The sequence below is a fragment of the Gammaproteobacteria bacterium genome, from assembly GCA_029884425.1.
In the GTDB taxonomy this organism is placed as follows: Bacteria; Pseudomonadota; Gammaproteobacteria; order S012-40; family S012-40; genus JAOUHV01.
In genome coordinates this window covers 1-56,905 of sequence record JAOUHV010000014.1, presented here as the reverse complement: position 1 = coordinate 56,905, position 56,905 = coordinate 1, and the positions used below count along the sequence as shown (strand labels likewise).

General features: G+C 51.5%; 53 protein-coding genes and 3 tRNA genes. 22 read left to right on the top strand and 34 right to left on the bottom strand.

The window, feature by feature from the left end; genetic code table 11:
• Positions 1-1,110: 1,110 nt before the first annotated feature.
• The 15 genes from OEW58_05915 to OEW58_05845 form a co-directional block, all read right to left on the bottom strand.
• Positions 1,111-2,868, bottom strand: coding sequence for a complex I subunit 5 family protein (locus OEW58_05915; GenBank protein MDH5300882.1), 1,758 nt, complete (start codon positions 2,866-2,868; stop codon positions 1,111-1,113).
• The gene (locus OEW58_05910) at positions 2,865-4,355 is read right to left on the bottom strand and encodes a proton-conducting transporter membrane subunit (GenBank protein MDH5300881.1); all 1,491 of its coding nucleotides are present in this window, start codon (positions 4,353-4,355) and stop codon (positions 2,865-2,867) included. The genes OEW58_05915 and OEW58_05910 overlap by 4 nt, the downstream gene beginning before the upstream one ends.
• A complete protein-coding gene (locus tag OEW58_05905; GenBank protein MDH5300880.1) occupies positions 4,352-5,806 on the bottom strand; it encodes a proton-conducting transporter membrane subunit in 1,455 nt (484 codons plus the stop codon). Before OEW58_05905 ends, OEW58_05910 begins: the two co-directional genes overlap by 4 nt.
• Positions 5,796-6,107 (bottom strand): NADH-quinone oxidoreductase subunit K, encoded by a 312-nt coding sequence (locus OEW58_05900; GenBank protein MDH5300879.1) that lies wholly within the window; start codon positions 6,105-6,107, stop codon positions 5,796-5,798. The genes OEW58_05905 and OEW58_05900 overlap by 11 nt, the downstream gene beginning before the upstream one ends.
• Positions 6,104-6,772 (bottom strand): sodium:proton antiporter, encoded by a 669-nt coding sequence (locus tag OEW58_05895; GenBank protein MDH5300878.1) that lies wholly within the window; start codon positions 6,770-6,772, stop codon positions 6,104-6,106. Before OEW58_05895 ends, OEW58_05900 begins: the two co-directional genes overlap by 4 nt.
• Positions 6,765-7,037, bottom strand: coding sequence for a DUF4040 domain-containing protein (locus OEW58_05890; protein ID MDH5300877.1), 273 nt, complete (start codon positions 7,035-7,037; stop codon positions 6,765-6,767). Before OEW58_05890 ends, OEW58_05895 begins: the two co-directional genes overlap by 8 nt.
• Complete coding sequence (mnhG, locus tag OEW58_05885; protein MDH5300876.1) at positions 7,034-7,345, bottom strand: monovalent cation/H(+) antiporter subunit G; 312 nt, start codon at positions 7,343-7,345, stop codon at positions 7,034-7,036. Before mnhG ends, OEW58_05890 begins: the two co-directional genes overlap by 4 nt.
• A gap of 4 nt (positions 7,346-7,349) precedes the next feature.
• On the bottom strand, positions 7,350-7,640 hold the full coding sequence (locus tag OEW58_05880) for a monovalent cation/H+ antiporter complex subunit F (GenBank protein MDH5300875.1): 291 nt from the start codon (positions 7,638-7,640) through the stop codon (positions 7,350-7,352).
• 3 nt (positions 7,641-7,643) lie between these two features.
• Positions 7,644-8,618, bottom strand: coding sequence for a universal stress protein (locus OEW58_05875; GenBank protein ID MDH5300874.1), 975 nt, complete (start codon positions 8,616-8,618; stop codon positions 7,644-7,646).
• Positions 8,605-9,186 (bottom strand): Na+/H+ antiporter subunit E, encoded by a 582-nt coding sequence (locus tag OEW58_05870; protein ID MDH5300873.1) that lies wholly within the window; start codon positions 9,184-9,186, stop codon positions 8,605-8,607. The genes OEW58_05875 and OEW58_05870 overlap by 14 nt, the downstream gene beginning before the upstream one ends.
• Before the next feature lie 47 nt (positions 9,187-9,233).
• Positions 9,234-11,900, bottom strand: a complete 2,667-nt coding sequence (locus tag OEW58_05865; protein ID MDH5300872.1) for a cation-transporting P-type ATPase — start codon at positions 11,898-11,900, stop codon at positions 9,234-9,236.
• A gap of 62 nt (positions 11,901-11,962) precedes the next feature.
• Positions 11,963-13,630 carry a cation:proton antiporter gene (locus OEW58_05860; protein MDH5300871.1) on the bottom strand — a complete coding sequence of 556 codons (1,668 nt, stop codon included), beginning with the start codon at positions 13,628-13,630 and terminating at the stop codon, positions 11,963-11,965.
• A gap of 174 nt (positions 13,631-13,804) precedes the next feature.
• Positions 13,805-13,930 carry a hypothetical protein gene (locus OEW58_05855; GenBank protein MDH5300870.1) on the bottom strand — a complete coding sequence of 42 codons (126 nt, stop codon included), beginning with the start codon at positions 13,928-13,930 and terminating at the stop codon, positions 13,805-13,807.
• A 314-nt stretch (positions 13,931-14,244) separates the two neighbouring features.
• Positions 14,245-14,320: transfer RNA gene (locus OEW58_05850), tRNA-Asn, on the bottom strand.
• A 74-nt stretch (positions 14,321-14,394) separates the two neighbouring features.
• The gene (locus OEW58_05845) at positions 14,395-15,582 is read right to left on the bottom strand and encodes a pyridoxal phosphate-dependent aminotransferase (protein MDH5300869.1); all 1,188 of its coding nucleotides are present in this window, start codon (positions 15,580-15,582) and stop codon (positions 14,395-14,397) included.
• Positions 15,583-15,658: 76 nt separating this feature from the next.
• Between OEW58_05845 and uvrB the strand changes: the two genes are divergently transcribed.
• The 12 genes from uvrB to OEW58_05785 all read left to right on the top strand — a co-directional run bounded on the left by uvrB (position 15,659) and on the right by OEW58_05785 (position 27,251).
• Positions 15,659-17,671, top strand: a complete 2,013-nt coding sequence (gene uvrB, locus OEW58_05840) for an excinuclease ABC subunit UvrB (GenBank protein MDH5300868.1) — start codon at positions 15,659-15,661, stop codon at positions 17,669-17,671.
• Between the two features lie 76 nt (positions 17,672-17,747).
• Positions 17,748-17,824 (top strand) — tRNA-Val (locus OEW58_05835).
• 85 nt (positions 17,825-17,909) lie between these two features.
• Positions 17,910-19,835: a threonine--tRNA ligase gene (gene thrS / locus OEW58_05830; protein MDH5300867.1), complete on the top strand. Its 1,926-nt coding sequence runs from the start codon at positions 17,910-17,912 to the stop codon at positions 19,833-19,835.
• Between the two features lie 3 nt (positions 19,836-19,838).
• Positions 19,839-20,369 carry a translation initiation factor IF-3 gene (infC, locus tag OEW58_05825; GenBank protein MDH5300866.1) on the top strand — a complete coding sequence of 177 codons (531 nt, stop codon included), beginning with the start codon at positions 19,839-19,841 and terminating at the stop codon, positions 20,367-20,369.
• Positions 20,370-20,408: 39 nt separating this feature from the next.
• On the top strand, positions 20,409-20,606 hold the full coding sequence (gene rpmI, locus OEW58_05820) for a 50S ribosomal protein L35 (GenBank protein MDH5300865.1): 198 nt from the start codon (positions 20,409-20,411) through the stop codon (positions 20,604-20,606).
• 22 nt (positions 20,607-20,628) lie between these two features.
• Entirely contained in the window at positions 20,629-20,985 is a 357-nt protein-coding gene (gene rplT / locus OEW58_05815; protein MDH5300864.1) for a 50S ribosomal protein L20, read from the top strand.
• Positions 20,986-21,130: 145 nt separating this feature from the next.
• Positions 21,131-22,153 carry a phenylalanine--tRNA ligase subunit alpha gene (gene pheS / locus OEW58_05810; protein ID MDH5300863.1) on the top strand — a complete coding sequence of 341 codons (1,023 nt, stop codon included), beginning with the start codon at positions 21,131-21,133 and terminating at the stop codon, positions 22,151-22,153.
• Positions 22,154-22,171: 18 nt separating this feature from the next.
• Positions 22,172-24,550, top strand: a complete 2,379-nt coding sequence (gene pheT / locus OEW58_05805; GenBank protein MDH5300862.1) for a phenylalanine--tRNA ligase subunit beta — start codon at positions 22,172-22,174, stop codon at positions 24,548-24,550.
• Between the two features lie 3 nt (positions 24,551-24,553).
• Positions 24,554-24,883, top strand: a complete 330-nt coding sequence (gene ihfA, locus OEW58_05800; GenBank protein ID MDH5300861.1) for an integration host factor subunit alpha — start codon at positions 24,554-24,556, stop codon at positions 24,881-24,883.
• Positions 24,837-25,235, top strand: coding sequence for a MerR family transcriptional regulator (locus OEW58_05795; protein ID MDH5300860.1), 399 nt, complete (start codon positions 24,837-24,839; stop codon positions 25,233-25,235). Before ihfA ends, OEW58_05795 begins: the two co-directional genes overlap by 47 nt.
• Before the next feature lie 87 nt (positions 25,236-25,322).
• A tRNA-Pro gene (locus OEW58_05790) sits at positions 25,323-25,399 on the top strand.
• A 262-nt stretch (positions 25,400-25,661) separates the two neighbouring features.
• Positions 25,662-27,251: a methyl-accepting chemotaxis protein gene (locus OEW58_05785; protein MDH5300859.1), complete on the top strand. Its 1,590-nt coding sequence runs from the start codon at positions 25,662-25,664 to the stop codon at positions 27,249-27,251.
• A 148-nt stretch (positions 27,252-27,399) separates the two neighbouring features.
• On the opposite strand, the gene OEW58_05780 is transcribed toward OEW58_05785, so the two are convergent.
• From OEW58_05780 to OEW58_05755, 6 genes are all read right to left on the bottom strand, one after another.
• Positions 27,400-28,281, bottom strand: coding sequence for a DMT family transporter (locus tag OEW58_05780; protein MDH5300858.1), 882 nt, complete (start codon positions 28,279-28,281; stop codon positions 27,400-27,402).
• Between the two features lie 192 nt (positions 28,282-28,473).
• Entirely contained in the window at positions 28,474-28,677 is a 204-nt protein-coding gene (locus OEW58_05775; GenBank protein ID MDH5300857.1) for a cold-shock protein, read from the bottom strand.
• 258 nt (positions 28,678-28,935) lie between these two features.
• A complete protein-coding gene (locus OEW58_05770; GenBank protein ID MDH5300856.1) occupies positions 28,936-30,606 on the bottom strand; it encodes a hypothetical protein in 1,671 nt (556 codons plus the stop codon).
• A 32-nt stretch (positions 30,607-30,638) separates the two neighbouring features.
• On the bottom strand, positions 30,639-32,321 hold the full coding sequence (locus tag OEW58_05765; GenBank protein MDH5300855.1) for a cytochrome C: 1,683 nt from the start codon (positions 32,319-32,321) through the stop codon (positions 30,639-30,641).
• Positions 32,322-32,325: 4 nt separating this feature from the next.
• On the bottom strand, positions 32,326-33,225 hold the full coding sequence (locus tag OEW58_05760; GenBank protein ID MDH5300854.1) for a hypothetical protein: 900 nt from the start codon (positions 33,223-33,225) through the stop codon (positions 32,326-32,328).
• A gap of 14 nt (positions 33,226-33,239) precedes the next feature.
• Positions 33,240-35,636, bottom strand: a complete 2,397-nt coding sequence (locus OEW58_05755) for a CxxxxCH/CxxCH domain-containing protein (protein ID MDH5300853.1) — start codon at positions 35,634-35,636, stop codon at positions 33,240-33,242.
• Positions 35,637-35,870: 234 nt separating this feature from the next.
• Here OEW58_05755 and OEW58_05750 point away from each other — a divergent pair, with 234 nt between their 5' ends.
• Positions 35,871-37,184, top strand: a complete 1,314-nt coding sequence (locus tag OEW58_05750; GenBank protein MDH5300852.1) for an NAD(P)-binding domain-containing protein — start codon at positions 35,871-35,873, stop codon at positions 37,182-37,184.
• A 1-nt stretch (position 37,185) separates the two neighbouring features.
• The gene (locus tag OEW58_05745; GenBank protein MDH5300851.1) at positions 37,186-39,258 is read left to right on the top strand and encodes an ankyrin repeat domain-containing protein; all 2,073 of its coding nucleotides are present in this window, start codon (positions 37,186-37,188) and stop codon (positions 39,256-39,258) included.
• 65 nt (positions 39,259-39,323) lie between these two features.
• On the opposite strand, the gene OEW58_05740 is transcribed toward OEW58_05745, so the two are convergent.
• Positions 39,324-39,455: a hypothetical protein gene (locus OEW58_05740; protein ID MDH5300850.1), complete on the bottom strand. Its 132-nt coding sequence runs from the start codon at positions 39,453-39,455 to the stop codon at positions 39,324-39,326.
• Positions 39,456-39,705: 250 nt separating this feature from the next.
• Here OEW58_05740 and OEW58_05735 point away from each other — a divergent pair, with 250 nt between their 5' ends.
• Both OEW58_05735 and OEW58_05730 read left to right on the top strand, forming a co-directional pair.
• Positions 39,706-41,406: a nitrite/sulfite reductase gene (locus OEW58_05735; protein MDH5300849.1), complete on the top strand. Its 1,701-nt coding sequence runs from the start codon at positions 39,706-39,708 to the stop codon at positions 41,404-41,406.
• Positions 41,403-41,876: a DUF934 domain-containing protein gene (locus tag OEW58_05730; protein MDH5300848.1), complete on the top strand. Its 474-nt coding sequence runs from the start codon at positions 41,403-41,405 to the stop codon at positions 41,874-41,876. The genes OEW58_05735 and OEW58_05730 overlap by 4 nt, the downstream gene beginning before the upstream one ends.
• A gap of 42 nt (positions 41,877-41,918) precedes the next feature.
• On the opposite strand, the gene OEW58_05725 is transcribed toward OEW58_05730, so the two are convergent.
• Complete coding sequence (locus OEW58_05725) at positions 41,919-42,116, bottom strand: hypothetical protein (protein ID MDH5300847.1); 198 nt, start codon at positions 42,114-42,116, stop codon at positions 41,919-41,921.
• A gap of 61 nt (positions 42,117-42,177) precedes the next feature.
• On the opposite strand from OEW58_05725, the gene OEW58_05720 reads away from it, so the two are divergent.
• On the top strand, positions 42,178-43,836 hold the full coding sequence (locus OEW58_05720; GenBank protein ID MDH5300846.1) for an ATP-binding domain-containing protein: 1,659 nt from the start codon (positions 42,178-42,180) through the stop codon (positions 43,834-43,836).
• Positions 43,837-43,929: 93 nt separating this feature from the next.
• On the top strand, positions 43,930-44,199 hold the full coding sequence (locus OEW58_05715) for a hypothetical protein (protein MDH5300845.1): 270 nt from the start codon (positions 43,930-43,932) through the stop codon (positions 44,197-44,199).
• Here OEW58_05715 and OEW58_05710 read toward each other — a convergent pair.
• Positions 44,196-44,579, bottom strand: coding sequence for a hypothetical protein (locus tag OEW58_05710; protein ID MDH5300844.1), 384 nt, complete (start codon positions 44,577-44,579; stop codon positions 44,196-44,198). The two genes, OEW58_05715 and OEW58_05710, sit on opposite strands and share 4 nt — an antisense overlap.
• A 128-nt stretch (positions 44,580-44,707) precedes the next feature.
• Between OEW58_05710 and OEW58_05705 the strand changes: the two genes are divergently transcribed.
• Positions 44,708-45,088 (top strand): hypothetical protein, encoded by a 381-nt coding sequence (locus OEW58_05705; protein ID MDH5300843.1) that lies wholly within the window; start codon positions 44,708-44,710, stop codon positions 45,086-45,088.
• Between the two features lie 25 nt (positions 45,089-45,113).
• On the opposite strand, the gene OEW58_05700 is transcribed toward OEW58_05705, so the two are convergent.
• A complete protein-coding gene (locus OEW58_05700) occupies positions 45,114-45,530 on the bottom strand; it encodes a MarR family transcriptional regulator (GenBank protein MDH5300842.1) in 417 nt (138 codons plus the stop codon).
• A 95-nt stretch (positions 45,531-45,625) separates the two neighbouring features.
• Between OEW58_05700 and OEW58_05695 the strand changes: the two genes are divergently transcribed.
• The gene (locus OEW58_05695) at positions 45,626-46,300 is read left to right on the top strand and encodes a DUF4336 domain-containing protein (protein MDH5300841.1); all 675 of its coding nucleotides are present in this window, start codon (positions 45,626-45,628) and stop codon (positions 46,298-46,300) included.
• An 80-nt stretch (positions 46,301-46,380) separates the two neighbouring features.
• Positions 46,381-46,503: a DUF1330 domain-containing protein gene (locus tag OEW58_05690; protein MDH5300840.1), complete on the top strand. Its 123-nt coding sequence runs from the start codon at positions 46,381-46,383 to the stop codon at positions 46,501-46,503.
• Position 46,504: 1 nt separating this feature from the next.
• Here OEW58_05690 and OEW58_05685 read toward each other — a convergent pair whose 3' ends face one another.
• The 8 genes from OEW58_05685 to OEW58_05650 form a co-directional block, all read right to left on the bottom strand.
• A complete protein-coding gene (locus OEW58_05685; protein MDH5300839.1) occupies positions 46,505-47,725 on the bottom strand; it encodes an HD-GYP domain-containing protein in 1,221 nt (406 codons plus the stop codon).
• Positions 47,726-47,907: 182 nt separating this feature from the next.
• Entirely contained in the window at positions 47,908-49,440 is a 1,533-nt protein-coding gene (locus OEW58_05680) for a SulP family inorganic anion transporter (GenBank protein ID MDH5300838.1), read from the bottom strand.
• A gap of 216 nt (positions 49,441-49,656) precedes the next feature.
• On the bottom strand, positions 49,657-50,307 hold the full coding sequence (locus tag OEW58_05675; protein ID MDH5300837.1) for a DsbA family protein: 651 nt from the start codon (positions 50,305-50,307) through the stop codon (positions 49,657-49,659).
• Positions 50,304-50,732 carry a disulfide bond formation protein B gene (locus OEW58_05670; GenBank protein MDH5300836.1) on the bottom strand — a complete coding sequence of 143 codons (429 nt, stop codon included), beginning with the start codon at positions 50,730-50,732 and terminating at the stop codon, positions 50,304-50,306. The genes OEW58_05675 and OEW58_05670 overlap by 4 nt, the downstream gene beginning before the upstream one ends.
• Positions 50,733-50,798: 66 nt before the next feature.
• Positions 50,799-53,372, bottom strand: coding sequence for a cation-translocating P-type ATPase (locus OEW58_05665; protein MDH5300835.1), 2,574 nt, complete (start codon positions 53,370-53,372; stop codon positions 50,799-50,801).
• A 17-nt stretch (positions 53,373-53,389) separates the two neighbouring features.
• On the bottom strand, positions 53,390-54,166 hold the full coding sequence (locus OEW58_05660; protein MDH5300834.1) for an RNA methyltransferase: 777 nt from the start codon (positions 54,164-54,166) through the stop codon (positions 53,390-53,392).
• Positions 54,163-55,776 carry an NAD(P)/FAD-dependent oxidoreductase gene (locus OEW58_05655; GenBank protein ID MDH5300833.1) on the bottom strand — a complete coding sequence of 538 codons (1,614 nt, stop codon included), beginning with the start codon at positions 55,774-55,776 and terminating at the stop codon, positions 54,163-54,165. Before OEW58_05655 ends, OEW58_05660 begins: the two co-directional genes overlap by 4 nt.
• A 91-nt stretch (positions 55,777-55,867) precedes the next feature.
• Positions 55,868-56,080 (bottom strand): DUF3185 family protein, encoded by a 213-nt coding sequence (locus tag OEW58_05650; protein MDH5300832.1) that lies wholly within the window; start codon positions 56,078-56,080, stop codon positions 55,868-55,870.
• 130 nt (positions 56,081-56,210) lie between these two features.
• Between OEW58_05650 and OEW58_05645 the strand changes: the two genes are divergently transcribed.
• Positions 56,211-56,450 (top strand): DUF465 domain-containing protein, encoded by a 240-nt coding sequence (locus OEW58_05645; protein MDH5300831.1) that lies wholly within the window; start codon positions 56,211-56,213, stop codon positions 56,448-56,450.
• 153 nt (positions 56,451-56,603) lie between these two features.
• On the opposite strand, the gene OEW58_05640 is transcribed toward OEW58_05645, so the two are convergent.
• Positions 56,604-56,905: hypothetical protein (locus OEW58_05640; protein MDH5300830.1), on the bottom strand; the 302-nt coding region annotated here is incomplete at its 5' end.

The window sequence follows — 56,905 nt, the reverse complement described above, 5'->3', positions numbered from 1 at the left end:
TGGATATTGGTTGGTACCTGATGGCGCACTATAACCAGCGGCGTCCTCATGCGGCTAATGATGGCCTTTCGCCTGCGGCGAAAGAAGAAAAACTTAAACGACTGTCCGGAATTAGTTGACCACTACAATACCGGTGATGACAGTAGCGCATTTAGTGCTATCGACCCTACTCACTATCTATATCGCAGTTGGTGTCTATTTTGAAGAACGGGATCTGACCAGAAGCTTTGGTGAGACCTATACAAAGTATAAGAAGGAAATAGCTAGCTTAATTCCCGGAATGTACTAACCACCCTCAAACAAAGGCCGTCGAAGTATCTTTCGACGGCCAGTCATGAAGTCGCCACCAGTTCTTCAGACACTTACCAGCCGTTCTTGGTAACGATTTTCATACTCTACAGGTGGGTAATCCCATTTCCGCGGCGTTCGTTTGCGCTTGCATAGCGCAAGCTTCTCACCGCTGCAATGGTAGGATGATGCTAGGCGTTATCCCCTTACAATATAGTGAAGTAGGAATTTATGGAGCTAGTATTAATATCGATAGTAATTGGTGTAGTTGGAACTGCCGCGATAGACATATGGGCAGAGATATTGAGTAGGGGCTTCAAACTTCCCACTACTAATTGGGGAATGGTCGGGCGATGGTTTGGCCACTTGCCAAAAGGTAAGTTTATACACAGTCCTATTTCACGTAGTACCAGAATCAAGCATGAATTAACTATTGGGTGGGTTCTTCATTACGCTATTGGTATAAGCTACGGGTTTGCGTATATGCTTATCGTTCAAGGCAATCCTAGTGCTATGTCAGCAATAGGATTCGGTTTGGTGACTGTATTAGTGCCATGGTTCGTTCTTCAACCTGGGCTGGGGTTAGGGTGTTTCGCTCGTTTAGCACCGAAACCAAATGTTGTAAGAATTCTTAATTTGTCTATGCACAGCATTTTTGGGTTAGGCCTTTATGCCGGGTGGATACTATATTCACAAGTATTGTAAGTGGAATATGAGGAGCGGTATGCTTGACAGCGGGTGTGTCCATTGTATCGGGGGAGGATCAGGCCCTGCCTAATTAGGTGGTTGTGTAACTCCCCCCTAAATCAGGAGCATTCATTTCTAGAGTTCCCCGGCGTAAGCTACGCCAATCAGGAGAACAATGAATAGCACCAATAGCGTGGCGGGGATTGCCCAGTTTGCTATTTTGTTTTCGATAAGGTCGAGTGCTTGAAGGGCATTAACAATCCGTCTGTGAATCTTCTGAACTGGGTTGCTATCCAGTGACGTGCATAATTTATTCATAACTGAAGATCGTTGAATTTTACCTAAATACTGAACTGTCAGCTCAATTAGTATCAGTGCATCTCCCGAGGGGATTTGCGGAATCCTGAACTTCCATGTTCGAGCACTATTTACCGCGATGTACGCCACGCCTACTCCGCACAATATTGGCCATGCCGATTGCCACCACAGTGACAGGGAAAATACATCTATATTTGCTGTCTGTGGAATAAACCAGACGGTTGTCAGTGACGCGATTAGCAGCGCGGCCCACGGCCAATAAAATCTGTTTTCAGTAACCTGTCTTTCTGGATTGCCTGAATCTGAAAAAAGTGGCCAGGCCAGGTAAACAAATCTTGCCATCAACAATGTTGTCGCAATGCTGCTGGCAGTGAGAATGTCATTCAGCGTCCATCCCCCAAATACAACGGGCGGGTACATTTCATTTTTCAGCATCAACTTGGCCAGCATGCCACTGCTCATGGGCGCACCCGCCAGCGTCAGTGCGGGCAACAACAGGCCAAGCGCGAATAAATATTTCCAGTAGGTCTTATTACGCTGTTGCTGTACGGTTTCCAGTCCAGCAAATAACGCGGTCTTGGCCAGACCATGATGAACCACGAAGATGCTGATTGCCATGAGTACGCCCGGCCAGGTCTGTGGTGCAGCCAGTGCAAACCCAATGGCCAAGGTTGCGATGCCCATCTGGCTGATACTGGAGTAGGCCAGCAGGGTTTTGTTTTCGCGCTGCATTAAACCAAACACCACGCCAAAAAACATGGCGCAGATGCCCAGTGACATCATTATTGTGCTCCAACCGGCAAGAGCAATCTGCCCCAGTGGCAACAGTTGCAGCCAGCCCAGCAGGCCGACATTAACCATGGCGCCGGCCAGCACTAACGTCACCGGCAGCGGCGCGGTGCCATAAGTCAGTGGCAGTGTGAAATGCAGGCCGGGCAGACCGGTTTTGATACCCAGTCCCATGACAAGCAACAGTATGATCAGATCGCGATGCTGGGAGATGAGCAGCGCATTGCGGAAGGAATCAAAATCGCTGGTTTGTGTCGAACTGGCGGCGAGCATCAGTGCGCTGAGTAACATGACTTCACCCAACAGCACAAAGATCATATAGATGCGGCCAGCTCTCATCGCTTGTGGTGTACGGTTGTGGATCAGCAGTCCGTACGCGGAAAAACTCATCAAGGCAAAAAAGAAATAGAAGGCGAGAATGTCATCGGCAACTATTGCTCCCATATTCCCTGCCATGGTGAACAGGAAAAGAACAGTAAAGCCGCATCGTTGTGATGATGAAAAATATTGCCTGGAGTACAGCGTCGCGATTAGCCAGACAAATGCAGTCAGCAGCAAAAAAAGACCATCACTGTCATTCAGCGCAAAGTGTGTTCCCAGCAGCAAGCCGGACACCTGGACGCTGGTATATTCTGCCGGCAGCAAGGCGATAACCAGTGCCGGCATTGTGCTGCACACGGCCAGAAACATGCGTACTTTTTTGCTGGCGGCAAACATCAACAATGAACATGCGCTCACCAGTGGAATCAATGGCAGCAATGTCAGCCAGTATCCGGAGATGATCATGGCTTGAACTCCAGCGCGGAGATGAATATGGCCCACTGCAAGGGACTGAATTCAGTATTGGCAAACAACCCCGTGGCCAGTGAAAACAAAGCAGTGATCAGCGGCGGCAGCAGTAACGCCCAGGCGGTTTCTTTGTTGCCAAAATGTCGCTCGGCCGGCCAGACGGGTGAAGGTGGTTTAAACCATGCCGCATGAAGGATGGGAAGAAAATACGCAGCGTTAAGCACACTGGAGCCCATCAATATCCAGATAACCCAGCCCTGATCCGCTTCCAGCGCGCCCACACCCAGATACCATTTGCTGATAAAACCGGCCAGCGGCGGCACACCTATCATGCCCAGCGCTGCCAGGGTAAACGCCGCCATGGTCCACGGCATGCGTCGGCCTACGCCATTCATTTCGCTGATTTTGTGAATGCCCAGCGTTTCGGCAAGATTGCCCGCGCAAAAGAACAAGGTGATTTTCATCAGCCCCTGATGTACCAGATGAACGATGCCACCAATGGCTGCAACCGGTCCGGCGATAGCGCTGCCCAGTATGATGTAGGAAACCTGGCTGATCGTGGAATAGGCCAGACGACGTTTCAGGTCGTCTTGATACAAGGCACGAATGGAGCCGTAGATGATGGTGGCTGCAGCGAGCAGCGCCAGTGGCATTAACAGCCCCAGGCTGCTGGCAAACGCTACGCCATAGACTTCATGAATGACTCTCACAATGCCAAAGGCACCGGCTTTGACGACGGCCACCGCATGCAGCAGGGCACTGACCGGTGCCGCTGCCACCATCGCCTTGGGCAGCCAGCCATGCAGGGGAATAATCGCTGCCTTGACGCCAAAACCGGCGATCAGCAATACAAAAATAGCCACCAGCACATTGTGATGCTGCGGGTCTATTCCTGCAAGAAACCCTTTTGGCGTAAAACTCAGCGTGCCGGCAACGGTGTAGAGCCAGACCGTGGCCAGCAGCAACAATGCGCCACCGACCAAGGTGTAAAACAGATAGACCTTGGCAGCCTTGCGCGCTACTTCGGTGCCACGATGAATGATCAGCGGATAGGTGCTCAGGGTCAGCAGTTCGTAGAACAGCAGGAAGGTAATGAGATTGTCCGACAGGGCAACACCGACGGTGGCCGTTACGCACAGACTGAAAAAACCGAAAAATCGGCTGCGGTTGGGCGAGTCTTCCAGATAACCGATGGCATACACCGTTGTCACCAGCCACAACACCGAGGACAGCACCACAAACAGCAGTGCCAGTGCATCGGCATGTAATGCCAGCTCCAGCCCCGGCAGCAGCGGCAGACGGGCTTCATAACTCTGGCCGTGATAAACGCCCCACACCATCAGCAGCACCAGTGCGAGTTTGATTATCGCGCCTGCCATATTCAGCGTAATGCGCAGGCGTACCTGTTCTTCGTTGAGGAAAAAAATAATCAAACCCGGAATCAGCGAACTGGCGAGCAGCAACAGGGGCAGCAAGGTGCTCATGGCGAGACTCCCGCAAGCGGATTGCCAATGGACAGCAGTGCCATGGGATAGTTTGCATTCAAGCCTAGCAGAATAGCGGTTACGGCCAGTGCCAGAGGTGCCCACTCCATCAACGCCGGAATGGATTCCGCGGGTTTGTTATCCTGAACATCCGCTTTGGTGAAGGCGTAGCCGACCACTTTGAAAACATAGGCAGCGGCCAGCAGTCCACCGACGATCATGACCAGCGCCCACATCCATTGTTGATGCGTGAGTGCCGCATCGAGCATCAACCACTTCGCGATAAAACCGCCACTGGGCGGCAATCCCATCAGGCTGACACCGGCGAGGCAAAATGCGGTCATGGTGATGGGCAGACGTTGTGCGATACGATCAAGATCGGTAATGCGATCGTGACCGCTAAATTTGAGAATATTGCCAGCGGCCATGAACATCGCCGCCTTGGCCAGTGCATGTGACAGTACAAAATAAATTCCACCTTGCCATGCCTGCGGACTGAGCAAGGCAAACGGAATAAACAAGTAACCCAGCTGGGCGACCGTGGAGTAGGCAATCAGCATTTTCAGTCTGCTCTGGCGTAGTGCCTGAACGGAGCCCCAGAGGATGGCCAGCGCACCCAGCGTGCCCAGCAGCCAGCCAAAATCCACATTGGCTGCGGGAAAAACATCAAACCACAAGCGCAGCAACAGATAAAAAGACGCCTTTACCACCAGCGCGGAAAGCAGCGCGCTGACCGGTGTTGGTGCGCTGGCGTGGGCGGGAGGCAGCCAGAAATGAAACGGGAACAGGGCACTTTTCAGCAGCAAACCGCCAACCATCAATCCCAGTGCGGCATAGCTGGCAGGACTGGCTTTCATCGCCATGCCGAGTAGCTGAATATCCACGGTGCCAAAGGCGTGATAGAGCAAAACCACGCCCAGCAGATAACATAAGGAAGCCAGCAGGCTGACCAGCAAATAACGCATGGCGCCACTCAGGGCATGACGATTACCGGCCAGTGCAACCAATGCAACCGCTGACAGTCCGATCAATTCCAGCGTGACGTAGAGATTGAAAATGTCCGACGCCAGAAACAGTGCATTCAGGCCAGTCCACATCATCAACCACAACGGCCAGAAACCGGCGGGTTGGGCATCGTGTTTGAAATACCTCAGGGCGTACAGACTGACGCCCAGTCCCACCAGCGCACTCATCAGCAGCATCAATACACTCAAGCCATCGGCGTAAAGCTCAATGCCCAGTGGCGCGCCCCATCCTCCGACGGCGTAACGCAGTGGACCGTTGTCCAGCAGCTGCAGATACAGGGCAACTGAGGCGATGGCGGTCGCGATGGCGGCGGACAAACCCAACATGCCTGCTCGCCTTGGTGCCATGAAACACAACATGGCACCGATCAGTGGGATTAGAATAATCCAGACAATCCAGTGAGACAGGATGAACTCATTGTTCATGGTGGCGGTCGTTCTGTTCCAGGTCGGTGTGTCCGGTCATCTCTTTCAGGCGAAGCAACAACACCAGCGCCAGCGCTGTGGCAGAAACCGTGACCACAATGCCGGTGATTACCATGGCATCAGGGACAGGATCGGCGACTGCCGACCGGCGGCCAAGCGCGATCAAAACAAGAAATACACCGCTGCCCATGATATTCAGCGCGAGTATTTTTCTTAGCAAATGCGCGTACACGATTAATCCATGCAGGCCCAGTACAAACAGTCCGACACCGGCAAGGGCATAGAGTATTTCCTGACTCATGGCCGTTCTCCCGTGCTGGTGCCGTAAAACAGCGCGGTCAGTGTCAGACCGATGGAAATCGTTGCCGCCAGTTCGATCAGCAGAATCAATGAACCGGCCCAGGGCAGGGGATACTGCAATAGATGCGCACCACCAAGCATCACACCCGTCGCAACCGCGACAAACATGGCGCAGCCCAGGATCAGGGAAAAACGCAACGACCAACTGCTCAACCGACCAGCCAGGCGTTGGTCGTAGAGCAGGGCCAATACGCCAGCGGCGGCCAGTATCGACCCGGCTTGAAATGCGCCTCCGGGCGCGTGGGCACCAACCCATAGCAGATATCCGGCAACAACAATCATCAGCGGTGTCAGCATGCGAAACAGTGCCAGCAGTATTGGATTGGAATGATTGCTCGGAGTTTGCTGTGGTGAAGAACGTGAACCCAGCGACCACACCGCGATGACAGCCAATAACAGCACCGCCATTTCCAGCAAGGTGTCATATCCGCGAAAATTCAGCAGTACCGCAGTTACCGGATGATCAACGCCACTGTTGCTCATTTGCATGTTGACCAGCTGCCCGATGCCGGAGGACGGTTGTGCAAGTGAAATGACGGCGAGGCCAAGTATCAGCGCCAGTGATGCAAGCAGCAACAACAGAACAACGGAAGAAATTCTATTCATCCTTTTTTTCCTTTGCGCTGCTCTCCAGTCGGGACAGTGCAGTCAGCAGCAGTGCGCCGCTGAGCCCTGCTCCGATGGCGGCCTCGGCCAGTGCCACATCAGGCGCATCCAGTCGTACCCAGATCAGTGCCAGCAACAGACCAAAGGCAATGAAAGAAACAATGCCTCTGAACAGATCGCGAGAGGACATGCTCTGCCACGCCAGCCAGAGCAGTGTCACTACCAGAAGCGCATCGAAAAAAAACAGCAAGGAATTGCTGGTCATTTTTTTACCTTGTCGCCTGGCGAATCACTGTCAGGGGAATGTGATGCGGCTTGTGCCACCAGCTGGCTGGCGCTGGCCCCTGACAGCATGACCAGCAGCCAGATAAATATCAACAAGCCCACAGTTGATAGCGAATTCGTTTGTAAACAAAGACCGCATACAACAAAACCAAGGCCGACATTGTCAGCCTTGGTTAATGCATGCAAACGTGTGTAGACATCGGGAAAACGCAGCAGCCCCAAGGTGCCGGCGACGAAAAAAAACATGCCGGTGACGATTAACAACATACTTGCTATATCGACAATCATGTTGTCATCCCTCGTCGTTTTCTGGCTGGGAGCCAGCGTGCAGATGTACCAGGGAGCGACGGACAAATGCGATTACTGTGACTGCGGCCAGTAACGCAAAAACCAGTGCGATATTTCGCAATACCGGCTGACTCAATGCCTGTGCGAGCAGCAGCAGGATAGCAACGGCGGTGGTGCCAAACAGTTGCGCTGCCATCATGCGATCTGCCGGGCTGGGGCCGGCTTGTACCCGCCACAAGCCGGCAACCAGTGTCACTAGCAGAATGCAGGCACAGATCAGGTAAAAGAAAGTCATGCGTTAGCGGCTTTTGGTTACCGGGCTGACAAATCCGTCAGGCTTTACTGCCAGTACCGAACAGTTGATGCTCTGAAGAATACTCTCTGCCGTGTTGCCCATGAAAAATCCGGGAATGCCGGTGCGTGCCACCGTTCCCATGACGACCAGATCAATATCCATCTCCTTCACCAGTTTGGGAATAACTTTTTTGGGTACCCCCTTGGGCAAGTGGATTTTTGGTTTAAGGTAAGTCAATGCATCTTCACCCAGATTTCTGATCGAGGTATGGTAAACTTTTTCTACCCATTGGTGGTGACGTTTTTCCTCTTCATCCACGTATCTATTTACTTCTTCCGGCGATATGCTTCCGCGTCCGTGGCGCAGCATGTTTTCTCCGAATACTTCCCATGCATGTACAATATGCAATTCAGCGAATTCAGCCAGCGCCTGTGAACTGGCAAGCTCCATGATTTGCAGGCCAAGAGCATTGCCGGATTCGTTTTCGCCTTCATGGCCAATATCAATGGCCGCGAGAATTTTTTTGATCTTTGTATCCTTTTCAGTTTTCATCAACCAAACCGGAATGGGGCATTTTCTTAGCAGGTGAAAATCTGTTCCACCGAACAGGCGTGTGTTCAGGCCGTCACTGATGTATGCGGGTTTGATGACCAGGTCATAATCTCCCTCCAAAACCCGGTTGACTACTTCAAGGTAAGGTATGCCGGAGGTGATGACGGTGTTGATGTTCAGTTTTTTGCTTGCAAACTCCAGTAATTTATCCAGCTGTTCCTTCCGTTCTTCAGCGAATGCCTGCTGCAGTGTCTGCGCGGTAAATCCGTGGGGAATGGCACTGAGTCCACTGGGAGAGTTGTCGATAACATCGATCACTGTCAGCTTTGCCTGATTGTCCCTGGCGAGGTCGATTGTACGCTCCAGTGCCAGGCCATTGTCGACTTCAGGTTCTGTGACGAACAGGATGTTTTTAAAATGTTTCATGGGCATTTTCCTGATTTGGGTTTTGTTGCATGACGAAATCAATTGCGTAAATTGCGGCAATCCGTGTTTCCAGAGACTTCAGCTCAGAAGTAATGTTGGTTGAACTGTCGAGAACATGAATCCGCAGGCTGTTTCCCTGGAAGCCAGTGCCCAGAGTCCCTGGTAGCAGGCTGATGATGTTGGCAAACAGAATCCGTGGTGCGCCCTCGGGCAAGGACAATGGATAGTCTGTAAATGCCGGATTGACCACGGGCTTTATTGAAAATGCACGACGTGCAACGTCGAATCCTCCGCGTATCGATTCGCGCAGAAAAAAAGGAATGAAAAGAATGGAAGGAATAAGTCGAAGACGGTAAGTGGATGGACTAAAGCGTATGCTGAGATAGCTGGAAATCACGGCCAGCGGGAGGCCGAACCATAGAGAATGAATACTGCCGCTGATAGTCAACCAGATAATCAACAGCAACGAAAATCTAAACATAAAGCTGGATAGCAAATGTGGCGGGCGATCTGATTTTATAGAATGTCGCTCGGGTGAGATTGATGAATCAGGCGTTGGTTTTTCCATGGCTGTCCTCTGTTTCTCTTCTGAGAATCTCTGTCTTCCAATGTCTGTTATGGATTTTTGGACCAGTTGCGTCGTCTAATCCATTTCTCTATCTCCAGAATTCCGAAAAAGAGCACTCCAAGAAGTATAATTTCAAAGCCGTGAGAAAAATCTATAGGGCGGGTATCAAACAGTTTTTCCATGAACGGTGCGTAGGTGAAAATCAGTTGCATCACCACAACGATGATGACGGCGGCTATGACAGCGCGAGTGCCAAACAATCCCTTGATGGTCAGCGATGGTGAGTATATGTAGCGCACGCTGAAAAGGTAGAACACCTCCATTACCACCAATGCATTAACTGCATAGGTGCGAGATTCTTCCAGTGTTGCGCCATGATATTGGGACCAACTGAATATGCCGAAAACACCAGCCGCAAAAAGTATGGAAACCAGCGCAACACGCCACAGAAGGAATCCAGAAAGCAGAGCCTCATTCACCGGACGGGGAGGGCGGCGCATGATGTTCGCTTCACCGGGCTCAAACGCCAGGGCCATGGCGAGAGCTACCGAACTCACCATATTGACCCACAAAAGTTGCAGAGGTGTGATGGGCAGAGTGAAACCAAGCAGTATGGCGGCGATAATGCTCAACGATTCACCGCCGTTTACCGGCAGCAAAAACACGATGGCTTTTTTGAGATTGTCGTAAACCGTACGTCCTTCTTCGACCGCGCGTGCAATGGATGCAAAGTTGTCATCGGTTATCACCATTTCGGACGCCTCTTTGGCGGCCTCGGTGCCTTTTTTTCCCATGGCAATACCAACATCTGCGCGTTTCAGCGCAGGCGCATCGTTGACGCCATCGCCGGTCATGGCGACGATTTCTCCCTGGCTTTGCAGCAGCGTCACCAGTCGCAGTTTGTGCTCCGGGCTGACGCGGGCATATACGTCGACGTGTTTTACTTTTTCCAGCAGCGTGCTTTCGTCCATATGGTCAATATCATGGCCGGTAATCGCTTCGCTGGTGTTTGTCAGATTAAGCTGGGCAGCAATCGAGCGTGCCGTTGTTGCGTGATCTCCGGTAATCATTTTGATACGAATACCAGCGGCCTGACACTGCTGTACTGCACTAATGGCTTCTTCTCTTGGAGGATCATTCAGCCCAAACAGTCCCAGCAGAACAAGGCCGTTTTCGACGTGCTGAAAATCGAGATTACGCATCAAGGGATCAGCAGTCTTGCACGCTATTGCCAGTACGCGTTGACCTTGATGGGCCAATTGTTCAATCTGACCCAGCCAGAAGTGTTGATCAAGTGGAACATCTCCCGACTTTGTGCGTTGGCGGCTACACATGTTTAGCACCCGCTCTGGTGCGCCTTTGAGATAGACAAATCCGTTGCCTTCATGATCATGATGCAGCGTGGCCATGAATTTGTGTTCGGAATCAAAGGGAATCAAATCAGTTCGGGGATATTGACGGATTTCTGTTTCAGGCTGTATGCCGGCCTTGAGGCAGGCAATCAGTAATGCGCCTTCCGTGGGATTGCCGTGCACCTGCCAGTGATTGTTTTCATGTGCCAGGGCAGTATCGTTGCACAGACTGCCGGCACGCAAGGTTTGTATCAGTATCTCGTTTTCATCAACGTCAATACTGTTGCCAGCGCTGGAAAAACTTCCATGAGGTTCATATCCCGCACCACTGACTGCGTAGACATTGCCGTCACAAATCACACTGCACACGGTCATCTCATTGCGTGTCAGTGTGCCGGTTTTATCAGTACAGATGATGCTTACAGAGCCAAGTGTTTCAACTGCTGGCAGGCTGCGGATGATCGCCCTGCGTGTTGCCATGCGTTGTACGCCAATGGCAAGTGTGATGCTGAGGATGGTGGGCAGCCCTTCGGGAATGGCGGCGACTGCCAGGCCAACCACGGTCATGAACATCTCGACGGTGCTGTAGTCCCGCAGACTGATGCCGAAAATAAAAACCAGCGTCGCGAGTAACAGTACTACCAGCGTCAGCCAGCGTGCAAACACGGACATTTTTACCAGCAGCGGTGTGGTCAATGTCTGAACCCGGGAAACCAGTATGCTGATATATCCAATCTGGGTTGATGCACCCGTGGCGATAACCACTCCCATGCCATGGCCATAGCTGACCAGTGTGCCGGAGTAAGCCAGACAAATCCGATCGGCTAGCACCGTGTCCTCGGCAAGCGGCAGTGTTTGTTTTTCTACGGCGATGGATTCGCCGGTCAGTACCGCTTCCTGGATCTGCAGGCTTTTTGTTTTCAGCAAACGAAGATCGGAGGGAACCTTGTCGCCGGCTTGCAGCATAACAATGTCGCCTGGAACCAGTTGATCAGCATCGATGCGGATTTTCCGTGAACCACGTATGACCATCGCCCCAGGCGATAACAGTTGGCGTATCGCGGCCAGTGCGTTTTCCGCCTTGCCTTCCTGAATAAAACCGATGATGGCATTGACTATCACCACAGAAAGAATCACGCCGGTGTCGATCCAATGTCCCAGCGTGGCGGTAATCGATGCCGCCGCCAGCAGAACATAGATCAGCAGATTGTGAAAATGTGACAGGAAACGCAGCAGCGCATTGCGTGGCTTGGTTTCGGGCAGACGGTTTGGCCCATATTGTCTCAGCCGGTTGTCTGCCTGGGCCTCGTCCAGTCCTTCCTCTGTGGTATCCAGCGTGGCAAGCACCTGCTCCACCGGCATGGCATGCCAGTTTGTCTGCTCAGTGACGGGAAAAACACCTTCGCTTGCTGATTTGTCAGTTATCAATGGTCGCTCTCCTGTTTCGCAAAGGGAAGGGAAAGCAGTCTATCTACACCTTCCTTGGCGGCATCGGCATATGGACGAAGCACCAGATCAGCACCGGCTTGTTTTAACAATAGTGCGTCACGATGGTTGTGCGCGGTAACTGCCACTTTTCCTGCAAACGAGTGATGGACCAGGCCCTGCAACAGGGCGAGGTTGACCTGAATTTCCGGCGCGGTACTGATTACCCATTTCACCCGATCCAGCGGAAGCGAACCCAAAAATTCCGGATCTTCGGCATCGCCATAGTGAATAACATAGCCATCTTTCTGCAGTGTGCGTATGGTTTCTGGATCAAAGTCTACTCCTAATACATGGTAGCCACGTTCTTTTAGCAATTGGCTAACGCCTCGCCCATATCGCCCAAGCCCGAGAACGATCATGTCCTCATCGCCTTGGGAGTTACCGTCGTAGGCGGTTTCGCGGTTGGAGTGTTTGCGTTCAAAAATACTCAGCCATGGTGCCAGTTTTTCGTAGAGCACATGAGAGTAGAGAATCATGTAGGTTGAACCGCTGATGGTAATCAGTCCCACCAGGGTGACCAGACCGACAGTCTCAACCTCAACATGCCCCAGACTCAGACCGAGCGCAATCATGATCAGCGAAAATTCACTGATTTGGGCAACGGTCAGTCCCGCCAGAAACGAGGTGCGTTTGCGATAACCCATGACGCCCATGATGATCAGGACGATCAATGGATTGCCGATCAGAACAAACAGCGACAGGATGATTGCCGAGCCAAGCTGGTCGCCAAGTGTTGCTATCTCCAGCCCTGCACCCAGATCAATGAAAAAGAACAGCAACAGAAAATCCCGCAGACCGACCAAACGTGCGCCGATGGTTTCCCTGAAAGGTGTTGAAGCGAGCGAAACACCCGCCAGAAAGGCACCGACTTCCTTGCTGAAACCCAGGGCATCGCCAATGGAGGCCAACAACACCGCCCAGGCAATGGCGAATAACACCAGCAATTCCACAGAGCGCGCCAGATGACGGGTCAGCCAGGGCAATACATAACGCATCAGCAATGCCACCACCACCAGCATAGCGAGGCCTTTGAACAGGACGTACAGCATTTCCACGCCAATCCCGCCAGACTCTGCCGAAGTACCGACTCCCAGTGCGGCGAGACCGATCATTACCAGAACCACGACAATGTCCTGGACAATAAGAAAACCTACGGCAATGCGGCCGTGCAGCGCATCGATTTCTTTTTTGTCCGAGAGCAGTTTGACGATGATGATGGTACTGGAGAAGGTTAATGCCACAGCCACATAGAGGGCGGTTACGGGCGTCATTCCCAGAGCGATGGCGATCAGATACCCGATGACAGAGGTAAAAAAAACCTGACCAAGCCCGGTCGCCAATGCGACCAGTCCCAGGGTGCGGATGATATGCAAATCCAGCTTCAGCCCCACCACAAACAGCAGCAGTGCAATGCCCATTTTTGCCAGCAACTCAACCTGGTCACTGGCACCAACCCATTCGAAGCCACTGGGACCGACCAGAATGCCGGCGGCAATAAATGAAACGATAAGCGGTTGACGAAGCCAGACCCCAATGGCTCCCACGACCGAGGCGACAGCCAGTAACGCGGCTATTTCGTAGAACACACTCTCAAAGGTTGGCATATCGGCCCCAGATTTATCAACTGCAAATAACCGGGTGGAACATGCCCCATCTTGTTGTTTTAAATTATTTGGGGTCAATCATTGTCGTCACTGCACAGCTATTGACCACGTTTTTTGGGGAATTATCCCTTCCACAAAGAATATTCGTGGAGAGTCATGGGGGTAGGCCATACATTAAGCGATGGCAACTGCAACCAAATCAATGCAGGCTGTACCGCAGGCCAAACGGAAATCGACCAATACATCGGTGAATAAGTGGTAGTCATCGGCCCAGCGGATGATCAGTTCTTCTATTGCCATCCTGATCACTTGGGCATGATGTGATTTCATGCTCAAGGTTCAAAACAGAGGAACTTTGAGCAAAGTGGGTGGGGATTTGATTTGCCCTATTTTAGCTTAGTAATCTTCTTCGTTTTTTTATCCCTGCTGTGAGTTTACTACGGAGGGGGGAGATAGCGGGGGGATTGTTATGGAAATAAAGATTCCGGTGGTATTAGTGGGTCTTGTTATCCGGATATTCGGGGTCAGAGTAAAAACTCATTTGGCGAGTGGTAGCACTTTGGTGGCACCGAATAAAAAAGCCTAGCAGGGTTGCCTGCTAGGCTTTTTGAATATGGCTCCTCGAACTGGACTCGAACCAGTGACCCAATGATTAACAGTCATTTGCTCTACCGACTGAGCTATCGAGGAATCGTTGGTGACGCGTATAATAGGGATACGCTCCCGTTACGTCAACACCTTTGTTAAGTTTTTAATTTGTTTGATTATTTGTTAAGCGCCTCAGCGATTCGGTCCAGTGCTTTGTCCAGATTGGTCAGCGAGGTAGCGAACGACAGGCGCATGAAACCGGGGGCACCAAACGCAGAACCGGGCACCAAGGCGACGCCGGCGTGTTCCAGCAGCCATTCGCCCAGTTCGATGTCGTTGTTGATGCCGTCAAGGCGCTCAATCACCTGGCTGAAATCCGGCAGCAGATAGAACGCGCCCTGCGCATCGTTGCAGGTGACATTGGGCAGTTGGTTTAGGCGTGCATGCACATGATGATGGCGCGCTTCGAACGCCGTGAGCATTTCCTGAATGCATTCCTGACTTTGCTCCAGTGCCACCTGTGCTGCCACCTGGGCAATCGAGGTGGGGTTGGAGGTGCTTTGCGACTGGATGGTGGTCATCGCTTCGATGATCCACGCGGGGCCAGCGGCATAGCCGATGCGCCAGCCGGTCATGGAGTAGGCTTTGGATACGCCGTTGAGGACGATGGTGTGATCGTACAGTTCGGGTGTTTCGGTCAGGATGTTGCGGCAAGGCTCGCCTTTCCAGACGATGGCTTCGTAGATGTCATCCGAGACCACCAGAATGTCGGGATACTTGCGCAGCACTTCGCCCAGGGCTTTCAGTTCGCTGATGGTGTACACTGCACCGGTCGGATTGGACGGGCTGTTGATGATCACCATGCGGGTTTTGTCAGTGATCGCGGCTTGCAGTTGCTGGGCAGTGATCTTGAAGCCCTGCGAGGCCGGGCCGTCGACGATGACGGCTTTGGCACCGGTCATCTCCACCATGGGCGGGTAAGACACCCAGTAGGGCGCGGGAACGATGACTTCGTCGCCTTCGTCCAGCAGGGCCTGGCACAGGTTGTAAAAGCTGTGCTTGCCACCGCAGGAAACCAGGATCTGCTTGGGCGTATAGGTTAAGCCATTGTCACGCTTGAACTTTGTGATGATGGCTTGCTTGAGCTGAGGCGTACCGTCAACATTGGTGTACTTGGTGAATCCCTTGTTGATGGCGTCAATCGCTGCCGCCTTGATGTGGGCGGGGGTGTCAAAGTCGGGTTCACCGGCGCCCAAGCCAATAATGTCTTTGCCTGCTGCGCGCAGGGCGGCAGCTCGGGCAGTGACTGCCAGAGTGGGTGATGGCTTCAGTTGTCGGGCACGATGCGAAAGCGTCTGTTTCAAGGGATTCCTCGTTAAATCGTTCTGGCTATAAATCAGATGCGCTAATATACTCGATTGTTTGTGTGCAAAAAACCAGATGAGCAAAATTTTCGACCTCCAGTCTCCATTTAAACCATCCGGAGATCAGCCGACCGCCATTGCCCAACTGAAACAGGGGCTTCAAAATGGCGAGGCCTATCAAACCCTGCTGGGAGTGACCGGCTCGGGCAAGACCTTTACCGTTGCCAATTTGATCCAGGACCTGCAGCGTCCGGCGTTGATTTTGGCGCCCAACAAGACCCTGGCTGCCCAACTATATGGTGAGATGAAGGATTTTTTTCCGTTCAACTCCGTCGAATACTTCGTTTCCTATTACGACTATTACCAGCCCGAGGCCTATGTGCCGGCTTCTGATACCTTTATCGAGAAGGATGCGGCGGTAAACGACCATATTGAGCAAATGCGACTTTCGGCGACCAAGGCGTTGCTGGAGCGCCGCGATACCATCGTGGTGGCGACGGTGTCCGCGATTTACGGCTTGGGTGACCCGCAGTCCTACCTGAGCATGATGTTGCACGTGTCGCGCGGCGAGCGCATTGATCAGCGCACCATTTTGCGACGCTTGGCGGAATTGCAGTACAAACGCAACGATGTGGAGCTATTTCGCGGCACGTTCCGTGTTCGTGGTGAGGTGATCGATATTCATCCGGCGGAATCGGACAGCGAGGCAGTGCGCATTGAGCTGTTCGACGATGAAGTTGAATCCCTGGCCTATTTTGATCCCCTGACCGGCGAGATTTTGCGCCGCGTACCGCGTTTGACCATTTATCCCTCCACCCATTACGTGACTCCGCGCCAGACCATTCTGGATGCGATCGAGTACATCAAAGAAGAACTGAAAGACCGTCTGGCGCAGTTGCGTGACCTGAATAAATTGGTGGAAGTGCAGCGCCTGGAGCAGCGGGTGCGCATGGATATCGAAATGATGCAGGAGCTGGGTTACTGCAACGGCATCGAAAACTATTCGCGTTATTTATCGGGGCGAGGGCCAGGTGAGCCGCCGCCAACACTGATGGATTACCTGCCCAAAGACGGCTTGCTGTTCATCGATGAAAGCCACGTGACCGTGCCGCAGGTGGGGGCGATGTACAAGGGCGATCGTTCGCGCAAGGAAACGCTGGTGGAGTACGGTTTCCGCCTGCCTTCGGCGCTGGATAATCGCCCGCTGCGATTTAATGAATTTGAAGACCTGATGCCGCAGACGGTGTTCGTTTCAGCCACGCCGGGGACGTATGAGCAGGAGCACGCCAGCTCGGTGGTAGAACAGGTGGTGCGCCCCACCGGTCTGGTAGACCCGGAAATCGAAATCCGTCCGGTGGCAACCCAGGTGGATGATTTACTGTCGGAAATTCACAAATGTACCGACGTTGGAGAGCGTGTGCTGGCGACGACCTTGACCAAGCGCATGGCAGAAAACCTGACCGATTATCTGATGGAGCACGGCGTGCGTGTGCGTTACCTGCACTCGGACATCGACACGGTAGAGCGGGTGGAAATTATTCGCGATTTGCGGCTGGGTGAGTTCGATGTACTGGTTGGGATCAACCTGTTGCGTGAAGGTCTGGATATTCCCGAGGTGTCGCTGGTGGCGATACTGGACGCGGACAAAGAGGGCTTTTTACGCTCTGAGCGCTCACTGATCCAGACCATTGGTCGCGCAGCGCGTAACGTCAATGGTCGGGTCATCATGTATGCCGATCGCATTACCAATTCCATGCGCAAGGCCATTGATGAAACCGATCGTCGTCGCGCCAAGCAGCGGACGTATAACGAACAGCATGGCATTACCCCGGTGGGGGTGAAAAAAGCCATCAAGGATGTGATGGAGGCAGGCTTTGGTTCGCAGCGCAGTGCGCGCGAATATGCGCGCGTGGCTGAAGAAGCGGCAACGTACGAGCGTCTGTCCGGCGCGGCGCTGGAAAAAGAAATCAAACGACTGGAAAGTCAGATGCGTGAGCATGCCAAAAATCTGGAGTTTGAGGACGCTGCACGGATTCGTGACCAGCTTAGGCAGTTGCAGGAAAAAAATCTGGGCATTGGTCTGGAGTAAAAAACCAGCAAACGCGTCAAATTCTCTAAAATTTGGTTGTGTAAACCAGATGTTATGGTAATATTTCGGCCTCTTTAGGCGCGTAGCTCAGTTGGTTAGAGCACCACCTTGACATGGTGGGGGTCGTTGGTTCGAGTCCGATCGCGCCTACCATATTCGAAAAGGCATCGCCCGTGGGCGGTGCCTTATTTGTTTCAAGCGGTCTATCGTAGGGATCGCCACTGAAAAGGAGTTATTCATGCCCGTTATTACCCTTCCCGACGGTTCCAAGCGTTCCTTTGATGCCCCCGTCACCATTCACGATGTCGCAGCCAACATTGGCCCCGGTTTGGCCAAGGCCGCCCTGGCTGGCAAAATCGACGGTAAATTGCTGGATACCTCGCACCTGATTGAGACCGACGTTGCGCTGGCAATTATTACCGAGCGTGATGAGGAAGGTCTGGAAGTCATTCGCCACTCCAGTGCGCACTTGCTGGCGCAGGCTGTAAAGCAACTGTATCCCAAGGCGCAGGTCACCATCGGTCCAGTGATCGACAACGGTTTCTACTACGACTTTTCTTATGCCGCCGGCTTCTCGCCAGATGATTTGGCGAAAATCGAAAAACGCATGGAAGAACTGGTCAAGGCAGACACGCCAATCCAGCGCAAGCTGATGCCGCGCGACGAGGCCATCGCTTTCTTCCTTAATATGGGCGAAAAATACAAGGCCGAGATCATTCGTGACCTGCCTGAGAGCGAAGCCATTTCCCTGTACGAACAGGGCGACTTTATTGATCTGTGCCGTGGTCCTCACGTGCCCAGTACCGGCCGCCTGAAGGCGATCAAGCTGATGAAAGTGGCAGGCGCCTACTGGCGTGGTAATGCCAAAAACGAAATGCTGCAGCGCATTTACGGTACCGCCTGGTCCAATGCCAAGGATCTGAAAGCCTATCTGCATCGCCTCGAAGAGGCGGAAAAGCGTGACCACCGCCGCTTGGGCAAGCAGCTAGGCCTGTTTCATTCCCAGGAAGATGCGCCTGGCATGGTGTTCTGGCATGACAAGGGCTGGTCTATTTACCAGCAGGTGGAGCAGTACGTGCGCCACACCCTGCGTATGCATGGCTATAAGGAAGTTCGTACTCCACAAGTGGTCGATCGTTCCCTGTGGGAGAAGTCCGGTCACTGGGATAAGTTCAAGGACATGATGTTTACCACTCATTCCGAAAATCGGGACTATGCGGTCAAGCCCATGAATTGCCCATGCCACATCCAGATTTTCAATCAGGGTCTGAAAAGCTACCGTGAACTGCCGTTGCGTATGGCAGAATTTGGTTCCTGTCACCGTAACGAGCCCTCCGGTACCCTGCATGGTTTGATGCGGGTGCGTGGCTTTACCCAGGATGACGCCCATATTTTCTGTACTGAGGACCAGATTCAGTCCGAGGTGTCAGAATTTATCGATTTGCTATATAAGGTGTATGCGGATTTTGGTTTTAACGAAGTTATTATCAAGCTGTCTACGCGCCCTGCGGTGCGTGTTGGTTCGGACGATGTTTGGGATAAGGCCGAGCATGCGCTGGAAACTGCCTTGAATAACAAGGGGTTGCCATGGGATCTGCAGCCCGGCGAGGGCGCATTCTATGGTCCGAAGATCGAATTTTCGCTGAAAGACTGCATTGGTCGCGTCTGGCAGTGCGGCACCATTCAGGTGGACTTCAATATGCCGGGTCGTCTGGGAGCGGAATATGTGGCCGAAGATGGTAGTCGCAAGACACCGGTTATGCTGCATCGCGCCATTCTGGGCTCGCTTGAGCGTTTTATTGGTATTTTGATTGAAAACTACGCTGGCGCTATGCCCGTCTGGCTGGCGCCAGAGCAGGTGGTGATCATGAATATCACCGATGCGCAGGCCGATTTTGTCCGTGAAGTTGAAGAAACCTTGAAAAAACAGGGCTTCCGGGTTAAAGCCGACTTGAGAAATGAGAAAATAGGCTTTAAAATCCGCGAGCACACATTACAGCGTGTGCCGTACTTATTGGTGGTCGGTGACAGAGAGGTTGCTGACCAGTCTGTGGCCGTGCGGGCCCTGGGCGGCCAAGAGCTGGGTTCGATGTCGGTTTCGGCGTTCGCCCAGTTGTTGACTGAGCAGGTGGCGACGCGCGGTCGTATTGTTTCGGAGGAATAACTCATCGCTGCCAGGAAAGACAAAAGCGTTCGCTTGAACGAAGAAATCACATCTCCCCGTGTCCGTTTGATCGTAGACGGTTCAGAGGGGCTCAAAGATGTGGTGACCATCAAGGAAGCGCTGGCCATTGCTGAAGAAGCTGGATTGGATTTGGTCGAAATTGCAGCTCAGGCTGATCCGCCTGTGTGCAAGGTAATGGACTATGGCAAATTCCTGTTTGAAGAGCAAAAGCGTCAACAGGTAGCGAAAAAGAAACAAAAACAGACTCAGATTAAGGAAATTAAGTTTCGTCCAGGAACGGACATTGGCGACTATCAGGTAAAACTACGCAACCTGATTCGCTTTTTGAGTGATGGGGATAAGGCCAAGGTAACCTTGCGGTTCCGTGGTCGGGAGTTAGCTCACCAGGAGCTTGGTCGTGATCTGCTGCAACGAATTCAAACCGATCTGGATGAATTCGGCACGGTAGAGCAATTTCCAAAAATGGAAGGCCGGCAAATGGTGATGGTATTCGCCCCCAAAAGGAAAAAATAGTAGTTAATTAATTACCCCACAAATGCGGAGTAGAGAGTAATGCCTAAAATTAAATCTAAAAGCAGTGCCCTGAAGCGCTTCAAACGCGCAGGTTCAGGTCACTTCAAGCGTAAACAGTCGCATCGTAGACACATCTTGACGAAGAAAAGCACCAAGCGTAAGCGTCAATTGCGTACACCCGAAGCCGTGCACGAAACCAATGTAGCCGGCGTAAAACGCATGCTGCCATACGCATAAGCCGTCAAGAGAGGATACCGAGATGCCAAGAGTTAAACGTGGCGTAGAAGCACGCCGTCGTCATAAAAAAGTGCTAAAAGCTGCCAAAGGCTATTATGGTGCACGTAGTCGTGTATACCGCGTAGCCAAGCAGGCCGTAACTAAAGCTGGTCAGTATGCATACCGCGACCGTAAACAGCGTAAGCGTCAATTCCGCGCTCTGTGGATTGCGCGTATCAACGCCGGTGCACGTTCTAACGGTCTGTCGTACAGCCGCATGATCAATGGCTTGAAGAAGTCCAATGTCGCCATCGACCGTAAGGTTCTGGCTGACATCGCGGTATTTGACAAGGCTGGCTTTAGCAAGCTGGCCGAAACTGCCAAGTCTGCTTTGGCGTAAGGCGTTTACGTCTACCCAAGCCACTGGCAGGTGCCGTGTCAAAAGGGGAAAGGCTAACGCCTTTCCCCTTTTTTGTTGCAATCCGCATGCTTTTGCAGGGCAAGCGTGATAATTTACAGCTCTAAACTCTAACGTATTGACTGACATGGAAAAAGAACTGGAAAGCCTCGTCAACGAAGCGAGCACCAAAATCGCCGCACTGGACAATCTGAATGATCTGGATCAGGTGCGCGTTCATTATTTGGGAAAAAAGGGTGTGCTCACTGAGCAGCTCAAAGGGCTGAAAGATGTTTCGGCCGAAGATCGTCCCAAAATGGGGCAGTTGGTGAATGTTGCCAAAGAAAAAGTTCAGGCAGCGCTGGAATCGCGCAAGGCGGAATTGAAGGCGGCGGAACTGGCGAGAAAACTGTCCAGTGAATCCATTGATGTGACCCTGCCGGGACGCGGTCAGGCGTCGGGCGGCTTGCATCCGGTGACGCGCACGTTGCAGCGCATCGAAGCATTTTTCCAGTCCATGGGATTTGAAGTGGCGTCTGGCCCTGAAATTGAAGACGACTACCACAATTTTGAGGCGCTCAACATCCCCGAGAGCCACCCTGCGCGCGCCATGCAGGACACTTTCTATTTTGACAGCAACCGTTTGCTGCGCACGCAAACGTCTTCCGTGCAGATTCGCGTGATGGAACAGGGCAAGGCGCCGTTCCGCATTATTTCCCCTGGTCGTGTTTACCGCTGCGATTTCGATTTGACCCACACACCGATGTTCCATCAGGTCGAGGGATTGTTGGTTGACGAGAAAGTCAGTTTCGCCGACCTCAAAGGTACTCTGACCAGTTTTATGAGTCAGTTTTTCGAAGTCGACGACCTGAAGCTGCGTTTCCGTCCGTCCTATTTCCCGTTCACCGAGCCGTCAGCGGAGTTTGATATTCGCTGCGTTATTTGCGGTGGTGACGGTTGCCGGGTGTGCAAGCAGAGCGGCTGGTTGGAAGTCGGTGGTTGCGGCATGGTGCATCCTCAAGTGTTGGCCAATGTGGGCGTGGACACGGAAAAATACCTTGGTTATGCCTTCGGCATTGGCGTCGATCGACTGGCCATGCTGCGCTACGGTATTAACGATTTACGACTGATGTTTGAAAGCGATTTGCGCTTCCTCAAGCAGTTCAACTAATTCAGACGGTTTGGGTTCATGAAATTTAGCGAACAGTGGTTACGTGAGTGGGTAAATCCCGCAATTGATAGCGATGCGTTGGCAGCTCAGCTGACCATGGCGGGCCTGGAAGTGGACGGCGTGGAGCCGGCGGCGGCCCAGTTCAGTGGTGTTGTGGTGGGGGAAGTTGTTTCCCTGGAAAAGCACCCAGAGGCGGACAAACTGAACGTTTGTCAGGTGAATGTCGGCGAAGCAGAAAATCTCACCATCGTTTGTGGTGCGGCCAATGTGCATCAAGGTGCGCGCGTACCCTGCGCCAAGATCGGTGCGGTTTTGCCTGGCGATTTCAAAATCAAGCAGGCCAAACTGCGTGGTCAGCCGTCATTTGGCATGCTGTGTTCGGCCAAAGAGCTTGGCCTGGCGGATACCTCGGATGGTCTGTTGCTGTTGCCGGCGGATGCACCGATCGGTATGGATTTTCGTCAGTGGCTGCAGCTGGACGACAACATCATCGAAGTGGATTTTACCCCCAATCGTGGCGATTGTTTGAGTATTGCCGGTATGGCCCGCGAAGTGGGCGTACTTAATCAGGTTGTCGTTAATGTGCCTGCAGTCGCACCTGTGGCTCCGGCCATTGACGACACTTTTGGCGTTGAGTTGCAAGCACCGGCGGATTGCCCCGTTTATCTGGGGCGTGTTGTCCGTGGCGTGAATGCCGCAGTGAAAACGCCGATGTGGATGCAGGAGCGCCTGCGTCGCGGCGGCCAGCGCAGCATCAGTTTCCTGGTGGATGTAACCAATTTTGTGCTGCTGGAGCTGGGACAGCCCATGCACGCGTTCGATCTGGATAAGTTGAGTGGCAAAATCGTGGTGCGTCGCGCCAGCGAGGGCGAAAAAGCCAAGTTGCTGGACGATTCCGAAATTACTCTGAGCAGTAACGAGTTGGTGATTGCCGATGCCAAGGGTGTCGTGGCGTTTGCTGGCGTGATGGGAGGTCAGGACAGTTCGGTTTCTGATGACACGCATAACCTGTTTTTGGAATGCGCGTTTTTCTCGCCCGACAGTATTCGTGGCAAGGCCCGTAAATTCGGCATGCAGACTGATTCGTCCTATCGGTTTGAGCGTGGCGTGGACTTTGGTCTGCAGAAACGCGCAATGGAGCGGGCGACGCAACTGATTTTGGACATCGCCGGTGGTCAGGCCGGTCCGGTGGTGGAGCGTCGCAGTGCCGAGCATTTGCCCGTGCGTGCGCCGATATCCCTGCGCTGCGAGCGCCTAAAGCGGGTGCTGGGTATTTCCTTGGCTGATGCTACTGTTGCTGACTACCTGGATCGTTTGGGAATGGGTGTGCAGGCAACTGCTGGTGGCTGGACGGTAACGCCGCCGTCGTATCGTTTTGATATTGCGATTGAAGCAGACCTGATCGAAGAAGTTGGCCGCATTTACGGTTACAACAACATTCCAACCCATACTGCCGTAGCTGCGCTGCAAATGCCGCCGCAGCCGGAAGGCAAGGTGACGTTGAACCGCTTGCGCCAGCTGATGGTGGCGCGGGGTTATAACGAAACGATTTCCTATAGTTTCGTCGATGAAACCATTCAGGCCAAACTTGACCCGCAACTGACGCCGCTGAAATTGGCCAATCCCATTTCTTCAGAAATGGCGGTGATGCGTACTACATTGTGGTCTAGTCTTATTCCTGCGGTGGAGCACAACCTGGCACACCAGCAAAACCGTGTACGCTTGTTTGAAACCGGTATGCGTTACCTGCCACAGGCAGACGGCAGCGTCGTGCAGCAGCCGATGATTGCCGGTGTGGCATTTGGCAGTCGTTACCCTGATCAATGGGGTGGGAAACCGCAGTCCCTGGATTTTTATGATATAAAATCAGATGTTGAAGCAATATTGTCATTGACTCATGAAGCTTCGGCTTTTATCTTTAAGAGTGCTCAACATTTCGCCTTGCACCCAGGTCAGAGCGCAGTGATTGAACGTGCCGGTCGTCAGGCCGGGTGGATTGGCGTTCTTCATCCCAATCATCAACAAACGTTGGGATTACCTGGTGGAATTGTGTTGTTTGAATTGGTGCTGGAAGAAATTTGTGGCGGCAAGGTGCCCGGGTTCCGGTCGATTTCCAAGTTCCCTTCACTGCGGCGTGATTTGGCAGTGATTGTGGACGAAGTCGTATCTGCCGAGCAAATAGCTAAAGCAATACAACAAGTTGACGATAAGACACTGAAAGAGTGGGTTATTTTCGATGTCTACCGGGGAGCGGGAGTGCCAGAGGGTAAGAAAAGCCTTGCAATCGCTTTTACCATTCAGGATGATGAACAAACCCTTATAGACTCCAGGGTAGATGCGCTTATAACGACATTACTAAAACAATTAAAAACTGTTGGTGCAACATTGAGAGAGTAGTCTATGGCGTCATTAACAAAGGCGGATATGGCTGAGCGTCTGTTTGAGGAGTTAGGTCTTAACAAACGCGAGGCGAAAGAGCTGGTAGACCTGTTTTTTGAAGAAGTACGCAATTCGTTGGAAAGTGGTGTGAGCGTCAAACTTTCTGGGTTTGGCAACTTCACCTTAAGAGATAAAAATCAGCGGCCGGGACGCAACCCCAAAACAGGGGAAGAAATCCCAATTACTGCACGCCGCGTTGTGACCTTTAGACCAGGTCAAAAATTGAAAGCCCGAGTTGAAGCCTATGCAGGAAGCGAGCAAAACCCAACATCTTCCGGAGATACCGACTAAGCGCTACTTCGCCATTGGCGAAGTAGCTGAACTTTGTGGTGTCAAACCGCATGTGTTGCGCTATTGGGAGCAAGAGTTCCCCCAATTAAAGCCCGTGAAGCGCCGCGGCAATCGTCGTTATTATCAGCAACATGATGTGCTGATGGTTCGGCAGATTCGTGAGTTGCTGTATGACCGTGGATTTACGATCAATGGTGCTCGTCAGCAGTTGAGTAGCAAAGTCGCGGTGAAGGAGTCTGTGGTGCCTGTGGAACCCTCGGGCGTGAATGCGCAGGATAAGAGATTGACCGCGCAACTTCTTACCGAACTGGAAGATGTTTTGAACTTGCTCGAATCTTCACCAGAAGTTTAGAAAAAATCGAATAAGATATTCACTCTACGGGCTTTTTCCGTTAGAATGCGCGCAATTCTTGAGTTCGCTCAGGTTTATAGATTCCGTCGGGACGTGGCGCAGCTTGGTAGCGCACTTGCATGGGGTGCAAGGGGTCGGAGGTTCAAATCCTCTCGTCCCGACCAATTTTCCTTTCCTTCGCTTTTCTCTTTTTCTCAAGTCTTATCGTTTAATTGGTTGCTTTTTGGTTGGGTAGCTGGCGATTTCGCCACTTTGCCGGGAAAGTACTCTTGGTGCATTCCTGATCAGAAGTAACTCTTAATTATCAATTCCTGTAAGTCTATTTGCGGCTATTTCTGACTTTTAGCTAAATTTGGCTCAATTTTTTTCAAATCCAACCGTTTTACTAGCGAAATATTCAGTACATTTCTGAGGGGAGGTCTGTTTATGCGCATGACAGTTGGTCGAAAATTGAGCCTGGTGAATGCTCTGATGTTTGCCGTGCTGCTGCTGGCTGGCATTAGCGGAATTTGGGGAATTAAAAATTTGTCAGAGAATCTGGCATTTATTTCCGGTCCTGCCTGGGATGCAGCCGATGGTGCGATGGAGACAGTGATTACCCTTCAGGAAGAAATGATCCTGATGGAGGAGGCCATTGATGAAAATAAGCCTATCACCATACCTCAAGAAATAAAGGACGCGCGTGACGAGGCCATTGGTCGTATGTGGGGTAGTGGCTTGATGAAGTCGGAATTGAAGGCGCCGTTTGATGAGGCTCTTTCACAGTACAAAAAATCAAGAAACGTAATTTTAAAAGCTGCTGAAAATCATGCGGTCACCGACGAGATGGTCGTGCAATATAAGTCCAACGTTGACGTTTTGTTGAATCAATTGGAGGCGCTGGAGAAAAATGGTGATGGTGCGGTGGAGGGGATGACGGAAGCCATTGAGCGGGTGGAATCGCTGAGCTACAGCGCAATGTTTGGTGCGTTGTTGCTGGGTGTGGTGATTGTGATGTTTTCCATGTTCTATACCCGTCGCGCCGTGGTAGATCCGATAAAAAATCTGGCAGATAGATTGGAAGATGTTGCCAGTGGGAATGGCGATTTAACCTTGAAACTGGAAGAAAAGGGCGATGACGAGCTGACGGATGTGGCGCGGCGATTTAATCGATTTTTAGGGAAATTGCGTGGCATGATGGAGCAGATAAAGGGTTCGGTTGCCACGATCGAAAGTGGGGCAGCGGATTTCTCTGTAATTACTGATGAGTTAAAAAACAATGCGATGCGCCAACAGCAGGAAACGCAAACCATCGCGGCAGCGGTGAATGAAATGGCTGCCAGCATTCGCGAAGTAGCGGAAAACGCCAATGCCGCATCCGCTGCGGCGGATACCGCAGACAAAGAAGCGATTAACGGCCGGCAGGTGGTGAAGAGCTCAGTGAATGCAGTGGAGGGCTTGGCGGCGGAGGTCGCACGCTCCGCAACGGTGCTTAGTGAATTGGATGCGCACAGTCAGCGAATTGAATCGGTGCTGGATGTGATTAAAACGATTGCAGAGCAAACCAATTTGCTGGCATTGAATGCTGCGATTGAAGCAGCGCGCGCTGGCGAACAGGGACGTGGATTTGCAGTGGTGGCCGATGAAGTGCGGACCTTGGCAAGCAGGACTCAGGAGTCTACCCAGGAAATACAAGTGATGATTGCGGCGCTGCAAGCGTCGTCCAAGCAGGCTGTATCTTCCATGCATGATGGCAATGAGCGGGCGCGTCAAGCGATGGAAGAAGTGAGTAAGGCCAATGATGCACTGGAGTCGATCGCGTCCTGTATTCAGGATATCGTGGGCCGCAATGTGCAAATAGCGGCTGCGGCAGAAGAGCAAAGTTCGGTCGCGGATGAAATCAATCGCAACGTAGAGAATATTAGCGTGGTCAGTTCTGAAACCGGCAGGCATGCGGAAAATACTGCCAACGGCAGTGCAGAACTCAATCAGATGGCCAAGAGTATCTCAGGATTGGTGGCCCAGTTCCGCACCTAGTTGTGCTGATCAGAAACGATAATAAATTTAGACTTGATCTGGTGGTTGCTCTGTATAAAATTCGGCAGCCGCCTGATCAGGTTCCTCGTGAAAAAGTAGATATCTCTCTGAAACACCAATTGTCGATTCATATGAAGTGCGATTGATTTTATCCCAATAATATCAACGCAACCCCTGCGACCATAATACTGGCTGAGGCCAGATTTCGTCCTAATCCTTGTTCATGCAGCAGCCAAGCGCCCAGCACAATGCCAAAAAGCAGGCTGAGTCGTTTGACCGCGATCATGTAGGCCGCCTCAATCTGTGCAATGGCAACAAAATGCGTGACCACCATCAGCGCCATTAGGCCGCCGATGATCAAATGCCAGCGCAGATTGCGACTTAAAACGCTCAGGCTGCTTGGTTGTTTGATCATCACCAGCAGTACAGATGCACCGCCAATCACTACGAAGTAAAACGCGCCAAATCCATCCGGGTTGGTGTAGTTCATGGCCGCTTTGCTGAAGACGGAGGTTAGGCTGTAAATGAATGCGACCAACAGCATGCGTCGTGACGCTTGTTGATAAAAGATGGCGCGCAGTGGTTCGAGCAGGTTCAGATCGCCGTTGGCGCGTAGCCGATGCAGATTCAGCAAATATGAACCCATGACCACCAACAAAATGCCCATGCTGCCAAGGAGAGAAGCCTCTTCGCCCAGGAACAGCCAGCCAGTCAAGATGTTGAAAACTGGTGTGAAGGACAGGTAGGGCAGGGTCTGGTGCAAAGGAGCGTTGCTGATGGCCTGCATGTAGATCAGCATGGCGATCAGTTCCAGGGGGATGGTGAGCGCCATCCAGCCCCAAAACGCCGCAGGCTGATCCATGAGTGATACAGGGTGGGCCATTAGCCAGGGAATAAGTAACAGGCCGGGAATTGTGAACCGCACCAGCAGCAGTTGGTAGGGACTGTAACCTGGCAAATATTTTTTGCTCAGTGCGTCAGCCAGGGCCAGGCTCAGGGCGCACAGCAGCGAAAGTGAAAACCAATCCATGCGAATCTGAGTGGGAAATAACCAATTGAAAAGGCTGAAAAGAACCCGGTAGGGTGGTTTGTGGCACAGGGGTAGTTTATCACCAATCCCAACGATTGGGGTCTGGATGGGGAAAACTTGCCTGACTGGTGTCCAAAACAGATAAAGCCCCGGCAGACGGGGCTTTATCCTTAAAACTCAATTACTTAGGTCTTACTGTGGCTGGACTTGAGCAGCCTGAGGACCTTTAGGGCCGTTTTCTACTTGGTAGCTAACAGTCTGGCCTTCACGCAGAGTCTTGAAGCCATCGCCAACGATAGCGCGGAAGTGAACGAATACGTCATCACCACCTTCTTTAGGAGTGATAAAACCAAAACCTTTTGCCTCGTTGAACCATTTTACGGTACCGATGTTCATTTTTTACCTCGAAACACAATTTAACAGAATAGGTGCGTGCAGTTGACGCAATGACGATTCAGAGAGGTAACGCGAGGTGTGTCTAAGAAAGCCGCTTGAGCCAATGCAAGCAAAGTGACTATACTCCTTTCCTTTGCCGAATACCAGCACAAGTTGTGGAAAAAGTGACGCTTGGAGCATGTATTTTTGTTTATTTGTCCGTAGGTTACATTTCTTAGTCGAAACTTAACAAAAAATGGTCACAGGATCGACAACTTCCTAATCAAAAATGTAACGGTATCCCATATTCACGTAGTAGTTTTTGTATTCGTAATTGCCCACAGTATCTTTGCGTTCACTCCATTCCGGCACGATCTCCATGTCCATACTAAAGCTGCGGCTGGCTAGATACTCGGTTCGAAATCCTGGAACAACACGAAGTTCGGACTGCTGACTATTACCGCTATAGCGGCGGTTGTCGACGATGATGCTGGGATTGAGTGACCATTTTTCCGAGGCATAAAAGCGACTGTTGAGCAGTAATTGTTGTTGTGTGCTGTTGGCCGTGTCGGCATAGCGCAGACCAACAATATTGACATCGCGTTTGCCAAACCATTCGCTAATGGTTAGTCGTGTCGAAAAATAATATTCCATCGGATTCGATGAGCCTGACATGGCTGGCATGCTAGGCGAGGTTTCCAACTTGCTGGCGGTTATGTCGGTATCCAACTGATACATGCTGTTGAATTTATAAGTCATCGATGCCATCGACAAATAATATTTCGGGCTGTTGTTTAGCGCCATTTGCTGAATGGCTTCGGGACTGTTCGATTTGTGCAGCTCGGTCAATGTGGTGACCTGCTGACCAAATAGGGCATTGCGCGTGGTCACTGTGGGTGTGTGACGGACATCGAGGAACGCATTAAATATGATGCTCTCGCTGGCGGTCACACTGGCTTGGGTGCTGAAAATATTTAATGTTTCAAAATGCGTGTCATAGTCGACGAAGGTGTACAGATTGTGTTTTGGGTGAATATAGCGCAGTTCACCACCCGTAGCTTCACGATCAAGATAAGACTCCGACATTTGTCGGATAGCATAGATGTTGGCAAGCCAGTACTCATGCCACGGACCTGTTTCCAGCGTTACACCGTAAAACTCACGGCTGTCATCAATAAAAATATTTTTTGAGCGGTCCACGGGATAACCCGCAGTTACGTTGAAAATTAAACTGTTATTGATGTGATAGCCGAGATGAACACCATCGAAACGGCCCATGATGCCACCGCTTTTGGGGCGCTGTCGGCCAATGCGACTGTAAAAGCCCGAGCCGCGGCTATTGATTTCGGCATAAAGATAATTGAGCGTCTGGTAATTGTTGCTGCTATCGTCGATATTGGTATTTTCACTGCCTGTGAAGCGCGTTTTTAAATCAAGATTACCTATTTTTCCACGACCATTGAGATCCAGATTGCTGGACAACAAATTCAAATTGACGATGTCCTTGTTGTCTTCGTCCAGGCTGCCATTACGACGGAAATATTGCGACCATGAACCATAATTGTTCCAGGTTGATGAGCCGGCTTTTTCTTTGGGCTTGTCCAGCTTTTCCTTGTCTTTCCAGGTTGCGGTCACAATGCCGGCCAAGCGCTGACGAATCCGCTCGGATGCGGCCGAGTCGGGATAGAGTTGCAAGAAATACTCATATGCTCGCTTTGCATCAGCCTGTTTGCCGGCACGTTCGTAGGCTAACCCCAATGACTCAATCGCGTCCTGACGCAGAACGTGATCGGGCATTTCCGCAAGTTGTCGATAAAGTTTGATGGCCATCATGTACTGATGTGCGGTCATGGCCTGACGTGCATCTTCCATGATTTTCAGTAATTGTTCATCAGTGACACTGGTGGTGTTGTTGATCTCGGCGGCATGTGCAGCGGAATATCCTGTCATTAGGGCGAATACAAAGAGTGAGGTGGTAATTTTCATTGTTTGACAGTGACCTGCTTGAACGATTCTGTGTTGTGGCATTGATTGCACTGGCTGCCAAATCGACCGTTATGTTCGTCGTCTGCACGGTGACAGGCGACGCAGCTCCCCGACTGTTCTATTTTTTTGTCAGTCGCTGTTTTGTGGCATTGCGAGCAATGCAGCTTTTTGTGCCTGCCGGTAAGTTTGAATTTACTTTGTTTGTCATGATCGAACTGCCAAAAACGCCAGCTGTTTGGGTTGTGGCAAAGTGCACACTGGTGCGTTAGCGTTTCTTTGTGTGTGTCGTCGGCTTTGTGGCAGCTGTAACAAGCACTGCTTGTATCTGTATATCTCGAGTTAATGTGGCACTCGGAGCAGGCTGTGCTGGCATGCAGGCCGATGAGCGGGAAATTGCTCATGTCGTGATCAAATTTTACATTTTTGTTCCAGCCAGCTTCTTCATGGCACTGGTTGCACTTTTTCCCTTGCTTGCCTAAGTGGACGTCATCAATAGCGTGGCACTGGATGCATTTGGTTTTGTCTTTTTCATCACTGGCTTTGCCTTTGTGACAAAAAATACAGCGAACATCCTTGTGTTTGCCATTAAGCGCATAGTTGGCGTCTTTCTTGTGATCGAATATCTGCTTAGTCCAGTTCTCGGTGCGATGGCAGGTTTCGCATTTTTTGCCGTAGCGAAGTGCGTGCTCATCATCCTTCTGGTGGCAGCTGTAGCATGTCTCGTTTTTGTATTTGCTGTGTTCAAAGGCGATTTTCGCCCAGGTCTTTTCCGTATGGCAGCTATCGCATTTTTTGCCCAGATCGCCTTTATGTTTGTCCTGCTTTTCATGGCAGTCAAAGCAAGCAGTCTTCAATTTTTCTTTTAGGTCTTTGACATGGCAAGAACGGCACTTGGCCGGAATATGGGCGCCACGCAGGGGGAAAACGGTTTTGTCATGATTGAATGAGCTTTTATCCCAGCGTTTGCTGTCGTGGCATTGTTCGCACTTTTCGCCGTACTTTCCCTGGTGGGTGTCTGAAATGCGATGGCAGGCAATGCACTGCTTGGACGTGTCTTTATACTTGTTTGCCGGGTGACAAAGCTCGCAATTGACATCCTGATGTTTGCCGATTAGCGGGTATTTTGTTTTGTCATGATCAAATTTGGTGGTTTTCCAATGTTTGGTGGAATGACATTTTTCGCAATCTTCGCCCAGTTTTTTGTTGTGTGAGTCGATTATTTCATGACAGGCGAAACATTTTGTTTCGGCCTCGCGGTATTTCTTGTCAGCCTTGTGACAGGCAGCACAGGAAGCGCCGGTGTGGGCACCGGTTAACTTGAAGGCGGTTTGCTCATGATTGAACAAATCTTTGTTGAATAGAACGATGTCGGCATCACGGCCAAGGTGTTCGCTATGGCACTGCTTGCATGGCGCCGTGCGGGTGTCGCTGTTGATGCCGTGAAAGCGGTTTTTTTGGCGAATATCGTCAGCCACTTTTTTGTGGCAGTCCAGGCAGAGTCTGGTTTGATCTGCCTTTTTGAAGGACTCATGACATTTGTCGCAGTTTTCCTCGTATTTTGCATGGCCCTTGATAACTTTTCCAGGCATGACCAGCCGCTCAATATTGGCGGCCTGGATTTCACTGAGTACGCTGAAAAATAGCAAAAGCGCGCTAACGAATATGGAGCAGAATTTCATCGGTTTAATACATGTGTACGGCTATAACGTGGAAAATTCCAGTGACCAGCATCATCATGAACAGGGGCAAATGCAGCACGTGCCACAATGAGAACGTCCGTTGATATAGGTCAAGTTTGGCGAGGCGAAGTACACTGAAAATATACAATTTCAGATTTTTTTGTGTACGGCTAATCAGTAGTTTCTGTTGTTTTTTATCGGATGTATGCTCTTTTATGCTCGCTTGGCAGCGAGATGACAGGTCGCGATAAATCAGAAAACGCTTTAAACGTAGCCAGGGGCTGAAAATAAATCCGAGCATGCTGTGGTCGAAATAGTGACCTTCGTTTTTGTAGCGATCCAGGTAATCCGTCAGATGGTTGAAGTTTGGCAAGTCTTCATTGAGCTGTCGCAAACTATCCAGTGACTGCTTTTGCAATTCGAGCGTAGTCAGTTTTTTACCACTGAGGCGACTATGGATGCGGAAATACAGATAGCGTCCCATCAGTCCACTGGTAGCGACAATCAGCATGCAGAACAATGCAACGTTGCTGTTGAGTGCGCCCAGTTGAAAATTGGTGTGCAGCACAATCAGTGTTGGCCCCAGGATGCCGAACACCATATGGATGCGAAACAGGACGTTAATTTTTCCCAGAAAATGCAGGGCGTTAATGTGCTTTCTGAGGGGGTATAACAATAGCAGCAGCATCAATACGCCGCCACCGATGCCCAACCAATAGCCGAGACCTTCTTCCGCATCAATAAAGCGATAGTCTTTCACCAGCCAGGCCTGAACGATCGCGAGAGTGACCAGCACAAACAACATCGGCATGCCGATAAGCGAGAATATGCGATCGCGCAGCGATTTCACGCTGCTGGATTGTGATTCGTTAGCCGAGTAAGTCAGCTCGTTGGAATTTTGCATATGTCCTCCTTGCGTTACCAGCGGGTGTTTCTAACGCTGTGTTCATGACAGCCAGCGCAATTGCGTAATTCGCTGAGTGTTTTGTTGTGTTCATTGGCAACGAAATTATCCGCGTGGCAGCCCGCACAACTGTTGACGTAGGCGGTAAATTTCCAGGTTACTGCCTGAGAACCGCTGCTATGGCATGACGAGTTGGTACAGGAAATGGCGACGGCATGATCACCGGGATAATTTATCGATGCATGTTCGTATACCACCGTTGACCAGTTGCTGGTGTTGTGACAGTTGGAGCAATCGTTGGATGTGACAAAATGATTGCTGGCTTTGCCAGTCGCAGCAGTGCCGTTGTGACAGCTTGCACAGTTGCTGGTAATGCCACTGTGGCTGAAAGTGGCAGGCATCCACGCGGTGGTCGTGTGGCAGGCGTTACAGTCTGCAGTGGTCACGATATGAGTCGTTGGTTTGCCCGTGGCCGTAGTGCTGTTGTGGCAACTGTAGCAGTTGCCGGAAATGCCACTGTGGTCAAACTTGGCGGGTAGCCAGGCGGACGTGGTGTGGCAGTTGCCGCACTCTAAGGTTGTGGTTACGTGGCTTGCACTTTTACCCGTGGCGGTAGTGTTGTTGTGACAGCTTGAGCAGGCCAGGCTGGCGCCGGTGTGGTCAAACGTCGCGGGCAGCCAGGCATTTGTCGTGTGGCAGCGACCGCAGTCCAGTAGCGTGGTGACGTGAGTAACGCTCTTGCCGGTGGAAATGGTGCCGTTGTGGCAAGTCGCGCAAGCCTGGGTCACGCCCACATGGCTGAACGTCGCGGGAATCCAGGCCTTGTTGTTGTGACAGGCGCTACATTCCTGCGTGGTCGGTACGTGGTTGGCGGTTTTGCCGGTGGCTTTGGTGCCGTTGTGACAGGTTGAACAGGCCGAGCTGCTACCGCTGTGATCGAAAGTCGCCGGCGTCCAGGCGTTGGTGCTGTGGCAGGCACCGCATTCCAGCGTGGTTATAAAGTGGTTGGCTGTCTTACCGGTGCTGATGACATTGTTATGGCAGTTGGAACAGGCTTGGGTGACGCCCACGTGGCTGAAGGTCGCGGGCGTCCAGGCTTTGTTGCTGTGACAGGCGCTACATTCCTGCGTGGTTGGTACGTGGTTGGCGGTTTTACCGGTGGCCTTGGTGCCGTTGTGACACGTTGAACAGGCCGAGCTGCTGCCGCTGTGATCGAAAGTCGCCGGCGTCCAGGCGTTGGTGCTGTGGCAGGCGCCGCATTCCAGCGTGGTTAGCGGATGGCTGACTGTTTTGCCGGTGGATATCTTGCCGTTGTGACAGCTTGAACAATTGCTGCCGATGCCTTGGTGACTGAAAGTTGCGGGCTGCCAGGCGGTGGTCTTGTGACAGACGCTACATTCCTGTGCAGTTGGCAGGTGATTGCTTGATTTGCCGGTGGCCTTGGTGCCGTTATGACAGGTCGAACAGGCGGCGCCTGCGGATGAATGGTCAAACTTGGCCGGCACCCAACCCTTGGATGTATGGCACGAACTGCAATCCAGAGTGGTGACTAGATGGTCACGGGTTTTGCCCATCGCCTGTATGCCGTTATGACAGTTGGCGCAACCTGATGTACTGGCGGGGTGAACAAACGTTGCTGGTGTCCAGGCGGTGCGCAAATGGCACGCATCACACTCCAAATTGGTAACTATGTGAGTATTGGGTTTACCAAAGGTGTGTGCACCATTGTGACACGCCGAGCACGCCGTCGTGACCACATTGTGATTGACGTGTGCTTGTTCCCAAGCACCCCCCACGGTGTGGCAATCATTACATTCTTGTGTGGTGGCTATATGGTTGCGACCTTTGCCCATGACGGCAGTGCTGCCGTTATGGCAACCGGAACAGGCTAAAGAGCCGGTTTTAGAGTGATTAAACGAATTTATTTCCCAGCCGCGCGGCAGGTGACAGGTATCACAGTCGCCGCTAAACGGAATGTGGCGCAGGCTGGCAGAGGTCAGCAAACTTTTGTGACACGACTGACAGCTGCCTAGTGTTTGTGTGTGATCAACGCGGGAAATGTCAGACCATTTTTGTTGGTTGTGGCAACGGTCGCATTCGTTACTGGTGGCAATGTGTTGATTGTGTTTACTGCTGGCGCCGACAGCACTGCCTTGTTGATGACAGTTTTTACAGCCTGTCGGGGTTCCCTTGAAAATGCCGCCGACATGACAGGATGAACAATCTTCGTTGCTGTGCGCACCAATGAGCGGAAATCCTGTGGCGAAATGATTGAAGGGCGTTTTTTCATTAGTCGGAATGCTGTCTGCCGCAACCGACAGGCCAGAGAAAATGACGACTAATGTTACGCTGACGTATTGCAGCATTGCCTTGAAAAACAGAGCAAAACGCTCATGATGCAGAGTATTCATGTTTCTGTGTACTTCAAAATAAATGACGAATTTCAGCAGGTTAAATCAACGTGCAGGGTTAGTAGCCAGAACGCGCGCATTCTAGCACAAATGATGTGACAGTTCGCATACGCCAGGTTGCGCAGTAATGGCAATCATCGTGCCCAGTGGGATGAATTGTGCAGATAGCTTTGCTATTATCTGCGCGCTTTAATTGATCAACTCTTTCTAAATGAGCAGTTAGTAATATTCTCCATGGATGAAAACGATTTATTTTCGCTGGCGATTTACGTTGCCTTGTTTGTAGGCTCATGGGGGGTGTATGCCATTCTTCGCAGTCAGCGCACCTGGCAAAATCTGGCCAAACGTAAATTGGCGCACAGTGCGGGTTTAGGTGAACCTAGCTCACTGCATCCGATTGTTGATCCGGCGCGTTGTATTGGTTGTGGTTCGTGTGTCGATGCCTGTCCGGAAAAAAAAGTGTTGGGATTGATTTATGGCCGTGCGGGATTGTTAAACGCGGCGATGTGCATTGGTCACGGCGCTTGCAAAGAAGTGTGTCCAACGGGGGCGATTTCATTGGTGTTTGGCACCGCAACCCGCGGTGTGGATATTCCGTTGGTCAAACCCAACTTTGAAACTAATGTGCCCGGCGTTTACATTGCCGGTGAACTGGGTGGCATGGGTTTGATTCGCAACGCAATGACCCAGGGCGTACAAGCGATAGATGGAATGATGGCAGAGTTAAAATCTGCGACAGGCAATGTACCCTACGACGTGATTATTGTTGGCTCAGGGCCAGCAGGTATTGCGGCGGCATTAACTGCGAAAAAATATAATTTACGTTACCTGGTTGTTGAGCAAGAATCCTTGGGAGGTGCAATTTTTCAATATCCACGTGGAAAATTGGTTATGACATCGCCAGTGGAATTACCTTTGGTTGGTGGACTGCATTTTCGACAAACAACCAAAGAGGAATTGCTCGAGTTTTTCACCAAGATGAATGAAAAGTATCCATTGAATGTTCACTATCATCAGCGCGTGGAAAAAATAGAAGGCCAAAAAGGCGATTTTATTCTGACAACCAATCAACAGTCGTATCATACCCGTTGTGTTTTGCTCGCGATTGGTCGACGTGGAACGCCGCGAAAACTAGATGTCGAGGGTGAAGAATTGCCGAAAGTGGTTTATCGCCTGATGGACCCCGAGCAATATGTTGACCATCGCGTGTTGGTCGTTGGCGGCGGCGACAGTGCGATTGAGGCTGCTTGTGCGATCGCGGAGTTGGGCAACCATGAAGTGACACTGTCTTATCGGCGCGAAGTCTTTTCACGGATAAAACAGGGTAACCGCGATCGTCTTGAACTATGTCAGGCGAAAAAAGGCTTGCGTCTGCTGTTGAACTCGGAAGTGATACGAATTCATTCTGATCGAGTTGAATTGCGGCAAGGCGATGAACCTTTGGAAATTGAGAATGATGCGGTGATTGTTTGTGCTGGTGGTGTGTTGCCGACTGACTTTTTGCGAACCATTGGTATAGAGGTGCAAACCAAGTATGGCACACTTTGATATGACTAAATTGAAGATGCAGCTGTTGTTGGTGTGCAGTCTGTTTGTCGCTGCTCCATTGGCTGCGCAAGCAGAAGGCGATAAAAAATATACCGAACAATATCAACAAATTGATCGTGCAGTACGAGTGAAGGACTATGTTGCAGCGATAAATTTGTTGCAAAAGTTGGCCGACAAAGGCGAAGCCGATGCCCAATACCAATTGGGTGTATTTTATAAAAATGGCATTGGTGTTGAGGCTAACGACAAAGTTGCTATGGGGTTGTTGCTGAAAGCTGCCGAACGCGAGCACAAAAAAGCGGCCTATCTTGTCGGTGTCATGTACCTGGATGAAAAAGGCGTTGGCTACAATGCGAAGCTCGCGCGATTCTGGCTGGAAAATTCCGCCAAATTAGGTTATTCACAGGCACAAAAAAAATTACAAACGCTGGATCAGGTGAGCACGCCGCTGGTTGAGGATGGTGAAAATGACAAGCGCCAGGTCAGCAATGAAGAGTGGTTGCGTGACTCGGTGCTGGATAACGAAATCGCGCAGATTCGCCGATTGTTGCGCGGCAAGGTCGATGTGAATGCAGCGGACGAATACGGTAACACACCATTGATCTTGGCAGCAGAACGCAAGAACGATGAAGTTGCGCGATTATTGATTTCCCGTGGCGCGGCGGTTAATCAGGTAAATAAGCATCAACTGACCGCGTTGCTGGTGGCGGTAAAAAATAGCGACCAAGTTATGGTGAGTGCGCTTTTGCAGGCCGGTGCGGCGGTGAATGTGGTGGATGCTCAGGGAAATAGTGCATTGATCATCGCGGCCAGAGACAAAAATTGGGATATGGCAGCCCGGTTGGTAAAGGCCGGTGCCGATTTGGAGCTGAAAAATAAAAAGGGCTGGTCAGCGTATTCGTTTGCCAAACAAAATGATGATAAGCGACTGCAGAAATTGCTCGAAGATGCCGGCGCAAAAATGCCTGGAGAAGTCAAAACGCGTTTGGTGCAAAGTGACGAGAAGACTGATGTCAATTTGCCACTGACAGAACGCTCGCTCAAAGACGTTCAGGAAAACGGCACGTATGCGGGTTATCCGCTGGTTGTGCAGGCGGCTTGGCGAGGACAGGATAAGTTGCTTGAGCGTATTCTGCAGAATAAAAATGTACGCATCAACGAGCAGGACAAAGATGGCAAAACAGCGCTATTACGCGCGGCAGAAGAAGGTCATCTCAAGGTTGTCGTTTTATTGATCAACAATGGTGCGAACGTAAACGCCACAGACAAGGTGGGTTATACGCCGCTCATGTACGCTGCAGAAAATGGTCATCGCGAGGTTGTTGATTTGCTATTGGCGTCGAAGGCGGATGTTGATCATGTTGGGAAAGACGGCAACGATGCATTGCTGCTGGCCATGGGTTATCAGCATGTCGACATTGTTAAATCGTTGATGCCGCGCATGAATGATGTCAATCGCGTGCCTGGTGGTGCTTTGCCTTCATTGGCTTTGGCGATTCGCGAACAATTGCCGACGGAGGTGGTTGCCGCGTTGTTGCAGCGGGGCGCAAAAACCTATGTGAGTGATGCCTATGGCAAAACTGCGCTGTGGCATGCCGCTGATAGCGGCAACCTCAAAGCGGCAGAGTTACTGCTGCAGTATCGCGCATCGGTTGATGCTCCGGACAAACAGGGATTTACTCCTCTGATGGTTGCTATCAAGAAGCAGCGTCCCACGATTGTCAGTCTGTTATTGAAATCCGGAGCCAACGTAAACCTGAAAAACAGCGAAATGAACACGGCATTAATGTTGGCATCGGCGTCAGGTGAATCGCTGCTGGTAAAATATTTGGTCAGCGCCAAAGCCAGGCTGGATGAGAAAAATGGTGCGGGTGATACTGCATTGATTTTGGCGGTGCGCAGCGGTGACAGCGACACAGTGAAATTGTTGCTGGACGCAGGTGCCGATGCCGCAATACGCAATCAGCGCAATGAACATGCGCGAGAAATTGCCCAGCGCAACCAAGACAAATTGCTGGCAGATATGATTAGCCAGCAGAAAAAATCCGGGAAATTCCTGTTCGGTTTGCTCTAAATCGATTGCGCTTCTTTGAGCAACGGCGGAATTGTCCCGCTGTTGCTGTCTCTGACGGGCGGGTTTTAGTTCGTCGTCTGATTGATCACAATGGCGGCTGTTCCACTGCTCTGGATAGTGGCTAGGGCGTGGCTGGAGTTGGCAAAAGCAAAGGCCAGAGCGGCAAGCAGTGGCAGCAGAAAATGCCCAGGATTCATGAGTTATTTCCCCCTGTATTGTGTGTCATTTGGACGCAAGTGTAGACCAAACTTTGGTTGTTGTCTCGTGTCAGCCATCAGAAAAGGGGGGAGTCGCTGTTCTGGTGTGGATATGTTGAAAAACGTATAAGCAAAGTAATTATCATTATTTCATTTTATATAGGCAAGCTGTTAAATTTGCTCGAGTTTTTGACGGTCTGCCACCGTTGTTGGGTGGGCGGCGACGGCTTGTAAAAAGGTGAAATCGTTTATGTATCAATACGATAAGTATGACCAGCAACTGGTGGATGATCGTGTTCGGCAGTTTCGCGATCAAACCCAGCGGTTTCTGGCGGGACAAATTGGCGACCAGGAATACCGTTCTCTACGTCTGATGAACGGCCTGTATGTGCAAAAGCACGCACCGATGTTACGGGTGGCGATTCCCTATGGCCTGTTGTCGACGTCGCAAATGAACATGTTGGCCCATATCGCCGACAAATACGATCGCGGATTTGGTCATTTTTCCACCCGACAGAATATCCAGTACAACTGGCCGGCACTGGAAACCGTTCCCGATATTCTGGAAGAACTTGCCACGGTACAAATGCACGCCATCCAGACCTCAGGTAATTGCATGCGCAACGTCACCTCGGACGCGCTCGCTGGTGTTTGTGTGGACGAAATCGAAGACCCGCGTGTCTATTGCGAAATTATCCGTCAATGGTCGACCTTGCATCCTGAATTCGCCTTCTTGCCGCGCAAATTTAAAATTGCAGTGTCTGGTGCGCGCAAGGACCGAGCGGCCATTCAGGTGCACGACATTGGTCTGCAACTGGTGAAAAACGCGCATGGCGAAACCGGTTTTGAAGTCTGGGTGGGTGGCGGCTTGGGTCGTACGCCGATTTTGGGCAAAGTCGTCCGCGAGTTTTTGGCCAAGAAAGATTTGTTATCGTATCTGGAATCCATTCTGCGTGTTTACAATCGCTATGGTCGTCGCGACAACATGTACAAAGCGCGGATCAAAATATTGGTCGAAGCATTGGGAATTGATGCTTTCCGCGAGCAAGTCGATGCCGAGTGGCAGGCGGTATTGCAGGGGCCGGTAAGTCTTGAGCTGGATGAACGGGAAATTGCACGAGTCAACGCATTTTTTGCGCCGCCAGCCTATGACAGCAATGCTGCTGCCGATGAAACCCTGGCTGCACAGCAACAGGCGAATCCGTCGTTCCGTACCTGGGTGAAACACAATACCAAAGCACACAAGATTGCCGGTTATCGCGCAGTTTTTGTTTCGCTCAAAGGTCCAAAAAATCCGCCGGGTGATATTACTTCTGCGCAAATGCGTGCCGTTGCCAGCCTGGCAGAGCAATATAGCTTTGGCGAAATTCGCAGCACCCATGATCAAAATTTAGTGTTGGCGGATGTGAAGCAAGCCGACTTGTTTGACGTGTGGCAAACACTGAAAGAACACGGTTTGGCAACAGCGAACATTGGCACCTTGACCGACATGATTTGCTGCCCTGGTCTGGATTATTGCGAACTGGCCAATGCCAAATCCATTTCCGTGGCCAAACAAATCAATGAGCGTTTCGACAACATGGATTACCTCTATGATTTGGGCGAACTGGAAGTCAAATTGTCCGGCTGCATGAATGCTTGCGGTCATCACCACATCGGCCACATCGGTTTGTTGGGGGTGGATAAAAAAGGTGAGGAGTGGTACCAGATTTCCCTGGGCGGTTCCTCCACCAATGACGCGTCATTGGGCGAAGTGCTCGGACGTTCGGTGCCTATTAATGGTGTTGCCGATGCGCTGGAAGTTATTTTGCAGGTTTATGTGGATGAGCGTCGTGACGGCGAACGTTTTCTTGATACCTATCGTCGCGTAGGCAAGGCGCCGTTCAAGGAGCGCTTGTATGGCGATGACAGCAAAAAAACGTCACAAATTTCGCAGGGGGTGGAAGCATGAAGATCATTGTAAATCGCCAAGTGATTGATGAGCAGTGGCTGACATTGACGGTTGACCAGGCCGTTCCTGCCGGTGATGTGATTGTGCCGCTGCAAACATGGTTGGCACAGCGCGAAAGTTTGCAGAATCATGCAGGAAAATTGGGATTGTTGCTGGAAGGCGATGATGCGGTGGAGACTATCGTGGCAGACTTGCCACGCTTTGATCTGGTTGCGGTCAATTTCCCCAAGTACACCGATGGACGTGGTTTTAGCTTGGCGCGTCTGCTGCGCGATCGTTATCAATTCGTTGGTGAATTGCGTGCGGTTGGCAACTTCTTGCGCGACCAGTTGAGTTTCCTGGAGCGCTGTGGCTTTAACGCGTTTGTTTTGACTGAAGATCCCATCGCTGCACTCCAATCATTTGACGATATTTCAGTCAAATACCAAACAGCGGCCGATCGCGCGCTGCCCGTGTATCGTTGTCGCTAGACTCCTCTGCTCGGGGTGAGGTCGTCCTTGCCCTGAGCTTTTTCAGTTGGTCTGACCGTTCTTCAATGCGATACTGAGCATCCGTGACTGAGGGTGCTGATTTGCTGCGTACGAATTTTGACCATCAACATTGTCCATCATGTGGCCAAGCCAATCGCTGCGGCGCAGATCGTTCAGACTGCTGGTGTCGGCAGGTGACATTAACTCCGGCGCAGCAGGCAAGGCTTGCCACTTCCTCATCAGCAACTCGTTGTTTATGCGAGACCTGTTTGCGCGCACTGGCGAGCGATAAGGATGGCGTATGGCGTTGATTTTTCCCGAAGGCTGGCAGGCGCTGAAACCCACTGGCGTGGCGCAGCGTCAAATCGAAACCCTGGAATGGCTTGCCAATGATTTAAACGATGATTATCGGATTTATCATGCGGTGCACTGGACGCGCATTTATCAAGGCATGGTGTTTCTGGGAGAAATTGATTTTGCCATTGTGGGGCCGGGTGGTGAGGTCGTATTGATCGAACAAAAATCCGGACTGCTACTCGAAAGTCAGGACGGTTTGCTCAAACACTATGGGGCCGAAAAGCGCCAGGTAGCGGCGCAAATGGCGCGCAATAAAATGGCACTGCAACAAAAGCTGTCTCGATTGTCGCCCAAAATGGATTGGCAAATCGACGGGTTGTTGTATTGTCCGGACTATCTGGTCAGGCAACCGGAAACTGCTGGCTTGCCTGCCGAACGTATTATCGACGCCAGCAAAAAAGAAACGCTGGTAAATGAAATAAAATCCTTGTTACCAGCAACGCAGGTCGACAAAAAACGCCAGGAATATCTGCATCGTTTTTTCAGCGATGAATTGCAACTGGTGCCCGAAGTCAGTGCCATGGTGGGACAGAGTCACATTATGTATACGCGCTTGTCTGCGGGCTTGTCGCATTGGGGGCGAAAAATTGAATGTCATCCGCACCGCATTCGGGTGATTGGGACGGCGGGTTCTGGCAAAACCCAATTGGCGTTGGCCCTGCTCCAGGATGCCGATGCGGCAGCGCGTCGGGTTTTATATGTTTGCTACAATCGCCCACTGGCAGATTATTTGTCGGTGATTGCTCCCAAGTCGGCGACGGTCGCCACGTTTCATCAACTGGCCAATCGTATTGCCCGCAGTCTGGGTGAAGACATTGATTTTTCTCGTCGAGATGCGTATCAGCAATTGGAAACATTTATGTCTGATGCGCAAATTGGCGATGAATGGCTGTTCGACGAGTTGATTGTGGATGAGGGGCAGGATTTTGAACAGCAATGGCAACAGTCATTGATGCGGTTGTTAAAACCAGAAGGCCGCGCATGGTGGATGGAAGATCCCATGCAAAATCTGTATGGACGTGACAGCGTAGATTTGCCTAGTTGGACCATTTTGCATGCGGATACCAATTACCGCAGTCCGCAGGATGTGTTGCAGAATTTGCAAAAAATGTTGGGTGATGATGTGCGTATGGAAACGGGCAGTCCGCTGGCCAATTCCGGCGTGGAAATTATCACTTATACCGATGAATCCGAGGTCGCGGATAAAACCAAAACGGCCATTAGTCGCGCGTTGGGCGCGCGATTCTCAAAGTCCATGATGGTGTTGCTGAGTTATCGTGGTCGTGAGGCATCGCAGTTCAGCAAGCTTTCGCATCTCGGCAAGACGCCGCTGAAACGATTTACTGGCGATTATGATTTGCTCGGCAATCCCATATACAGTGAAGGTGAAGTACTGATCGATACCATTTATCGCTTCAAGGGCCAATCTGCCCCCTGTGTGATTTTCACCGAAATTGATTTTGATGAATGGAACGATAGAGTCATGCGGCGGTTATTTGTTGGGATGACTCGTGCGACCATGAAGCTGATCCTGGTGATGTCCGATCGAGCCCATGGTCTGTTGCTTCAGCGTCTGGCCGATGATGCAAAGACGATTGACTAAAAAATGCGCGCGCAAGTCCGGGAATAAGGCTGAACTTGCGTTTGCGACAGGTAAGCGGTTTAATGCGAACCACTGGCTTTGGGAGGAAGTATTATGGCTGGAATATTGATCAGTTTGTTGGCGGCCACGATTATTGCGCTGCTGTGCGGCCTGTTTTGTCATGCTTTTGTGAAAAATGCGCGATCAGCCAACATTCGTGGCGTGATTTACAGCGTGTTGGTGTTTAATGGCCTGGGATACGCTGCCGTGGGGACCTTGGATCCGTACTGGTATATTTCATCTCTGATTGTGGCTGCAGTGTCGTTTCCCATTGTGATGTTGACCGGTGTTTACATACAGCGTCGGCGTGGCGAGCCAGTTTAGGTTGGCCAGAATCCCATGCCAAACAAGGTCATCTCAATACCGAACATCAGCATGTAAATAAACAGCACCTTGGGCTGCATTGCTTGGGCTTGCACAAGTGCAATGTTGATTTTCTCGGCTTTCCATTGTGCAAGGCTGGGGATGTCGCTGGCCCCGGTTTGTAGTTTCTGCAGTCGGAACACAATGCGAGCCATGTCTGCACGCCAAATGCTTTCCTGAATCCACAGCAAAATCACCAATAACAGGGCCAAGGGAAAAGGCATGGAAATCAGCAGCGCCAGGAAAAAACTCATCACTACGGCCAGTCGCAATTGCTGGCATTGCATCGTCAATCGACGCACTGTCTGATATAGCTCTTGTATTTCGTTGCTGTGTGCCATGACGATGACTAAGCTCGGGTGACGGTTTTGGCGGAGGTGCTAGCATGGTACCACTGTCTTTCTCTGTTGCGAAGGCTATGTCGATGCCGTAAATATGCGTGTTAAACTTGCAAAAAACAGGGGGACGCATGGATACCCAAGACAAAACGCAAATTCTTGAACAGGCACGGGCAATGCTCGAGGCCGGACAAAATGATCAGGCGCGCTTGTTGCTGCTGGCATTGCTGCAGCAAGAACCCGACAATCAGGCGGCATTGCTGATACTTGGTGGCGCCTATTATTGCAGTGATCGGCTAGCTGATGCTGAAATGATTTTTGAGCGTTTGGTGTTGCTGCAGCCGGGTTTGGGAGCGGTATCGATTGCGCTGTTCAATACCTTGTGGAAACTGGGGCGGCAACAAGAGGCACTGGAGGAAATCAAACGCTTTTTCAGTGTTGCCGATCGCGATACCGAAAGCGAAACTATTTCGCAGTACATTGCCATTACCCAGCAGTTGAGCGGGAGCTGATGGTGTGGCTGCGTCTATGGCAATTTCAGTCTTTAAGCAGCAGTATCAAGTCATCACGTAATTGCTGATAACGCGTTTCTCCCAGTGTTAGTCGGTAATCATTTTCGATAGCTGCAATCACGCGGATGGCGGCATCCAGCCAGCGTTTTCCCTTGGCGGTGTAGATGACTTTGTGCGCACGACCGTCTGTGTCGTCTGGAACTACCTGAAGATAGCCTTTCACTTCCAATTCCTTGACGATTGCGCCGACGGCCTGCTTCGACAATCCGGCATCTTTTGCGAGCGCAACCTGTCGCATCCCCTCAGGATTGAGATGTCGCAACACATTCAAGTGCGACAGGGTGACATCTGCAAATCCTTGCGTTGCCAGAGTAGTCAGCGCGGCAGACTCAAATTTTCTGAATAGATTGAGCAGTAAGCGTCCGGTTGGTTCGTTGTTCATGCAGTTTCTCCGATTTGCTGAAATAGTAAATCATATTTACTAGTTGGTAAAGATGGTTTACTTTATCTGGAGTGGAGTTGAACGGAGCAGCTACGATGAGTCTTAGGTCCATAGGCAGGGAAATTTGGGTGGTTGAGCGGCCATTTCGCTTCATGGGAGCGGACTTTGGTAATCGCATGACGGTTATTCGGTTGGCAGATGGCGGTTTGTTACTACATTCGCCGGTTGAGTTGACGGCAGAACTTAAAGAGCAGATTTCGTCACTGGGCAGGGTTGCCTATCTGGTGGAGCCCAATGCTTTTCACGATTTGTTTGTGGCGGGATGGCGGGTGGCCTTTCCTGAGGCCATCCATTATGCCGCCCATAGCCGTGATGGATCATTGCCGTTAGCAGGATTGGATGCAGCGGTTATTGCTGAACAGATTGATGTGCATCAGGTGCAGGGCGCACCAAAAGTCAATGAATTTGTATTTTTTCATCCAATAAGTCGCACGTTGATACTGACTGATTTGGTTTTCAATATAGCTGCGAACGTTTCCTGGTGGAGTAAGGTATTTTTTACGCTTAACGACAGCTATCGGAAATTTGGTCCATCACGCTTGATGCGATCCATGATTGCAAATCATGCACAGTTTCAGCGATCACTGGACACCATTTATCAGTGGGATTTCGACCAAATTGTTATGTCACATGGACAGATACTGGAGCGAGGTGGGAAAGATGCCCTGAAAAAGGCGTTCGGATTTTTGCTGAAAAAGTCGCTGACTTAAAACAATAGTGCCGCGGGGTAGCTAGGGGCGCCGTGAAGAGAATCGAAGTATATTAGTCATTACGTCAGCTATCGAAAATTATGCAGTTTCCTTCCTTGCAAGCAGCAGAGCAGTTTTATCACAGTGCAGAATATATAGCGGCGCGTGAATTTCGTAAGGACATTGCTGTTGCCGAAATTGTTGCGCTTGAAGGTGAAGAGTAAGTTACGCCGCAGTGATGTAGCGGAACGGACGAATTCCCCATTTGAGCGGATCTTCGAACGATATGATTCTGTTTGATGATTCATCCGCTTGAGTGGAAAGGTCTAGCGTATAGGGTTTGATGTGTTTTTTCTGATGAGTATCATAAATGCAGCGTACCACAGGATAGAGCAAACCTTTTTCACCACGTTCGATAACGACAGCCAAGTGACCATCCTCGATTTGCACCAGACTTCCTACCGGATAAATACCCACCGTATGGATGAACCGATGCACCAGATTTTCATCAAAATGATGCTTGCTCCATTCGAGCATTTTTTTCAGTACCGATGATGGTGGCTCACCGCGATGGTAGCAACGATCGGAGGCAATGGCATCATAGACATCGGCAATGGCAGCCATCTGGCCAAACAGACTAATCTGATCACCGCTTAATCGGTTGGGATAGCCGCTGCCATCGATGCGCTCATGATGTTGCTGGGTGATACTAATGGCCTCGCTGGACAGACCTTGCAGGCCGGATAGAATCTGCACGCCATAATCCACATGATTTTTGACAATACCAAATTCTGAATCGCTGAGTTTGCCAGGCTTGTTTAAAATGCCATCAGGAATTTTGGTTTTGCCAATGTCGTGCAGTAATCCACCCATGCCAAGATGATGAATTTTTTCTTCGCTTAAACCCAGTTCAGTGCCAAACGCTATGAGCAGAACGGCGACAGAAACAGAATGCTCAAACGTGTATTGATCACGATGGCGAATGAGATCCAGGCTGAGAACGGCATCCTTGTTGCGCAATATGGATTGGGTCAGTTTGCTGACAACTTTGTCGACTTGCGTGGCATTCATTTGTTTGCCCATGCGGGCATCAGCCATGATGTGTTTGATAGCGCTTTGGGCTTCGCTATGTACATTTTCAGCATGGAGCATTTCCTCGGCAACCAGGATTTTGTGCCGGATTTCCACAGGTGTGGTGGCGATGCGTGTGAGTTCTTGCTCCAAGTGTTTGTCTACGGTGTCATGGTTTATAGCGCTGGCAATGTCATCGCCTTTGACCATGTCGATGTACAGTTCCTTTACGCCTAGTGATTTGATTTTGGCAATGTCTTTGTCATGGTTGATACGGAAATGATTGGTCGCAAATGGATGACTGATCCAGCCCATGTTCAAATCATGGACATACATGCCAATGTGCAAATCGCTAACAGTGATTTTTTTGATCATTGCTGGAAAAAAGGTGATGGTATTGATATCTCGGTTATCGGATGCAATCAGTATTTATGTTGAAAATTATTTGCACGAGAAACATGAGGATACTGAAGTGAATCTGGATTGAGTCAAATTAGACTCAATCCAGAAGGTAATGCATGGATTTGTATGGGAAGATTTCTTTTGCCTGAATAAAATCAGGCTAATTTGTCATCGGCAACGTGATAGCGGGGATCTTCCATGACATTGACTTCCACCATATCACCGGCTTTGCGCAGCAGTTGCCGGCATTCGGCGCTCAGGTGGCGAATATGCAGGGTTTTCCCAGTCTTGATGTATTTTTCCGCGAGATTGTCGATGGCTTCAATGGCGGAATGATCACAGACACGGGAATGCTGAAATTCGATAATGACATCGTTGGGATCGCTTTCCGGATGAAATAATTCGAGAAAACTTTTCACCGAGCCAAAAAACAATGGGCCGTGTAATTCGTAAACTTTCGCTCCTTGCTGATCCACCCAGGTTTTAACGTTGATGTGTTTGGCATGCTCCCAGGCAAATGCCAGTGCGGAGACGATGACGCCGACGATGACTGCAACAGCTAGATCAGTGAACACGGTGACACTGGAGACCAGAATCAACACGAAGGCATCGCCGCGTGGGATTTTGCGCAGAATGCGGAAGCTGGACCACGCAAAGGTTCCCAACACCACCATGAACATCACGCCGACCAGTGCTGCGATTGGAATCATCTCAATCAGTGATGAAGCAAACAGAATAAAACACAACAGAAACAGTGCGGCAGAAATGCCAGACAATCGACCGCGACCACCGGAGTTGATGTTAATCATGCTCTGGCCGATCATGGCGCAACCACCCATGCCACCAAAAAAGCCGGTACTGGTATTGGCAATGCCCTGGCCAATGCATTCACGATTGGGGCGGCCTCGCGTGTTGGTGACGTCATCAATCAGTGACATGGTCAGCAGCGATTCGATCAAACCCACCGCAGCCAATATGACGGCATAGGGCAAAATGATCCACAGAGTTTCCAGCGTGAAGGGAACCGCTGGAATGTGAAAATCGGGAAGTCCGCCCTGGATGGAGGCCATGTCTCCGACAGTGCGAGTATCAATTCCCAAATAAATGACGGCGAGGGAAACCACCAGAATGGCGGCGAGCGAGGCTGGCAGTGCAGTGGTGAGTTTGGGCAAAAAGTGAATGATGAGCATGGTCAGTGCTACCAGTCCCAACATGATTGCTAATGCCGAACTGCTCATCCAGTTCATGGAGCCCGTCGCATCTTCAATTTGAAAGTGCTGTAACTGCGCAAGAAAAATAACAATCGCCAGACCGTTTACAAAACCCAGCATCACGGGATGCGGAACAATGCGAATATATTTTCCCAACTTGAGAACGCCTGCGAGAATTTGAATTACACCGGTCAGCACCACCGCAGCAAACAAATATTCCACGCCGTGATTGGCAACCAGTGCGACCATGACAACTGCCATGGCACCGGTGGCACCGGAAATCATCCCTGGTCTGCCGCCAAATGTGGCGGCCAGCAGGCCGACCATGAAGGCGGCATACAAGCCGACCAGCGGTTCGACACCGGCGATGAATGCAAAAGCAACGGCTTCTGGAACCAGTGCCAGCGCAACCGTTAAGCCGGACATCAAATCATTGCGAATACTGACGGATTTATCGCCACCAAGTTGAAATATCATGCAAACTCCCGCGAACTTGTGCATACCGTAAAAGGCCGCGTAGTGTAACAGACTGACCTTGGCTGACAAGGAACGATGGCTGGATACGCGGGTTTCAGCAGATAAGCTGTTGTTTTGTGGTGAGAGAAAAATTTGGAATGAATATAACAGTTCGACTGTTATGGAAAATAGTGGGTTTTCCGCCCATCGTGCAGGATGGGCGGAAGATGCGGCGAATTAATAGTTGGCAGCGACTTCGCTGGCGACCAGTTGTTGTAATTGTTCATAGCCAAATGTGGCCAACGGTTTGCCGTTGACGAAAAATGTCGGCGTCATGTTGGCACCGAGCAATTCACCATCGGTAATATCTTGCTGAATATTGCTCACCACGCTGGGGTCTTGCATGTCCTGATTGATGCGTTCCACGTCAAAGCCATAACCTTTGAGATAGCCCCAGAACAATTGCGGATGGGCTTGATGGTCGATAGCCCAGTATTGTTGGGTTTCAAACATTAATTCCAGAACGTGCCAGAATTGATCCTGCTTTCTGGCTGCTTCCAGAATCGCAACCATTTGATCCGAACCAGGATGCAGTGGCGCGTAGCGCATCACCAGATTGACCTTGTCCGGGTATTGCGCCATCAGTTGTTTGACCAATGGATGGAATTCCTTACAGGTTTCACACGCAGGATCAAAAAATTCAACGATAGTAACCTTGGCGTTTGGATTGCCTTCGCGAACAGCGTGCGCCGGTGTCAAGGCACGTGCGTTTTGCTCGGCGAGCTGTTGTTTTTTTTCTGCCTGTTGCTGGTTGTACAGCATGGCAGAGATCGCGAAAATTGCGCCGATGACGACAATGGCAATGAGGATGAGCTTGTTTTGTTTCATGGATGCTTCCTGATTTTCAAAAGTAAAACGGCGATGGCGGAAAAGGCCGCCAGTGACAATAATGGGATCGGCACGACATTGAACAACACCATGCTGGCATCAGCACAGGACAGGGTCTTGTCGCATGGCCGCAAATTTTCTGGAATAAAACCATAAAACAGCAGCAAGTGATAAACGGTAAAAAATAATCCCAGCAAGGTTAGCGGCAGAGCATAACGCACGACGCGGGTGTCCAGCGGCATTAAACCAATCAACAAAATGATGGCCAGCGGAAACATGAAAATGCGCTGATACCAGCACAGCACGCAAGGCGTTAATTTCATCACTTCACTGAAAAACAAACTGGCCAGAGTGGCGACCGCAGCGATCAACCAGGCAGTAAACAGCCAGGTCCAGGATTGAGAGTGGGTTGGATTGTTCGACATGATGGACGTTCCAGACAGCAAAAATTGGTTTGGCTTGGCGAATGCTACACTAGTTGTTTGGCAGAATCATCTGTGGCGATTGCGGCGTTTTTTGTCCAGCTCCAGGGCGATAAGTACCAGCAACGGTAATGCGAAACAAATCGATAATTCCAGTGCCGTCAGTGGCTGGGTATTGAAAATATCATTGAGACTAGGGACATAGATGACGCACATTTGCAATGCCACGGTTAGCAGCAGCGCTCCCAGCAACGGCAGATTGCTAAACAGACCCAATTGCCACAGTGATTGATGTTCCGAACGAATGGACAACACAGTGGCCAGCTGACACAGGGTAATCACGGTGAATGCCATGGTTTGCCAGTGCGGTGAATTGATCTGTATCGCCCAGGCCATCACCAGCATTGTTAGTGTGGCAATGAACAGCCCAATCCAGATCATTCGTTGCCATTGGCCTTGGGCAAAAATATTTTCATTGGGTTTGCGTGGTGGCCGCTGCATGAGATCACGTTCGGCAGGTTCTGCTGTCAGCGCCAGTCCCGGCAGGCCATCAGTGACCAGATTAATCCACAGAATGTGTACCGGCAGCAGCGGAATCGGCAGGCCGACAAACGGCGCGAGAAACAGCAGCCAGATTTCACCGGAATTGGTGGCGATGGTGTAGTGAATAAATTTGCGGATGTTATCGAAAATCCGTCGGCCTTCGCGGATGGCTGCAGTGATGGTGGCGAAATTATCATCGAGCAACACCATGTCCGATGCTTCACGTGCCACGTCTGTGCCTTTTTTGCCCATGGCAATGCCAATGTCGGCGCTTTTCAGTGCTGGTGCATCGTTGACACCGTCGCCAGTCATGGCGCAAAACTCGCCGCTGGCTTGCAGCGCATCGACGATCAGAATTTTTTGTTCGGGGCTGACGCGGGCAAACACACGAATATGTTTGATTTGTCGGCTAAGTTGCTCACTGCTTAGTTGCGCCAGCTGCGCGCCAGTCATTACTTCGGCATCGTTATCGACCATGCCCAATCGTTTGGCAATGGCCAGTGCTGTGGCAGGATGATCGCCGGTGACCATGACGGGCGTGATGCCGGCGCTGATGCATTCCTGCACGGCAGCGGCGGCTTCTTCGCGCGGTGGATCGATCAATGCCACCAGAGCGATAAACTGCAGATGATTTTCGATGTGCTGTGGAGTCAACTCTGTGGGCAGCGAGGGCAGCGATTTGCTGGCCAGCGCGAGCACACGATAGCCTTGGGCGGCGAGCAATTCCGCCTGTTGTAGTAATTGCGCTGCGGCGTCGGTGTCGCAATGCGGCAGCAATTGTTCGGGCGCGCCTTTGCAGAAAACCATCACGTGATCGTCAAACTGATGAATGGTGGTCATGCGTTTGCGGTGTGAGTCAAACGGCAATTCGGCAATGCGCGGATAGCGTGCGGCCAGTGCGTTTTTGTCGAAGCCAGCGTGTAGTGCCGCTTCGTACAATGCAATTTCGGTGGGATCGCCGTTAAGCGCCTGCGCGCCCTGACTGACATCGTTGCTCAGGGCAAGCAAGGGGCCAAGCAGCGGCGCAGTGTCGGGCAAACTGTGATGCCACGCGCCGTCGACAAAAAACTGCTCGGCGGTCATGCAGTTTTGCGTCAGCGTGCCGGTTTTATCGGTGCAGATGTAGGTGACCGAGCCCAGCGTTTCCACGGCCGGTAAGTTGCGCACCAGCGCGTGTTGTTTGATCATACGCCAGGCACCCAGCGCCAACGCGACGCTGATGACCGCCGGCAAGGCTTCAGGAATGGCGGCGACGGCGAGGCTGATGGCGGTCAGCAGCATGATCATCGGTTCTTCACCACGCAGCAAACCAATTGCAAACAGCACCGCACAAATACTGAGCACCGCCAGCGCGAGTCGTTTGCCAAACACGGCGAGTCGTTGTTGCAGCGGTGTTTTGTCATCGTTGGTTTGTTGCAACAAACTGGCGATATTGCCCAGCTGGGTTTGCATGCCGGTGGCAACCACAATGCCCTGACCCCGGCCATGAGTAATCTGACTGCCTTTGAACAGCATGTTGCCGGCTTCGATGATTGCCGTATCGCGTGGCAAGCTGTCGTCTGGATTTTTGTTGACGCTGACGGACTCGCCAGTGAGCAGGGATTCGTTGCATTTCAGGCTGGCCGATTCGCTCAGTCGAATGTCGGCAGCGACGACATCACCAGCTTCCAGTAACACGATGTCACCCGGAACCAACTGGGTGGATGGCCATTGGTTGTGCAACTGGCCGTCGCGAATCACGCGAACATTCGGTGTGGACATGGCTTTGAGCGCGGCCATGGCGCGCTCGGCACGAAATTCCTGCACGGCACCGATGATGGCGTTGAGCAGCACGATTACCAAAATGACAATGGTGTCCACGGCTTCGCCGATGAATCCGGAAATGATCGCTGCGATCAGCAGCACCAGAATCATGAAGTCGCGAAACTGATCGACCACCATGCGCCACCAGGGGCGGCGCTTGCTTTCATGCAGCTGGTTGGCACCGTGCTGTTGCAGGCGAAGTTCTGCTTCGGTGCTGGACAGGCCGGACACCACATCACTTTGCAGTTGTTCGACCAATTGCTGAAGCTGATGTTGGTGCCAGTGAGTGTTTGTCAAAATGTGCTCCGGGTTAGTCAGCGCTGTTGGCGGACTCGCTCAAACACGCAGATGGCGGCGGCAGCGGCGACGTTCAGTGACTCGATTTGCCCCGGCATGGGGATAATGATTTTGTGGCTGGCGACAGCCGCCAATTCGTCACTCAGGCCGGCGCCCTCGTTGCCAAAAACAAAGGCGATGTTGCCGCGCAAATCCAGATCATACAACGATTGGCTGGCGTCCAAGTGGGTGGCGATGATTTTGTCGAACCGGCGGGCAGCGTCGGTGAGTTCGGCGTGTTCGTGCAGGTCCAGCGCAAAGTGCGCGCCCATGCCGCCACGCAATACTTTGGGCGACCAGGCATCAACACAACCTTTGGACAGGTAAACCGCGTCGATACCACCGGCGGCAGCGCTGCGCAGAATGCTGCCCAGGTTGCCGGGGTCCTGAATATTTTCCAGCAGCAGCGCGCTGTTGATCTGGCGCTGCGCGGGACGCGGGATGTTGATCAGTGCCAGCAGGCCGGACGGGGTTTCTACCGGCGAAATCTGGTCGAACAGTTTGGCGTCCAGCAGCAAGGCCGGTTTGTCAGCGAAAGTCTCAAACCAGGGCTGAAACTCCGGGTTGGTTTCGCTGCCGGCGCGTACCAGCAGCAGTTCAGGGCTGCCGCCAGCCTGTTGCAGTGACTGCAGCAGGTGAACGCCGTCGAGCAGGGTCTGGTTCTGTTTGCGGCGCTCGCGCGCAGAGCCGGCCAGCTTTTTCAGTTGTTTAAACTGGGCGTTGTCCGCCGAACTGATCTGGCGAAACGAACTCATGCGGACTGGCTGACCATGTCCAGTGCTACGGCTTCGGCGATTTTAATGCCATCGACCGCAGCTGACAGGATGCCACCGGCATAACCGGCGCCTTCACCGGCGGGGTACAGGCCACGGGTGTTGAGGCTTTGCAGGCTGTCGTTGTCACGCTTGATGCGCACTGGCGAGGAGGTGCGGGTTTCCACGCCGGTCAGTACCGCATCGTCCATGCTGTAGCCCTTGATGTTGCGCTCAAATGCCGGCAGGGCCTCTCGCAACGCCTCGATGGCGTAGGCGGGTAGGGCAGTTGCCAGATCGGTCAGGTGTACGCCCGGCGTGTAGGAGGGTTGGACTTCGCCAAATTCGCTGGATGGCTTGCCGCGAATGAAATCGCCGACCAGCTGGCCGGGGGCCTGATAGTTGCGGCCGCCCAGCTCATAGGCGCGGGATTCCAGTTGGCGTTGCAGCTCGACACCGGCCAGCGGGTGATCGCTGGGGAAATCTTCAGGGGTGATGCCGACCACAATGCCGCTGTTGGCGTTGCGTTCGTTGCGCGAGTACTGGCTCATGCCATTGGTGACCACGCGGCCTTCTTCAGAGGTGGCGGCGACCACGGTGCCGCCGGGGCACATGCAGAAGCTATAGACGCTGCGGCCGTTTTTGCAGTGGTGGACCAGTTTGTAGTCCGCCGCGCCCAGCAGCGGGTTGCCGGCGCTGGCGCCAAAGCGGGCGGCGTCGATCAGGCTTTGCGGATGCTCAATGCGAAAACCGATGGAGAAGGGTTTGGCTTCCATGTAGACGCCTTGATTGTACAGCGCCTCAAAGGTGTCGCGGGCGCTGTGGCCGATGGCCAGCACTACGTGGCGGCTGTGAATTTGCTCGCCGCTGTCCAGTTTGACGCCAGTAACTTGATGGTTGTCGAGCAGCAGTCGCTCGACGCGGCTGCCAAAGCGCACTTCGCCGCCCAGCTCGGTAATCTGTTCGCGGATTTTTTCCACCATGGTGACCAGGCGGAAGGTGCCAATGTGTGGCTTGCTGATGTAGAGAATCTCGTCGGGCGCACCGGCGGCGACGAATTCTTCCAGCACTTTTTGTCCCAGATGGCGAGGGTCTTTAATCTGGCTGTGCAGTTTGCCGTCAGAGAACGTACCGGCGCCGCCCTCGCCAAACTGGACGTTGGATTCGGGGTTGAGCTTGCTGTTGCGCCACAGGGCCCAGGTGTCCTTGGTGCGCTGGCGAACTTCCTTGCCGCGCTCGAGGATGATGGGCTTGAAGCCCATTTGCGCCAGAATCAGGCCGGCCATGACGCCGCAGGGGCCGGTGCCAATGACGATGGGGCGTTCGGTCAGGGTCTTGGGCGCCTGGGCAACGTATTTGTAGCGAGTGTCCGGGGTAGGGTTGATATGCTTGTCATCGGCGAACTTCTGCAGCAGCTTGGCCTCGTCGGCCAGCTCGATATCCACGGTGTAGACCAATTTGATGTCGGACTTTTTGCGCGCGTCATAGCCACGGCGACTGATTTTGAAGGCGCTGATGGCTTTGGCCGGCAGTTGCAGGCGCTGGGCAATGGCTTTGGGCAGGGCCTCGGGAGCGTGGTCCAGGGGCAGGCGCAGTTCGGTAATTCTTAGCATGTCGGGATTCGCAAATTGAGATCAATGACAACGAACCGCGTATTTTACCCTGCTGTTGACCGACTGTCCTGACTAATACCGGCGAATCTGCTTATTTGCGGGCGGAGAGGAATAATCCCGCGACCAGACAGACGCCGGCGGCGATCAGCAGGTACATGACCTGACTATCCATGCCGCCCGTGAAGGTTTGGGTTAGGCGCGCACTCAGGGTTTGCGATAATTGATACGCCCAGCCTGCTAATGCCACGCCGATGGTGACAAGGATGAGCGCCAGTAATTTTTTGCCAGAGGATGACTTGCTCATGAGAAATTCCTTTTGCCGATAATGCCAGCAGGATATCGGCAGGGGATTTGGCAAAGTTCAATTTTTTTGGTTTTACGTGACCAATTACAGGAGTACACTGAAAGCAGAGGCACACAAAAAAGGAGATTATATGTTTGGCGAGCATCACGATAATTTGGTGAAAGAATTTCCTGAGTACAAGGACAAGATTCATCAGTTAAAGGCGAACAATGCGCACTTCAACAAGCTGTACCATGAGTATCAGCACTTGGATCGTGAGATCTGGGGATTTGAGGAAGGTGAAGAAACGCCTTCGGATGACTATGTTGAACAGCAGAAGAAAAAGCGCGCAGTGCTGAAAGATCAGTTGTACGCCATGCTCAAGGCGTAATTCCCTTGTCCCTGCCGGAGTCTCCCGTAACATTGGGAGTGCTCTGGCGCAGGGCGTCCAAAGATTCCTGCAATTGATCTATTTTTTGGTGCAGGCGAATAATTTCCAGATCAGATTTTAGGCTAATGGCGTAGTTGGCTTCGACTTTCGAAGTTATGAATTTTTATTATCCAGTTGCTGGTAGTACCAGCGGAAAAATTCTTCAGATATTTTTTGTTCCAGTTCAGGTGCGCGTTCCGTTGGGCAAAAAAGCGTGACGCTGAAATTGCTTTTTCCTTGATTGGTTGTTGAAATGCTGACAATGGGCTCCAGATTGGCGATGTCCAGCCCGGCACGTTTTTCTATCTTTGCATAGTACTGCGTGGCGGCATCCATATAGCTTGCGCGATAGCGATTAAGGCTGGCCAGTATTTGTGGTTTGACATTGAACAAATTAACTTCGGGCTCGGTGGTCA

What these genes read in the sequence shown, in the direction of transcription:
- OEW58_05915 (MDH5300882.1), bottom strand. Translation starts at nt 2,868, where the DNA reads ATGATCATCTCCGGATACTGGCTGACATTGCTGCCATTGATTCCACTG.
- OEW58_05910 (MDH5300881.1), bottom strand. Translation starts at nt 4,355, where the DNA reads ATGAGCACCTTGCTGCCCCTGTTGCTGCTCGCCAGTTCGCTGATTCCG.
- OEW58_05905 (MDH5300880.1), bottom strand. Translation starts at nt 5,806, where the DNA reads ATGAACAATGAGTTCATCCTGTCTCACTGGATTGTCTGGATTATTCTA.
- OEW58_05900 (MDH5300879.1), bottom strand. Translation starts at nt 6,107, where the DNA reads ATGAGTCAGGAAATACTCTATGCCCTTGCCGGTGTCGGACTGTTTGTA.
- OEW58_05895 (MDH5300878.1), bottom strand. Translation starts at nt 6,772, where the DNA reads ATGAATAGAATTTCTTCCGTTGTTCTGTTGTTGCTGCTTGCATCACTG.
- OEW58_05890 (MDH5300877.1), bottom strand. Translation starts at nt 7,037, where the DNA reads ATGACCAGCAATTCCTTGCTGTTTTTTTTCGATGCGCTTCTGGTAGTG.
- mnhG (MDH5300876.1), bottom strand. Translation starts at nt 7,345, where the DNA reads ATGATTGTCGATATAGCAAGTATGTTGTTAATCGTCACCGGCATGTTT.
- OEW58_05880 (MDH5300875.1), bottom strand. Translation starts at nt 7,640, where the DNA reads ATGACTTTCTTTTACCTGATCTGTGCCTGCATTCTGCTAGTGACACTG.
- OEW58_05875 (MDH5300874.1), bottom strand. Translation starts at nt 8,618, where the DNA reads ATGAAACATTTTAAAAACATCCTGTTCGTCACAGAACCTGAAGTCGAC.
- OEW58_05870 (MDH5300873.1), bottom strand. Translation starts at nt 9,186, where the DNA reads ATGGAAAAACCAACGCCTGATTCATCAATCTCACCCGAGCGACATTCT.
- OEW58_05865 (MDH5300872.1), bottom strand. Translation starts at nt 11,900, where the DNA reads ATGCCGGTGGAGCAGGTGCTTGCCACGCTGGATACCACAGAGGAAGGA.
- OEW58_05860 (MDH5300871.1), bottom strand. Translation starts at nt 13,630, where the DNA reads ATGCCAACCTTTGAGAGTGTGTTCTACGAAATAGCCGCGTTACTGGCT.
- OEW58_05855 (MDH5300870.1), bottom strand. Translation starts at nt 13,930, where the DNA reads ATGGCAATAGAAGAACTGATCATCCGCTGGGCCGATGACTACCACTTA.
- uvrB (MDH5300868.1), top strand. Translation starts at nt 15,659, where the DNA reads ATGAGCAAAATTTTCGACCTCCAGTCTCCATTTAAACCATCCGGAGAT.
- thrS (MDH5300867.1), top strand. Translation starts at nt 17,910, where the DNA reads ATGCCCGTTATTACCCTTCCCGACGGTTCCAAGCGTTCCTTTGATGCC.
- rpmI (MDH5300865.1), top strand. Translation starts at nt 20,409, where the DNA reads ATGCCTAAAATTAAATCTAAAAGCAGTGCCCTGAAGCGCTTCAAACGC.
- rplT (MDH5300864.1), top strand. Translation starts at nt 20,629, where the DNA reads ATGCCAAGAGTTAAACGTGGCGTAGAAGCACGCCGTCGTCATAAAAAA.
- pheS (MDH5300863.1), top strand. Translation starts at nt 21,131, where the DNA reads ATGGAAAAAGAACTGGAAAGCCTCGTCAACGAAGCGAGCACCAAAATC.
- pheT (MDH5300862.1), top strand. Translation starts at nt 22,172, where the DNA reads ATGAAATTTAGCGAACAGTGGTTACGTGAGTGGGTAAATCCCGCAATT.
- ihfA (MDH5300861.1), top strand. Translation starts at nt 24,554, where the DNA reads ATGGCGTCATTAACAAAGGCGGATATGGCTGAGCGTCTGTTTGAGGAG.
- OEW58_05795 (MDH5300860.1), top strand. Translation starts at nt 24,837, where the DNA reads ATGCAGGAAGCGAGCAAAACCCAACATCTTCCGGAGATACCGACTAAG.
- OEW58_05785 (MDH5300859.1), top strand. Translation starts at nt 25,662, where the DNA reads ATGCGCATGACAGTTGGTCGAAAATTGAGCCTGGTGAATGCTCTGATG.
- OEW58_05780 (MDH5300858.1), bottom strand. Translation starts at nt 28,281, where the DNA reads ATGGATTGGTTTTCACTTTCGCTGCTGTGCGCCCTGAGCCTGGCCCTG.
- OEW58_05775 (MDH5300857.1), bottom strand. Translation starts at nt 28,677, where the DNA reads ATGAACATCGGTACCGTAAAATGGTTCAACGAGGCAAAAGGTTTTGGT.
- OEW58_05770 (MDH5300856.1), bottom strand. Translation starts at nt 30,606, where the DNA reads ATGACAGGATATTCCGCTGCACATGCCGCCGAGATCAACAACACCACC.
- OEW58_05765 (MDH5300855.1), bottom strand. Translation starts at nt 32,321, where the DNA reads ATGAAATTCTGCTCCATATTCGTTAGCGCGCTTTTGCTATTTTTCAGC.
- OEW58_05760 (MDH5300854.1), bottom strand. Translation starts at nt 33,225, where the DNA reads ATGCAAAATTCCAACGAGCTGACTTACTCGGCTAACGAATCACAATCC.
- OEW58_05755 (MDH5300853.1), bottom strand. Translation starts at nt 35,636, where the DNA reads ATGAATACTCTGCATCATGAGCGTTTTGCTCTGTTTTTCAAGGCAATG.
- OEW58_05750 (MDH5300852.1), top strand. Translation starts at nt 35,871, where the DNA reads ATGGATGAAAACGATTTATTTTCGCTGGCGATTTACGTTGCCTTGTTT.
- OEW58_05745 (MDH5300851.1), top strand. Translation starts at nt 37,186, where the DNA reads ATGACTAAATTGAAGATGCAGCTGTTGTTGGTGTGCAGTCTGTTTGTC.
- OEW58_05740 (MDH5300850.1), bottom strand. Translation starts at nt 39,455, where the DNA reads ATGAATCCTGGGCATTTTCTGCTGCCACTGCTTGCCGCTCTGGCCTTT.
- OEW58_05735 (MDH5300849.1), top strand. Translation starts at nt 39,706, where the DNA reads ATGTATCAATACGATAAGTATGACCAGCAACTGGTGGATGATCGTGTT.
- OEW58_05730 (MDH5300848.1), top strand. Translation starts at nt 41,403, where the DNA reads ATGAAGATCATTGTAAATCGCCAAGTGATTGATGAGCAGTGGCTGACA.
- OEW58_05725 (MDH5300847.1), bottom strand. Translation starts at nt 42,116, where the DNA reads ATGAGGAAGTGGCAAGCCTTGCCTGCTGCGCCGGAGTTAATGTCACCT.
- OEW58_05720 (MDH5300846.1), top strand. Translation starts at nt 42,178, where the DNA reads ATGGCGTTGATTTTTCCCGAAGGCTGGCAGGCGCTGAAACCCACTGGC.
- OEW58_05715 (MDH5300845.1), top strand. Translation starts at nt 43,930, where the DNA reads ATGGCTGGAATATTGATCAGTTTGTTGGCGGCCACGATTATTGCGCTG.
- OEW58_05710 (MDH5300844.1), bottom strand. Translation starts at nt 44,579, where the DNA reads ATGGCACACAGCAACGAAATACAAGAGCTATATCAGACAGTGCGTCGA.
- OEW58_05705 (MDH5300843.1), top strand. Translation starts at nt 44,708, where the DNA reads ATGGATACCCAAGACAAAACGCAAATTCTTGAACAGGCACGGGCAATG.
- OEW58_05700 (MDH5300842.1), bottom strand. Translation starts at nt 45,530, where the DNA reads ATGAACAACGAACCAACCGGACGCTTACTGCTCAATCTATTCAGAAAA.
- OEW58_05695 (MDH5300841.1), top strand. Translation starts at nt 45,626, where the DNA reads ATGAGTCTTAGGTCCATAGGCAGGGAAATTTGGGTGGTTGAGCGGCCA.
- OEW58_05690 (MDH5300840.1), top strand. Translation starts at nt 46,381, where the DNA reads ATGCAGTTTCCTTCCTTGCAAGCAGCAGAGCAGTTTTATCACAGTGCA.
- OEW58_05685 (MDH5300839.1), bottom strand. Translation starts at nt 47,725, where the DNA reads ATGATCAAAAAAATCACTGTTAGCGATTTGCACATTGGCATGTATGTC.
- OEW58_05680 (MDH5300838.1), bottom strand. Translation starts at nt 49,440, where the DNA reads ATGATATTTCAACTTGGTGGCGATAAATCCGTCAGTATTCGCAATGAT.
- OEW58_05675 (MDH5300837.1), bottom strand. Translation starts at nt 50,307, where the DNA reads ATGAAACAAAACAAGCTCATCCTCATTGCCATTGTCGTCATCGGCGCA.
- OEW58_05670 (MDH5300836.1), bottom strand. Translation starts at nt 50,732, where the DNA reads ATGTCGAACAATCCAACCCACTCTCAATCCTGGACCTGGCTGTTTACT.
- OEW58_05660 (MDH5300834.1), bottom strand. Translation starts at nt 54,166, where the DNA reads ATGAGTTCGTTTCGCCAGATCAGTTCGGCGGACAACGCCCAGTTTAAA.
- OEW58_05655 (MDH5300833.1), bottom strand. Translation starts at nt 55,776, where the DNA reads ATGCTAAGAATTACCGAACTGCGCCTGCCCCTGGACCACGCTCCCGAG.
- OEW58_05650 (MDH5300832.1), bottom strand. Translation starts at nt 56,080, where the DNA reads ATGAGCAAGTCATCCTCTGGCAAAAAATTACTGGCGCTCATCCTTGTC.
- OEW58_05645 (MDH5300831.1), top strand. Translation starts at nt 56,211, where the DNA reads ATGTTTGGCGAGCATCACGATAATTTGGTGAAAGAATTTCCTGAGTAC.